Genomic DNA, 57,671 nt, shown 5'->3' with positions numbered 1-57,671 from the left:
ATTTGCGCTGGGCCCTGCCGGTACCGGTAAAACATATACTGCAGTTGCGCTTGCTGTGCGGGCCTTAAAAAATAAGGAAGTAAAAAAAATTGTACTCACGCGTCCAGCTGTGGAAGCAGGCGAAAATTTGGGTTTCCTTCCGGGAGATTTAAAAGAAAAACTGGATCCATACTTGCAACCTTTATACGATGCCTTGCGGGATATGATTCCTGCCGATAAATTAGCAGCAAATCTTGAAAATGGAATCATTCAAATTGCGCCGCTTGCTTTTATGCGCGGGCGAACACTTGATAATGCTTATGTGATTTTGGATGAGGCACAAAATGCCACACAAAGTCAAATGAAAATGTTTTTAACACGAATGGGGAATTCTGCCAAGTTTATTATTACCGGCGATATTTCGCAAGTTGATTTGCCAAAGAATCAGCCATCCGGATTGGTGCATGCCGCTAAACTGCTTTCGAATGTGAAAGGAATTGATTTTATTGAACTCGATTCAAGTGATGTAATCCGACATCGTTTGGTGAAAAGTATTATTGAAGCATATCACAAGGAGAATTAATTATTTATTTTGCAAACATGACTGCCATCACTGAAACTAATTTTAAACTTCCGGGGCAAACCCTATTTTATAAGGGCAAAGTGCGCGATGTGTATACGTTGGAAAATGGACTTTTGGTAATGGTGGCTTCCGATCGAATCTCCGCTTTTGACGTGGTGCTCCCTAAAGGCATTCCGCACAAAGGTCAAGTATTAAATCAAATTGCGGCGCACTTCTTACAAGCTACTGCCCACATTGTTCCCAACTGGGTTGTGGCGAGCCCCGATCCAATGGTTACTATAGGAAAACGTTGCGAACCATTTAAAGTTGAAATGGTTATTCGTGGCTACCTTGCAGGGCACGCAGCTCGCGAATATGCTGCCGGAAAGCGCATGTTGTGCGGGGTGGTTTTGCCAGAGGGCATGAAAGAAAACGATCCCTTTCCTCAAGCTATTATTACTCCTTCCACAAAGGCGGATGTTGGACACGATGAAGATATTTCTAAAGCCGATATTATTGCTAAAGGAATAGTAGCAAAGGAGGTTTATGAGCAACTTGAAAAATATACCCATCAGCTCTATCAAGCAGGAACCGAAATGGCAGCGGCAAGAGGCTTAATTTTAGTGGATACAAAGTATGAGTTTGGTTGGGCCGATGGAAAAATTTATTTAATGGATGAAATTCATACTCCCGATTCTTCACGCTATTTTATTAAAGACGGTTTTGAAGAGCGCCAGCAAAGGGGAGAAGCGCAAAAGCAATTATCGAAAGAATTTGTGCGCCAGTGGCTAATTCAAAATGGCTTTCAGGGTAAGGAAGGACAACAAGTACCTGAAATGTCGGAACAATGGGTGAATGAAATCAGCGAACGCTATATTGAGTTGTTTGAAAAAATTACCGGAAATAAATTTCAAAAGTTTGAATCCGAAAATGTGCCGGAACGCATCGAAAAAAATATTTTAAATTTCTTAGCAGCGTATAAATAGGCATGAAAAAATACCTGTTAATTAACGCTGTTTTATTCTTGTTTTATGTTCAAGCTATTGCGCAAGAAATAAAGCATTGTGCAGCTGTTGAAAAAATTGCTTTACTGCACGATGCCTCCACTTCTGAAACAAACTATAAATCAATTTATAAAACAAATTCTGCACAAAAAGTAGCAAAAAGAATATTGCTTGTGCCGGTGGTTGTGCATGTGCTTTATCGCACGCCGGCTCAAAATATTTCGGATGACTTAATACACTTGCAACTTTCCATATTAAATCGGGATTTTAGAAGGACCAATACTGATACATCCGAAACACCAGCTGCTTTTAAATCGATAGCGGCAGATTGTGAAATTGAATTTTGTCTGGCCAAGCAAGATCCCAATGGAAATGCAACAAACGGCATTATCCGTAAGGAAACAAGCCTGAACGAGATTGGAAATAGCGATAAGTTTTTTCAATCAGGTATGGGTGGAGACGATATTTGGGATAGAAATTCTTACCTAAATATTTGGGTCTGTGAGATTCAAACAAATGGCGGATTGCTAGGATTTTCTACAGTACCGATCTACAACCCTTTGCGGGATAGAGATGGTGTGGTGATTGATTACCGCTATTTTGGAAGAAGCAGCAACATTCATTTTAATAAAGGAAGAACTTGCACCCATGAAGTGGGACACTGGTTTGATTTATTTCACATTTGGGGCGATGATGGTGGATTGTGCATAGGCAGTGATTCGATTGCCGATACACCCAATCAAACAACCGAACATAGTGGCAAACCTGCATTTCCAAATTTAGATTCTTGTAGTTATGAATTTCCGGGTACTATGTATATGAATTACATGGATTACACCGATGACGGCTCTATGAACCTGTTTACCGAAGGACAAAAGCAACGCATGTGGACTGCAATTGAAACCACCTTTCGGGATTCCCTAAAAATATCTAAAGGATGTATTCCCACGAGCAGCGAAGGCAATGAGATTTTGGTTTATCCTAATCCTTCGTCTTCCGGATTTAAAATTTATTTTTATTTAAACAGCCCTGCAACCTATACATTAACTGTGCACGATATGCTTGGTAGAATTATCCAACAGCACACCTTGGAAAATGTGCAAGTGACTACCGAATTGCTTGATTTAGCTGCTTATGCCAATGGTGTTTATATTTTACAAATTGATTCGGCTGACAAGCAGCTTGTAAAAAAACTGATAAAAAACTAAGTTCACAGGATACTGATTAAGAAAATATGCTCTATCCCATTCTTAAATTTATAATGAAAACAGCAACTCGAATTTTCTTCAAGGAAATTCGAATAAGTGGTTTGGAAAATATTCCAAAGGATAAGCCCATTATTATTGCAGCCAATCACAACAGTGCATTTATGGATGCAATAGTTACAGCTGTATTTATAGAGCCACAAATTTATTTTTTAACACGCTCCGATGTTTTTAATACACCTTTAAAAAGATGGATATTAAAAAAAATGAATCTCATTCCTATTTATCGCTTGCAGGAAGGAGCAGGAAATTTGCATAAAAACGAACAGACTTTTGAAGATTGTTATAAATTGCTCGCACAAAAAAAATCGTTACTCATTTTTTCAGAAGGCATTTGTATTCAAGAAAAGCGCCTTCAAAAATTAAAAAAGGGAACAGCTCGCATTGCTTTCGGTGCGCAACTTTACAATGATTTTAAATTGGATTTGCAAGTTCTACCATTGGGTATAAATTATACAAAACCGGCTCAATTTAGAAGTAATTTGTATTTAAAATTTGCTCCACCCATTCATGTAAATTCTTACAACGAACTATTTAAGGAAGACGAAAATAAAGCTTTTACTGCTTTTACACGCGATTTGGAAAAGCAAATGGGGGAACAAATCGTGAACCTTAAAAACAAAAATACCGATGAGCTCTATGATCAGCTGGTAGAAATTTATTTGCCGGAAGTGTTTGGGAAATTAAAATTGAATAGCGCAAACAAGGAGCATTATTTTTATGTTTTGCGCGGTATGGGCGAAGCATTAAATGAAATGTATGAAACTTCTCCAACCACCTGTGACAACCTGAAGGTTTTAACGGCTTCTTATTGGAAGGGATTGTCGGAGATTAAATTAAAAGATAAGGTAATAAAAAAGGGGGCAACTTCATTTGTTACTTTTGCGATGAAATGTGCGCTTGCAGTATTACTTTTTCCAATTCATTTAGTTTCTCTTGTTTTTAATTATTGGCCTTATAAGTTGTCTTTTCAAATCGCTCAAAAAACATGCAAGCACGTTGAGTTTGTGGCTTCAGTAATTATTGGCACCGCTGCATTTATGTATTTAATTTCATTTGTGGTGTGGGGTGCCATTGGTGCTTATTTTTTACCAACGTTGAGTAGCAAAATTGGAATTATTTTCGTGCTTCCGTTATTGGGATTTTTTAGTCTGCATTTCAATAGTTTTTTGAAAAATCTCGCTTTGGAAATAAATGGGATTCAAAATAAAGAAGCCTGCGCAAAATTAAAGCAACAGCGCAAGCATTTGATAGAACAATTAGAAGAATCGCTGCTCCCAAAAATAAAAAACCGCAACACATTACATGCTGCGGCTCTTAGGTAGGTTCTTCAATTTTTTAAACCGTTATTTTTACAATTTCACTCATCTTACCCACTTCGCGATCGTCATCAAAAAATATTATTTGATATTCACGTTCTTCCGATAAACTGCTATCTAACTTGGGTCGGTTATCCATGTATGGCGAAAAGGTGTCTAAGGCTAGAAACTTAAAATCTTTTTCAAATCCTCTTCGGCTATAAATTTTTGCCGGTAATTTAAAATTGTTTGCAAAATTTATCGCAACATTAAATCCGGTATGCATCAATTTTATTTCAGGTTTTAATTCTGAATATTCGGGTTTTGGTGCAGATTCTGGTTTTAATTGTGTTTTATTTTCTGCTAACGAAAAAGTATTTTCTTTTTTTATGCGTTGCTTGGGTTGCTCAGCCGGTACTTCAGCATGGTAATCGGATTTTGAAGCGGTGTTTGCATCTGCAACCGGAGCGGCAATAAAATTTACGAGTGAGGCAGGTTTGTGTGAGGCTGGACTGAATAATTTAAAAAAAGTTTGTTCAAGTAGTGACTGAACTCCAATTTTTGGATGCGATAAATGCTTAGCCATGTTGTGTGTTTTTTAGAAGTGTTAATTTCTTGTTCTGACTTTTCTACGCATTCATCTTTGCAAAGGTTACATTCATGGGAGTTATTTTTAAGGTAAAGATAAACTTTTTTAGAAGTACTTGTATTTCTTCACATTGGATGGTTATTAATTTAAGTTACAGTTATCGAAATTAATTTTGACACAGCAAAATTTTGAATAAATTTGTGTACATTAATAGCGCTATATACTTTTTAACCCAAAAAAATACCCTTATTAATCCATGAAAAAAATATTATTGTTTTTGGCTTTGCTGGCAGTATCGTCTCAAAGCCTTTATGCATCTCACATTAAAGGAGGTGAAATTACCTGGGATTGTATTAAAGCAGGTCAACCTAACGCAGGGAAATACATTTTTTATTTGCGGCTTTACAGAGATTGTAAAGGAATAGGATTTAGTGTTACCGGGCAAACAATTCAAGTGTTTAACCATCCACTAGTAACTACCATTCCGCTAAATTTTGTATTTCCATCAAACGATATTTCGCCCACGTGTAATGTTTATCCCGGAATGCCGGCCAATTTGGAACCCGCCTGATTGTGGAACGATTTTGCCGGCCGGAAATTTCCCTTCATATGGTACAACAAAAAATGGTGCTGTTGAAGAATTGATTTTTAAAAGTAATCCAACAACGCTTTCGGGAATACCAGGAGCAAATGGTTGGGTTTTTACGTGGGATGATTGTTGTCGAAATGCTGCAATTGTGAATTTGCTGGTTCCCCAAGAAGGGTTTACTCTTCGTGCTAAAATGTTCCGAACTAATAATGCCAATGGTACTGGTAAGAACATGAATCCTTGCTTCGATAATTCTCCACGATTTTCTGAAAAACCCGCCTCAGTTCTTGCGGCCGGTTATTTAAATTCATACAGTCCAAATGCATTTGATCCCGAATTGGATTCCTTGGTATATACATGGGCAAATCCTTTGGATGAATTTGAAGTAGGTGCGGTTTGGGGTCCTGGATCTCCAGACACTTTGCTATTTTCAGGTGGAATGTCAAAAAATAGCCCTTTCCCACAACCCTCGCTAGCATTTCCCAATAATGTGCCGGCTAGCTTAGATCCTATTACTGGAACTATTGTATATCGCTGCGATCAACCTGGAGATTATGTGAACGTGAATTGTGTAACCGCCTATAAATGTGGGAACAAAGTAGCCGAAATCTTCCGCGATATGCAGGTATCGGTATTTATAGGAACTGCGAACTTACCACCCAATGTGCTGTTACCTTTTTCAAATCATACTAGTTCAGATACCACTGTTACAGCCGGTGATTTAATTAGCTTTGATTTATTTGCATCGGATAATGATACGTTGGGCGATGGAAGTCCTCAAACCATTTCCATGTCGGCTTCCGGAGGCCAGTTTGATACAACTTCTTATGATACAGCCTCAACCAATTGCAATAAACCGCCTTGTGCAGGAATAAGCCCCTCCATGCCGCTTGTGAACCCTTCAGTTTTGAATGGAAAGTTTGTTTGGCAAACAGAATGTAATCACTTATCCTATTTAACAACCTGTTATAGCTACTCCAATACCTATACCTTTCAATTTATTTTTGCAGATGATAACTGTCCTGCGCCGGCAAAAAAATCTATAACAGCTACTATTCACGTGCTCAACCGGCCTCCTATTGATGCGAGTAAGTTTGTTTGCACCAAAGTGGCACCGAATGGTGATGTAACCCTCAATTGGATACCTCCAATCGATTCCTTGCACTCTTTTGATTCTTACCATATATATGGTTCAGTGCTTAAAAATGGTCCTTATACCGACTTGGACAGTATTGATACGCTATCCGTTAATACGACAACAATCGTTGGAGCAAATGCAACTACTAACCCGGTTTATTATTTTGTTCAAACGCGTTCTACCTGCAATGGGAAGGTAAGAGTTAATTCGGATACTTTGCGCACCATATTGACAAGTGTTACAAATAGTGGAAACAACAATGCCTCCATCGTATGGAACGCTCCACATAAGCCATTAGCTGCCTCCACCACAAGCCCCTATAAAATTTACAGAAAAGTAAATGGCATTTGGACAGCTGCACCGATAGCACTCACCACCGATACTTTTTATGTGGATACAATAGCAGTTTGTAATGAACTGGTTGAATATCGAGTTGAGTTAGAAGATGCTAATTGTACAACTGTTTCATCTATTGGTTCCGATAACTTTTCGGATACCGTTGTTCCGGATATCCCCCAACTAATTGTTGCCTCGGTGAATTTCACAAACGATTTAGCTACTTTATCCTGGCATCCCACATATTTAAAGGATACAAAAGGTTATTATGTGTACCAATACATTGGAGGGACGTATAATGTTATAGATACGCTAATTGGAATAAACGATACCACTTATACTTTTCTTGCTAGCACTGCCGGTATCGCTCCCGAAAGTTTTGCCATCGCTGCTTTCGATAGCTGTTCTAATACAAGTCCGATTGGAAATTATTTTACAACCAGCAACCTAACCGTGTTCGGCGACTTATGTAATGGTTCAAACAACTTAACTTGGACGCCTTACACTGATTTTGTGAACGGATTAAGCGGATATAATGTATATGTAAGTGTAAATTCGTCACCTTATAGCTTTTTAGCAACAGTAAATCCTAGTTTGAACGAATATATTCACGCCAATGTAGTTAATGGAACACAGTATGATTATTATGTTTCGGCGAATGATGCAGGTTCCAATTATCGCGCAACTACAAATCATGTTTCGCAGTTGGCTACCGTGCTAAAATTACCACAATTTACCTATGTGAGATATGCCTCAGTAACAACAAACGAAAAAATTGATTTGGCATTTATTGCGGATACTTCTGCGATTGTAAGACAATACAATGTATATCGTGCTGAGAACATTAATGGTCCTTATAATTTAATTGGTAGTGTTCCTTACGATACGAATTATACGCATTATTATAGCGATGTTACAGCCTTGCCTAGCGAAAGAAGCTATTTCTACAAGGTTATTTCAGTTGATGATTGTAATACTGAGCGAGCGCCTTCAAACGTAAGTAAGACTATTTTATTGAAGGCGGATGAAAATTTAGATATGGTGAACTTAATTATTTGGAGCGATTACAGAGGTTGGCCAAATGGGGTAAATGATGTGAAACTTTACCGTTATGTAGATGGCAACAAAAATTTAGAACCTATTGCTTTAGTTCCATTTACTACCAATCGCTTTCAGGACGATGTAAGTACTTATGCTTCTTATAATGGGGAGTTTTGTTATTCGGTTATCGCAAGAGAAGCCGCTGGAAATCCTTATAATTATGCTGATTCTGCCCAATCAAATATTATGTGTTTTGATCAGCAATCTACTATGTATATTCCCAATGCATTTTCTCCAACCGGTGCGAATCCTATTTTTAAACCCCATACTGTTTTTGTAAATACCGAAGGCTATTTGCTTCGTATTTTTAACAAATGGGGAAATATGCTATTTGAAACAACTAATCCGGATAAAGGCTGGGATGGTAAGGTTAATGGCGAACTTGTGCCGGATGGAGTTTATATTTACGTTATGAAATACCAAAATTCTGCCGGAGCGCCTAACGAACGACGTGGAGCACTAACCATAGTGAGATAATAAATTAAAATCAACTAAAGGGGTCTGGGAATTTATTTTTCAGGCCCTTTTTTGTTTGTCCGATGTGGTGTTAAGCAAAGCCTGCAACCATTGTAATTCTTTGAGTTAATTTCTGTTAATTCATAAACTGCTGCTATCTTCCATTAGGCTAATCGTTCAAATTTCCTATTTTTGTTCACTTTTTAAAAAAATCGCATTTTTCTAAGCAACAAATGACAGGCAAGATAATCGGCGAAGGCCTTACCTACGATGATGTTTTATTAATTCCTGCCTACTCTGAAGTGCATCCGAAGGATGTGAATATTGCTTCACGCTTTACAAAAAAAATATCCTTGAATACTCCCATTATTTCGGCGGCAATGGATACGGTTACCGAATTTGAGATGGCAATTGCTATTGCGCAAGAAGGTGGTTTAGGTGTACTTCATAAAAATATGAGTATAGCCGCACAGGCTGAGCAAGTTCGAAAAGTGAAACGGTCCGAAAGTGGAATGATACTGGATCCAATCACTTTAAATATTAATGCCAAAGTAGGTGATGCCTTTCAAATAATTAAGGATAATAAAATTGGAGGCATTCCCGTAGTTTCCGAAAAAAATGAACTGTTGGGGATTATTACCAATCGTGATTTGCGCTTCGAAAAAAATATGAGCCTTCCGGTGCGGGAAGTCATGACATCCAAAAATATCATTACCACCCAAAACGGGAAAGATTTAATTAAAGCTGAAAACACCCTCCGGAAATTTAAAATAGAAAAGCTTCCGGTAGTTGATAAAAACAATAAACTGGTTGGCTTAATCACTTATAAGGACATTACCAAAACACGCATCCGACCTAATGCATGTAAGGATGAGTTTGGTCGCTTGCGCGTGGCAGCGGCAGTAGGTGTTACCGCCGATACTATGGAAAGGGTGAGTGCACTCGTAAAAGCCGGGGTGGATGCAATTGTTATAGATACCGCCCACGGGCATTCTAAAGGCGTGATTGATACTTTAAAAAAGGTTAAGAAGAGCTTTCCTAAATTAGAAGTTGTTGTAGGAAATATAGCCACTGCTGAAGCGGCAATTGCATTAGCCAATGCAGGTGCAGATGCGGTTAAAGTAGGAATAGGGCCGGGTTCTATTTGCACCACACGTGTTATTGCCGGTGTAGGTGTTCCACAGTTGACAGCAATATTTGAAACAGCACAAGCTTTAAAGAAAAAAAATATTCCGGTAATTGCAGATGGGGGTATTCGATACACCGGTGATATTGTTAAAGCGATAGCAGCGGGTGCAAGCTCTATTATGGCAGGATCCTTTTTTGCCGGTGTGGAGGAGTCTCCGGGAGAAACTATTATATTTGAAGGGCGAAAATTTAAAGCCTACAGAGGAATGGGTTCGATAGAAGCCATGCAAAGTGGGAGTAAGGACAGGTATTTTCAGGAAGATGAGCACGACTTTAAGAAACTGGTTCCGGAAGGAATTTCAGGGAGGGTACCTTACAAAGGGCAATTAAAGGAAGTGATGCACCAATTTATTGGCGGATTAAAAGCAGGAATGGGATATTGTGGTGCAACGAACATTACCGCTTTACAAAAGGCTAAATTTATAAAGATTACCAGTGCTGGCGTAAAAGAAAGTCACCCGCACGATGTTATTATTACTAGAGAAGCTCCTAATTATAGCAGATAAATAAATCAAAAATCAATTAACTAAATGAATATGAAAATGAACAGCGTAAAAGGTTTTTTAGCAACAGTGTTAATAGCATCTACTTTTGCTACTGTTGCGCAGGATAAAGACCCTGTTTTAATGACTATTGCGGGAAAAAATATTACCCGATCCGAATTTCAATCCATTTACAATAAAAACAATCCAAAAAATTCGGAAGCCGATTCCAAGTCAATTGATGATTATGTTCAGTTGTTTGTTAATTTTAAATTGAAGGTAAAAGAAGCTGAGGAAATGGGCTTGGATACCACCAAAGATTTTAAAAATGAGTTGGAAGGATACCGCAAGCAATTAGCGCAACCTTATTTAACTGATAACGATGTGAATGATCAACTCTTGCGTGAAGCGTATGAGCGTTCTAAAACGGATGTGCGTGCAAGCCATATATTGATAAAACTCGACCAAAATGCTTTACCAAAAGATACCATAAAAGCCTACAACCAAATAATGGCAATCAGAAGTCGCATTTTAAAAGGAGAAGATTTTGGTAAATTGGCGCGTGAGAACTCACAAGACCCTTCCGCAAAAGACAATGCCGGAGATTTGGGATATTTTACTTCTATGCAAATGGTTTACCCATTCGAATCTATGGCATATACCACCAAGCCGGGTGAAGTTTCGATGCCGGTGCGCACTCGATTTGGTTACCACTTAATTAAAGTGTTGGATAAGCGTCCTGCTCAAGGTCAAATTATGGCAGAGCACATTATGGTTAAAACTTCCAGAGGGCAAGCAGCTCAGGATTCTATCGCTGCCAAGCAAAAAATTGATGAGATTTATGCAAAGATCAAAGCAGGAGAGAACTTTGAAGATTTAGCCAGACAACAATCAGATGATAAAGGTTCGGCAAAAGAAGGTGGAAAACTACCTTTATTTGGTACCGGAAGAATGGTAATGGAGTTTGAAAAGGCTGCCTTTGCACTTCAAAATGATGGGGATTATTCAGAGCCGGTGAAAACACAATACGGCTGGCACATTATTAAACGCTTAGAGAAAAAAGCAATTCCAACTTTTGAAGAAAGTAAAGCTGATTTGAAAAGTAAAGTTACTAAGGATTCAAGAGCACAAAAAAGTAAAGAAAGTTTGGTGGCACGTATAAAAAAGGAGAATAATTTTAAAGAAAATACCAAAGCACGCGACGAGTTTAATTCCTTAATTGATACTACTTATTTTGAAGGTACTTGGAGCAAAGACAAAGCTGCAAAACTTACCAAAGAATTGTTTTCATTGGCGGATAAAAAATATACTCAGGTTGATTTTGCCAACTACTTAGAAAATCATCAAACAAAACGGCCAAAAATTGATGGCGGTGTGCTGGTAAAATCAGTATACGATCAATTTGTTAGCGAAAGCTGTATAGCATATCAAGAAAGTGTTTTAGATAAAAAATATCCTGATTTTAAAGCGTTAATGCAGGAATATCGCGATGGGATTCTTTTATTTGATTTGACCGATAAAAAAGTATGGGGTAAAGCGGTGAAGGATACTGCCGGTATTGAGGAATTTTATCAAAAGAATAAGGGAAATTACATGTGGGAGCAACGTGTGGATGCAAATATATATACCTGTGCAGATGCTAAAATTGCAGAGCAAGTGCGTAAATTAATCAAGAAACAAGAAAAAGCGAATTTTTCAAACGATTCACTTATGGCGATGGTGAACAAAAATTCTCAATTAAATTTGAGAATCGACAATGGGAAATTTGTGAAAAATGAAAATGAATTTATTGATAAAGTGCAATGGGTAGAAGGTTTGTCAGAAAATATTTCTAAAAATAACCAAATCGTTTTTGTAAGAATCAACAAGGTACTTCAACCGGATGTTAAGAAATTGAATGAAGCAAGAGGTTTAGTTACATCCGATTATCAAAATTATTTGGAGAAAGAATGGATTCAAAGCTTACGCCAAAAATACCCAGTGAGCATTGACCGAGCAGTACTTGGAACAGTAAAATAAGTACTAGTAAATTATTGTCAAAGCCGTCTTAGTTGAAAAGCTGAGGCGGCTTTTTTATTGAAATTTTTAAAAGTGAAAATATCCTCTGAACCGTAAAATTTGCATTGCTATGAGTTTATATCTTAAATAAACCGCAAAGGAAGCTAAGAAGGCGTTTAGGTCGCTAATTTTCAAATTTGCATTGGTTAGAAACCATTATGTGTAAATGAAATCGCTTAGGCGATGCGGTCGCAAAGATTAAATTAGTTAAGTCTGCAAGAATGCTGGAGTTAAATAAAACCGAATTGGGTTTAGAAGGCTTTGAAGAAAAAGTTCTTGGTAACTTATTTAGTTGTGTTTTATGAAACTTTATCTCTTCGAATTAGCAAAGAAATTATTGCTGAAATAACGGTTCCAAAAAGGATATTAAAGGGGATAATTAAAATAACGCCTTGTAGAATTCTGATCAAACTTTTTGAATTTTCAATTTCTTGCGGCGTGGCATTGGGATTTTGCTGAATTAAAAAGTCGGTATTTACAAAAGCATAATTAATGAAAGTAAAAACTCCTAATGCAATTGCATAATATACTGATGTAAGCACACCTGTGCGCATGGAAGTTTTAAAATCGATGACTCCGCCCAATTCTTTTTCACGAACTGTCCACATCGAAAGTGCAATAAAAGCGAAGTAAATCAGGTAACCGATAATGCCTGCGAAAGAGGCCACACCTGGGGTTTTTATTTCAAGAAAATGTTCACTTATTAACCAAATTCCGGCAAGAATTCCAGCCAGTAATCCGTATTTAGTTGGAGTTTTCATCTGCACCAAAACAACAGTTCGTTTAACCGTTCATTGAGATTAAAAATTCCTCGTTGCTGAGGGTGTTTTTCATTTGATTGCGCAAGAATTCCATTGCTTCTAATGGAGTCATATCTGCTAAGTGATTACGCAAAATCCATACCCGTTGCAGTGTTTCTTTATCCACCAATAAATCATCTCTACGTGTGCTTGACGCCACAATGTCGATAGCCGGGAACATTCGTTTGTTACTAATTTTGCGATCGAGTTGTAGCTCAGAATTACCGGTACCTTTAAATTCCTCAAAAATTACCTCATCCATTTTAGAACCTGTTTCGGTAAGTGCAGTTGCAATTATCGTAAGCGATCCCCCATTTTCAATTTTTCGAGCTGAACCAAAAAAGCGTTTCGGTTTATGTAGCGCATTGGCATCCACACCACCCGACAAAACCTTACCTGATGCAGGTTGTACCGTATTGTAAGCACGTGCCAAGCGGGTAATGGAATCGAGCAATATCACCACATCGTGGCCGCATTCCACCATGCGTTTTGCTTTTTCTAAAACGATGTTGGCAATTTTAACGTGGCGATCAGCAGGTTCATCAAAAGTACTCGCAATAACTTCTGCTTTTACACTACGCGCCATATCGGTAACCTCTTCTGGGCGTTCATCAATCAATAAAATAATTAAATACGCTTCGGGGTGATTGCCTGCAATGGCATTTGCAATATCTTTTAGTAATACTGTTTTACCGGTTTTAGGTTGCGCAACAATCAGCGCACGTTGTCCTTTACCAATAGGTGTAACTAAATCAAATATGCGTGAACTCATATTCGACTGAGCATGTCCGGTAAGTTTAAATTTTTCGAACGGGAAAAGCGGGGTGAGGTATTCGAAAGGCACACGATCGCGCACATAAGAAGGCTCGCGGCCATTTATTTTCTCTACTTTTATTAAAGGAAAATATTTTTCACCTTCTTTTGGCGGACGGATGCTTCCGCGCACAGTATCACCTGTTTTTAAACCAAATAATTTTATTTGAGATTGAGAAACATAAATATCATCCGGAGAGTTTAAATAATTATAGTCAGACGAACGAAGAAAGCCATATCCATCGGGCATAATTTCGAGCACGCCTTCGCTAATAACGATTCCATCAAAGTTATATTGATTTTCAATTCTTTTTTCGGGGCGTTGGCGATTAAAATTATCACGTGGGCGCTCGTCCATTTGATTTTGAAAATCCTTTGTTTCTGTTTCTTGACGTTGGGCTGGCTCAGGTGCTGCTACAGTTTCTGTGGGGATATTTATTACCGGCTCCGTTGCAACAATTGCAGGTGGTTCAAATGCAGGAACAGGTATATTTTCGGGTTCAACTTTTGGAGCAATTGGTTCTGTAAATAGTGTTGCGCTGGCATCATTTTGAATAGTTTCCTTATCCACTGGAGCGCTAACTTCTTTTATCTTGCGAGGTCTTCCGGTGCGCGGTTTTGGCTCCTTTTTGGTTTCAGTGGCAGCAGCCCTAGGCTCCATTCCGCTATTGCCTTGCTTTTCAATGATTGCAAATATCAAATCTTGCTTGGTAAGAGAATCACTGTTTTCAACAGCTAAATTAGCTGCAATAGCTTTGAGCTCGTCAACAAGCTTACTATTCAATTCAATAACATCGTACATAATAAAAATTTTAAAAAATAAGTTGGGGAATTAGCGTGGAAATTCTAAAACAGGAATTTGCTTAATGAGAAATATGTAGTTAATACGTAAAATAATTTGGGACTGGATGAAAATTAGTTCGGAAAGGCTGAACTGAAATGTGTTGCAATATTACAATTATTTTAATTACAAAGAAAATATTTTTTGGGCCAATTGCTGGATAGGAGTATAATCGCTTTGATTTTTATCTTTGTAATCTTTACTAAATTAAATAACCCTATGTTACAACGTATCCAAACCCTTTATTTACTTGGTGTATTTATATGTGCTCTAGTTCTGTTCTTTACCCCCCTTGCTTCTGTTACCACTTCAGGTAATAGCTATCAATTCGCTATTGCAGGATTTGATATGGTAGGCAATGGAATTCAGAAACGGATTGTTTCAACTTTGGCATTGGTTGTATTAAATGCACTTGTTTGTGGTATTTCTTTCTTGGCAATTTTTACATTTAAAAATAGATTGAAACAAATTTTAATTGCTCGAATTGGCTTACTAATGCTTGTTTTGTTGGTTGCTTCACTATTTTATTATTTCGAGAATGCACTTGCCGTTATTGGAGATTTAGATAAATTAAATTCAGCAAATGGACAGGAGGTAAATTATTCGGTGGCTGCAAGCTTACCACTGCTTGCTATAGTATTAATAATTTTGGCAATTCGAGCCATAAATCAAGATGAGGAATTGGTGCGCTCTGCGGATCGCATTCGTTAATTATTTTAAACCAAGTTCAATAACTTCCAAGTCGCTAATTTTTTCTTTATCGATAACAAAGCGCAAAATGGTTTTCATTTTATGGAATCCCTGAATACCGCATGCGCCCGGATTCATGTGCAATAAGTTTAGTTTCTTATCGTACATTACTTTCAATATATGTGAGTGTCCGCAAATGAATAATTTAGGAGGCTTCGTTTCCAGTTCCAGACGAACAGCAGGGGAGTAATGCCCGGGATAACCGCCAATGTGTGTCATCCAAACATCCACATTTTCGCAAAAAAATCGCTGATGTAAGGGATGTACTTTTCGAACATCTTGTCCATCAATATTTCCATACACCGCTTTGAGGGGTTTTAGTTTTTCCAACTCGTCTGCAATCGCAATAGTCCCAATATCTCCGGCATGCCATATTTCGTCAACAGTTTCGAGGTATTTAATTAATTTAGGGTCGAGGTAACCATGCGTATCCGAAAGGAGGGCTATTTTTTTCAATTCGAATTATATATATAAAATTAGAAATCCCGATACAGATTTGAAAGCGCTGTATGTATTCCAATGAAGAGGTAAGAACACTTTTCATTTGTGAGTGCATTCGTTTGAAGGCGTTCTAAAACTCCAAGTTCAAACCGAATGTTATTGGCACGATTAATCAAATATCCTATTGAGAATTGGATGGTACTTATTTGGGTTTTATTACCTTGCAGGGTAGCATTCCCAAATTCTTGAAAATGACTGTTGTTTGAGCGATAGATATTTTGTCCAAAATTAACTCCTGCACTGTCGAATCCTACTGTTGCAGACGTGAATTTTAAATCGAATAATAATAATTTGTATTGATATTTAATACCCGTAAAATACTCTGAAAAATTTGCTCCTAAGGGGTGGGCAAGCGATTCGTTAAAGTGACCGTAATTTTGATAGGTATTGGAATGTGCGTAAGTGTAAGGTCGTACATAATTCCATTCGAGTTGAAGAAATAAATTTTCGATTTTAAACAGATCAAAAGATTTAAAACCTACTTGAAATCCTTGTTTATTAGCCCACCAGCCACTTTGTGCTTTTACTTCTTTCAATAAAAATTCATCTATCAAAACCTGTCCATAAAGCTGTTGTTTTTTGAAAAGATTTATTTTAAAACTGGCTCCAATAAAAGCATTGTCGCTGCTTCCCAAAGAATATTCAGTAGGGCGATAAAAAATTACAGGGTTTAAATAATTTACATCATAGCCTAAATTGCGGGATGAAGTATCGCGCGATTGCCAAATGATACTTTCAAAAAAACTAATGTTGATGCGCTTTGTAGCATTCCAACTCAAATAATGAAAAGTGGCGTATTTGTTTTTAAATCGGGAAGTTTTCCCATATGAATTTCGAATGTCGGTAAAGTGTGTAAACAGATTTACATATTTAATTTTCCAAATACTTGTGGTGATTTTAAAGTAGTTGTAATTGCTCGAAACATCCGAAAGCAAAAGGGAGCGGTAGCCATCGCCAAAGAAATTTTTACCCCTTCCTAAAGCAAAATTGAAATGTGTATTGGGAGTGTAGGAGAGGTATCCATTCCATTGCACATTTGTATATCCAAGTTTGGAATAGTAAGCATATCCGTTACCGGCAATAACTTTATTTTCTTTAGAATAATCCGCAAGATAATTAGGAAGCGAAGCATTGCTGTTCATAAGCTGCACTTCCAAGGCGATTTTTTTTTTGAAATTCACGTTTAATTTACCTCCTAATCGTGTATCAAGCAAAGATTGAGATTTTGAAAATTCATAACCCGGCAGCACTGTGAGAATTGGTGCAACTGCAATATCTAACTTGTTTTCAGACACTGCCTGTGAGCCGGATAAAAATAAAATTTTCATCATTCGGTTTTTTGGTATACTAAAGGTGTCGACAAACAAGCTTGTTTCGGATAATAAATAAGGCTTGACGTTGCTATGGAAATTGTTAGGACTAGCGCCTGCGCGCTTTTCTATTTGGAGCGTTACATCTCTATTTAGCAGCGAAAATGCCGATTGAGCAAAAGAAGAAAAAGTGGATAATAAAAGAAATAAGCAACTCCAATTAAAGCTCTTAATGGTGCGAACAAAATTCAAAATTCCTTTAGTTTTTTTTGGGTTTAAACATAAGGGGTATAACAAAAAGTAGAAATGCTGTTAGCATCACTACGGTGAAGGAGGTATTAGCCCCATAAGTTCTTGTGTATACCGCAAGCGATATAATTAAGGCATTAACGGCAACCAATGCAAAAACGGTTTGGCGGTGATTGAATCCCAAATCTAAGAGGCGATGATGTAAATGGTTTCGGTCGGCTGTAAAAGGAGAGATGCCTTTTGCAATGCGAATAATGAATACCCTCAAGGTATCGAACAAAGGAAAAATCAGCACAGCAATAGCAAAAACAGGTCGTGATATTTCGCTAAGTGGGGAAAATAACTTGGATTGATCGAATTCAATTAAGCGAATAGACATAACCGCAAAGAACATTCCGATTACAAGTGATCCACTATCTCCCATAAAAATTTTGGCGGGCGAAAAATTAAACCACAAAAAACCCAAAAGTCCTCCCGCTAAAGCAATAGCAAGCACAGCCATAGAATGATCGCCGGCAACATGAAACCAGGTACCAAATGAAAGTGCCCCTACAAATCCAATACTACCGGCTAAACCATCAACACCATCAATTAAATTAAATGAATTAACAATTACAATAATGGTAAAAATGGAAAGAAAAATACTCGCCCACTCCGGGATTTCATTTACACCAAGAATGCCGTGCAAGCTGGTAATGCGTACATTTGCCATTAGCACCAAAATCATGGCAACAAGAAGGTGAGCGAGCAGTTTTTTGATAGCTGCTGTACCAAAAATATCATCTTTTACACCTACAAAAAAGAGTACTAAAGAAGTGGCAATAATAAAATTGTAAATTATAATAGTATGCGAGGGAAACCAAAGCGACCAAGAGAATAAAGTGCCGGCATATATCATAATTCCGCCCATAGTGGGCGTTTTATGTTTGTGGTGTTTTCGAAATTCTTCGGGGTCGTCAAATAGATTTTTTAATTCAGCAACCTTAATTAATGAAGGTATCGAAAAGAGCACAATTCCAAAAGCGGTAAAAAAGGCAAGTAATAATGTATTCACAATAAATGTTTAAGTAGTGAGGCTATTTTTCAAACTTAGTAAAATTATCTTATACTAAAAATCGTAATAGTTATTGAATAGGGCAGTTTTAATTCCAAAATAGATAAGTGTGTTATTTCGTTCGGTAATTGGAGAAAGTTCACTTCGATTTACAATTTGCGCAAAAACACTGAGGTTGGTTGCTGGATTTATAAGGTAGGCAAGTTTTATTTCCTGATACATTAAATTGGTACGAAGTCCTTGTAAAAAGGAGTTATTCACAGAAGAAAGTCCATTCACTGCCTTATTATCAGAGGCAAAAACTTCCTTTCCATAACTTTTTTTGAGGCTATCCGCACCATAATGGGCATAATTAAATTTTAGTTCCACAAAAATATCTTTCCAGTGATAGTTTAAAAAGCCTAAATATTCAATAAAATTTGCTCCAAGCGGATGTGTGAGCGATTGCCCATAATGGGTGTAGCTTTCGGACGGAATGCTGTGCGCATAGGTATAAGGGCGAACGCGGTTGACTTCAGCTTGAACAATTAAATTTTCAATTCCAAAAACATTAAAATACATACCTCCCAATTGGAAACCTGATTTATTTCGAAGGGCATTGCGTGTACTTGAAAAATCATCTATAACATATTGTCCGTAGAGGGTAATATTTTTAGTTACCAATGCTTTGAAATCTGCTCCCAACAATACATTTGGCGATTTATTTAATCCATATTGAAATGCAGAAGAAAAGATTACCGGGTTTAAAACATTCCAATTAAAATAAGGATGAATAGAATCACGTACTTGAAAAATGGTTCCTTGGAAAAGACTAAGCTTAAATTTTTTGGAAGGAAAAAGCGTTAGGTATTGAAAGCTAGCTGATTTCTTTTTAAAGAGCGGTTCATTCAAATTACTAGAGTAAATGCGCACCCTGTCTACTACCTGAAGTGATGCATAGGTAACAGAATAATTTATCCATTTTGTATGTAAATTGAGTTGCGCAAAAGGATAATTAAAAGCATTATCAGAAAGTAAAAGAGAGCGATATCCGCTTCCAATAAAAGGTTTCCCATGTCCTGCGCGGATGCTTAAAAAATTAAAAGGAGCATAAGCGATCGTTCCGGATGAAGCTGCATAGTCGTATCCATTGATTTTAAATTTTTTCCACCTGCCTTGACCCGGCACAACTTTGAACGTATCTACAAAAGCATCCATGTAAGTAGGGAAAGTGGATTGATTTTCCATGAAAGTACTTTCAAAAGAAAAATCAGAACCGATATTACCTTTCACCCAAACACCTCGTGAATTTGTAATTAGTTTTTCATGCAAAGAATCCTTTAAATCGAAACCGGCATTGAAATTAAAAATGGGATCGAGTTGTAAAAAAAAATCGCTTGTTTTTACGCGAACAAAACTTTGGCGTCGCAACTTTCGGTGAAAGTAATTTTTTTTTTGTTGACGTGGATATAGAATAGAATCAATTCTTTCGAGTTGAGCATAATTGATTAATTGGGTATTAAACTCTTTTAATTCACTACTATCCTGATTTAAAAAATTGTTAAGATAAAGTTTAAACTCTCGATTGGCGTAAGGCGCAGGAGATTGTGCTATACTTCCTGTAGAAAAAAGGAGCGAATAAATAAAAAGAGAAGACAGTATTAAACGAACTGCCTTTCTAATTGGATGCATCGATTTAGGAATGCGCAAATGCTGCATCTAATTTGTTTTTTACCTCGGCGTATACTGCTGAAATTCCTTCTTCCAACTCAATCTTATGTTTCCAACCAAAGGAATGTAGTTTGCTTACATCCATTAATTTTCGTGGAGTGCCATCCGGTTTTGATGCATCAAACTTAAGTTCTCCATCAAAGCCAACAATTTTTTTAATAAGCAATGCAAGGTCTTTGATGCTGATATCGTGTCCCACACCAATATTTACTAAACCTGCCTCATTGTAATGCTCCATAAGATAAAAACAAGCGCTGGCTAAATCATCGGCATGCAAGAATTCACGCAAGGGTGCTCCGCTTCCCCATATTTCAACAGTAGCACTTTTTTCCATTTTTGCGGTGTGGAATTTTCGCAACAAGGCGGGCAGCACATGAGAGTTTTTTAAATCGTAATTGTCGTTTGGTCCGTATAAATTGGTGGGCATTACCGAAATAAAATTACATCCGTATTGACTTCTGTAAGCGTCGCACATTTTGATGCCGGCAATTTTTGCAACAGCATAGGGTTCATTTGTGGGCTCTAAAATTCCGGTAAGTAGATACTCTTCTTTAAGCGGTTGCGACGCCATTTTGGGATAGATGCAAGAAGAACCAAGAAACATCAACTTCTTAGCTTCATTGCGATAAGCACTATCAATAACATTGCTTTGAATCATTAGATTCTCGTATAAAAAATCAGCCCGATAAGTATTGTTAGCTACAATTCCTCCCACTTTTGCAGCAGCTAAAAAAACATAGTCCGGTTTTTCTTTGGCAAAAAAATCCGCAGTATCTTGTTGCTTTCTTAAATCAAGTTCTTTTGAACTTCTCAGTATAAAATTTGTGAACCCTTCAGCTTTAAGTTTTCGGTGTATTGCCGAACCTACCATTCCGTTGTGTCCGGCGATGTATATTTTTGATTCTTTATTCATGCAACCTTATTCATTAAAATTTAAAATACTATGTCCACCTTCCAGCAAATACTTGTCGCGTTTAAACAGGGCCACATCTGATGCAACCATTTCTTTCACCAATTCTTGCACAGTAAGTTTTGGTTCCCAGCCCAGTTTTTCTTTAGCCTTACTCGCATCGCCCACCAATAAATCTACTTCTGTGGGTCGGTAATATTTTGGATCAATTTCTACCACAACTTTTCCGTTTGTTTTATTCACGCCTTTTTCGTTTTCAGCTTTACCTTTCCATTGAATTTCAATTCCCACTTCGGCAAAAGCCAATTCGATAAAATAGCGAACGGATATTTTTTTTCCGGTAGCCAACACAAAATCATCCGCTTTTTCTTGTTGCAGCATTAACCACATTCCTTCTACGTAATCGCGTGCATGTCCCCAATCGCGCTCCGCATCTATATTTCCCATGTACACTTTTTCTTGCAAGCCTAAACTTATTTTAGCAACAGCACGGGTGATTTTTCGAGTTACAAAGGTTTCACCCCTTACAGGGCTTTCGTGATTAAATAAAATTCCGTTGCATGCAAATAGATTATAGGCTTCGCGATAGTTTTTTACAATCCAAAAACCATATAATTTTGCTACTCCATAAGGACTTCTTGGATAAAACGGAGTGGTTTCCTTTTGTGGAATTTCCTGCACCTCGCCATAGAGTTCAGAGGTAGAAGCCTGATAAAATTTGGTTTTCTTCTCGAGTCCTAAAATACGAATGGCTTCCAATAATCGAAGCGTTCCTAAACCATCTGAATTTGCTGTGTATTCAGGAGTTTCAAACGAAACTTTAACATGTGATTGTGCCGCCAAATTATAAATTTCATCGGGTTGAACTTCTTGTACGATGCGGATCAAATTTGTTGAATCCGTTAAATCGCCATAGTGTAAATAGAAGTTTACTTTATTTTCGTGTTGATCTTTATAGAGGTGATCAATTCTGTCGGTATTAAACATGGAAGAACGTCGCTTTACGCCATGAACGATATACCCTTTTGCCAAAAGAAACTCCGCCAAATACGAACCATCCTGTCCGGTAACTCCTGTAATTAATGCAACTTTTGCCATTTCTAAATTATTTAATTTCTTTATTTTAAATTTAAATTCGTATTAATAACCTGCCTTAGCAGCTCCAATATTTTCGATGGGATGCCAAGTGGTTTTTATTTCTTGTGTGTCTAAAATTGCATAAGGTCCTTGCGCTTTTTCTTCCATGGAGTTGCCTTTACTGTGCACAAAAACGCGCTTCACATTTAGTGTTGCATTTTCCTGAATGGTTTTAATTTCGGCTGCATCGGTTCCAAAATAAAGCATTGCATTCACATCCATGTGTGAGGAGAAATGGGAAATTAACTCTTTGGTTTGTCCGGTTAAAATGTTTACCACACCACCCGGAACATCGCTGGAATTGATAACTTCGGCAAAGGTGATGGCACATAAAGGTTTGCTTTCGGATGCCAAAACAATACAGGTATTTCCGCCTGCAATTGTTGGAGCAATGCTGGAAACCAATCCGATTAATGAATTTTCTTGAGGAGCTACAATGGCAACTACCCCCATTGGTTCGGTCACAGAAAAATTAAAATGCGAAGAAGCAACCGGATTCACAGCACTAAAAAGTTGCTGATATTTATCGCACCATCCGGCATAATATACCAAACGATCGATGGCCAAATTAACTTCAGCCTCTGCGCTTTTTTGAGTGGAGCCTTGCAACATTAATTCGCTAATAAATTGCGCATTTCGCCCTTCAAGCATTTCTGCCATGCGGTATAAAATTTGACTTCGGTTAAGTCCGGATTTTGCGCTCCATCCGCCAAAAGCGCCGCGGGCAGCCACAACAGCATTCCTAAAATCTTTTCGCGAAGAAAGGCAAATGCTGGCCAACACTTCACCGTTTTTATTTTTTAAAGGATAGTACCTTCCTGATTCAGTGCGCGGAAATTGTCCGCCAATATAAATCTTGTATGTTTTTAAAATTTCCAATCTTGACATTTTTAATATATTTTAGTTTGGAACGCTGATTTATTTTAAGATAATAATTGCTTTTAGAAAATCATAAAAAATCTTAATCATCATAATTAATCTGCGTTCTATTCAGTTAAAATTTTACGTAAGCAGAAAGGCCATGCAAACCTCCTTCTCGTCCAAAACCGCTTTCTTTGTATCCTCCGAAAGGAGAGGTAGGGTCAAATTTATTGTAAGTGTTTGCCCAAACTACTCCTGCACGCAATTTAGTAGTGAGGTTAAAAATTTTGGAACCTTTATCTGTCCATACGCCGGCAGATAATCCATAAGGAATATTATTCGCTTTTTCAATTACTTCCTCAATGGTTCTAAAAGTTTGTACTGCCAGCACCGGCCCAAAAATTTCTTCCTGAACAATACGATGAGACTGTGATGCATTTAAGAACAAAGTTGGCCTGCAAAAGAATCCTTTCTTGGGAAGGGCGCAAGAATTCTGATAAAACTCAGCACCTTCATTTTTTCCAATGGAAATGTATTCGTTTATTTTTAAGAGTTGTTCTTTCGAATTAATCGCACCGATATCTGTATTCTTATCCATAGGATCACCTACAATTAAGGTCTCCATGCGGTCCTTCAATTTTTGAATTACCATATCGGCTATGCCTTCTTGTACAAATAGGCGAGAACCTGCACAGCATACATGACCTTGATTAAAGAAAATGCCATTCACAATTCCTTCTACCGCTTGATTTATGGGAGCATCATCGAAAATAATATTCGCTGCTTTACCACCTAATTCAAGTGTTATTTTTTTGTTGGTTCCTGCAATTGACTTTTGAATTCGTTTACCCACATCTGTGCTTCCTGTGAACGCAATTTTATCTACATCTTTATGGTTAACAATGGCAGCTCCTGTTTTTCCTGCACCGGTAATTATGTTCACCACTCCATCAGGTAATCCGCAATCCGCAATAACTTCAGCGAGCTTTAATGCTGTAAGCGAAGTTGTTTCAGCTGGTTTCAACACCACGGTATTGCCGGTAGCCAAAGCAGGTGCTATTTTCCACGCTGCCATTAAAAGAGGGAAATTCCAAGGAATTATTTGACCGGCAACTCCTAAGGGTTGCGGAGTTCTATTTGGAAAAGCATATTCTAATTTATCGGCCCAACCGGCATAATAGAAAAAATGATTGGCTGCTAAAGGAATATCAATGTCGCGCGATTCGCGAATAGATTTACCACCATCCATGGTTTCGATAACCGAAAATTCTCGGGCACGTTCTTGAATGGTACGTGCAATTCGGTAGATGTATTTGGCTCTTTCTTTCGCAGGCATTTTGCTCCATACGTTGTTATAAGCATCGCGCGCAGCTTTAACTGCTTTGTTTACATCCGCTTCATTCGCTTCTGCGATATCCGCAATTTTTTCTTCCGTAGCCGGATTAATGGTAGGGAAATACTTTCCGCTTTGTGGTTTAACCCATTTCCCGTTAATAAACAAATCATATTGTTTCTTTAACTGAATATGTCCGGTGCTCTCCGGTGCTGGTGCGAAGGTGCTACCCCAGCCGCTGCTAAAATCTAATTTTGGTGTTTCTTTTTTTGCCATAGTTTATGTTTTGGTTAAACCGATTAGGTTTTGTTTCCTAAATGGTTTGGCTATACTCAATTTTTTGATGGTGACATGTTAAAAAGTGTTCTTTGTTCTCAAACCAACTCATTGCTTCATCTCGTTTCAATTTGGTTGCTTTATCGCTTGATAATGCCTCGAAAGATGAAAATTTCCAATCCTCAATTTTTGTAACAAGTTTGTTTTGAAGTGGGCTATTGTGCATGTTAATGAGGCATTGCATTAAATCGCTTGAAGATTCCAAAAGCTTAATTTTAAAACCTTTCGCAAACAAATTCCCTCTTTTTTTCTGCTGCTCATTAATCGATTTAGAATAGGCATTAAAAAAATTGGAAAATAAACGTGAGATATGCATTCCGAAAATATCCAAATTCGCCATTCCTTCTCCTACAGAAAGTGCTTTAATTGATTCCAATGTAACTGTTTCATCCGGGAAATTGCCATTCATTTTTAGATACTCAAAAACACTTTTTTCGTCTTTTATTTTGATAAGCAATTGAAAATGATTTGGTAATAAGCAATAGCCATAAAGGTCTGCAAATGGCAAAACGGTTTCTGAAAACTTCTTTAAAAAGAAAAAATAATTTTCATCTGTATAAAAAAACAGCTCCTTCCCATTTTCCGGGCTAAAGATGTTATAAAAATTTCCGCACTTCAACGCTTCTTTCTGGTACATATTAATCTGCTCAACCTATCGTTCTTTCGAGAATAAATGCTATTCAATTAATCCTTTGAAAAATAATCCCCACTCTGATAAACGCCGGTTTTTTCTTTCATCAATTGCATTAAGATATCGTTCGCCAAGCTACTCGCTCCAAATCTAAACCATTCATTACTTAACCAAGCATTACCAAGGGTTTCGCGTAACATTATCAAATAATGCAATGCCGATTTAGCGGTGGATATGCCCCCTGCAGGTTTCATTCCTATCATTTTGCCTGTAGCATAGTAATGGTCACGGATGGTTTCGAGCATAACTAGCGTAACCGGCATGGTGGCTGCGGGTGATATTTTGCCGGTGGAAGTTTTTATAAAATCAGCTCCGGCATGAATGGCAATTTCGCTAGCTAAACGTACATTGTCTAAAGTTGAAATTTCGCCTGTTTCAAAAATAACTTTTAATCTTGCTTTTCCGCAAGCTTCCTTAATTGCAGCAATTTCATCAAAAACAAAATTGTAATTCTTTTTTAAGAATTCGCCTCGTGAAATCACCATGTCTACTTCATCGGCACCGTTATCGACAGCAAATTTTGTATCGGCAATTTTTATGGCTCTGGTGGATTGTCCACTTGGAAAAGCAGTGGCAACTGAGGCAACCTTAACATTTGTGTTTTTTAAAGCGTCTTTAGCTATTTTTACGAAAGTAGGATAAACACATACGGCAGCAACAGTAGGTAATCCGGGATATACATCGTGTAAATGTTCGGCCTTGTAACACATTTGACGCACTTTCCCTTCTGTATCCTTTCCTTCGAGGGTGGTTAAATCAATCATATTCAAAGCCATTTTTAAGCCTTGAACCTTGGTGTCTTTTTTTATGCTGCGGGTTTGAAAACGCGCACATCTTTCTTCAATACCTACTTGGTCAACGGTTGGGGATTTAGTAAAATCGGGAATCGTCATATATTTCAAATTTAGCTGAACTTTTCAAAGATACTAAAATAACCATTTATATTAACCAGGGGGCAATCTAAGCCGTAATTATTTCAGCAAACGATAATTGCGGTATTCGCCAATTTTCCAACCGGTTTTGTTTTGAATATAATTTAGCAAACGATATCGAAATGCCGGCTTTATTCCTTTTGTTGGGTCAAATGAAAAGTGCCAATTTTTTGAATTAATTCTTGGGAGCATTACATTAGGATGGGTGCCCTTAAAACTTGTCAATGAATCGATTTTGGAATAATCGAATGTTGCTGCTTTAGGGATGTTTTTTTGCACCCAATCATCGTCGTGCCACATTTTGTGAAAACTTTCTTGCTTTGCTTGTTGCAGTTCGGGTGGTTTTACCCATCCATAATGATACACACTTGCATTGCATTTTTTTACCCTCAGAGGGCGATTGTACTTTTGAAAACCTTGAGCATCTCTAAACGAATAAATCTCGGGATCCTTACGAATAATACGCACTTCATGACGGTACCATTTTCGCGAATTGGCAATGTAATCGTATGAACCATAAAAATGGGTGTAATCAAAAAGCAGCCCTTCCACCCGTGTATCAAGCGCATTGTCGAGCATGGCTTGACGAATTGCCGGTAAATACTTTTCGTGAATCACTTCATCACCTTGAATATAAAATGCCCAATCCGAATCGGTGCTTACTGCGTTAAACGCTTTGTTTGTTTCGTCGGCTAATACCCTTCCACCTTCGCGTAGTCTTTCGTTCCAGATGGTTTCAATGATTTTTATTTTTGGGGATCCAATGTTTTGAATGAGTTGAAGCGTTGCATCTTCTGATTTTCCAACCGCAACAACAAATTCATCACAAATGGGTAGGATGGAAGTGATGGCTTCTACAATTGGGTAATCGTATTTTAAGGCATTTCGGATAAAGGTAAAACCGCTTACTTTCATTGGATTCAATTGCATTACACAAAAGCCTGCATGTCGCTCAATTTTTTATAAGCGCCTTCTTTTGCAATGAGTTGATGATGATTTCCGCGCTCAATAATTTCTCCTTTACTCATCACAATAATTTCATCGGCATGCAAAATCGTGGATAAGCGATGCGCAATAATTAAGGAGGTTCGGTTCTTCATAAGCTTACTCAATGCATCTTGAACAAGTCTTTCAGATTCTGTATCCAAAGCGGAAGTTGCTTCATCTAAAATAAGGATAGGAGGATTTTTTAAAACCGCTCTTGCGATGCTGATGCGTTGACGTTGCCCGCCACTGAGTTTGCTTCCTCTATCGCCAATATTGCTTTGATAGCCGTTTTCCATTTGCATGATGAACTCATGTGCATTGGCAATTTTTGCTGCAGCTATCACATCTTCCTCTTTTGTATGCTCCATTCCAAAAGAAATGTTATTGAAAATGGTATCGTTAAACAAAATGGACTCTTGTGTTACATTGCCCATCAATCCACGTAAATCTGAAATTTTATACTGGGTATTCGGAATGCCGTCAATCAAAACTTCACCCTCAGTGGCATCATAAAATCGAGGTAAAATATCTACCAGCGTAGATTTCCCGGCACCGGATTGACCCACCAAGGCAACCGTTTTCCCTTTTTCAATTTTTAAGTTTATTCTGCGTAAAGCGTAGCCCACATCTCCACGAACATAAGCAAAAGAAACATTTTTGTATTCAATGCTTTCTTTAAATGAATGGATGGAGGTAGGATTTGCAGCTTCATGAATAGTAATTTCAGCATCTAATATTTTTGCAATTCTTTCCGCGGAAGCGATGCCTTTTTGAATGTTATAATAGGCATCGGTAAAGGAACGTGCCGGCGGAATTACTTGAGAAAAAATTGCAATATAAGTAATGAATACCGATGCACTTAAGGTAGGATTGGAATCCAATACTAATTTGCCACCAAAATACATCACCACCACCATCACGCAAGTGCCCAAAAACTCACTCATAGGTGAGCTTAAATCGGTTTTGCGATACATGCGTGTCATAATAGTAGTGTACTCTTCATTGGTTTTGCTGAATTTATCGCTCACCGATTTTTCAGCATTAAAGGCTTTGATGATGCGTAAACCCGACAAGGTTTCTTCAATAATGGAGAAGAGCCGGCCAAGAGTGTCCTTACTGCGGGCAGAGGTGCGGCGCAAACTTTTTCCAATGCTTCCAATTAAAATTCCGGTTAAAGGCAACAGCACAAATACAAATAGTGTAAGCTGTGGACTCATAATAACCATGGTTACCAAAAAAGCAATGATGGAGATGGGATCTCTAAAAACAACCTCCAAGGATTTCATCACCGACCATTCAATTTCATGCACATCGCTCGACATGCGACTCATGATATCGCCTTTGCGTTCTTCTGAATAATAGGAGAGGGGTAAAACAAGTGTTTTGTTGTAAATTTCGTTTCGAATGTCGCGCACCACGCGGTTTCTAACAGGTGCAAGAAAGTACATGGCGAGGTAACGACATAAGTTCTTTAAAAAGAACATTACTACCACCAATATACAAATGAATATAAGTGCATAAATTTTTCCACGCTCCGGATCCACAATCATTTTGGTGAGGTAGAAATAAAAATTATCGATGATGGAGCTAATGGATAAAACAAATTCGGGCTCTCCCTTGGCCATGCGCAAGGCGTAATCGGCATCATTTTTTAAAAACAACAAATCCAAAAAGGGCGCCACCATGGTTAATGAAAAAAGCGAAAAAGCTACGAATAGGATATTAAAAAGCGCATTTAATGCAGCATATCCTTTGTAGGGTTTGATGTAGCGTAAGATTCGAAAATAGAGTTTCAAGGGCTTTTTGTAGAGATTAAATTCCGGTGTAATTGTGCGGACTAATTTTTTTTAATTCTGATTTTACAGCCTCGCTAACATTAAGCTTCTCGATAAAATCGGCAAAACTTTTTGCATTTGGCTTTTCATGTGTGCGGGTCAAATCTTTCAGCGTTTCGTATGGATTGGGATAGTTTTCGCGGCGCAAAATAGTTTGAATGGCTTCGGCAATAACGGCCCAATTATCTTCCAAGTCGGCAGCAATTTTTTCGGGATTCAACACCAGTTTATTCAAGCCTTGTAACAAAGATTTAAGTGCAAGTAAGCTATGCGAAAAAGGCATTCCCACATTTCGTAAAACAGTAGAGTCGGTTAAATCGCGCTGCAAACGCGAAATGGGTAACTTGGCCGAAAGGTGCTCCAATAAAGCATTTGCAATTCCCAAATTGCCTTCTGAATTTTCAAAATCAATGGGATTCACTTTGTGCGGCATAGCAGAAGAACCAATTTCGCCGGGTTTAATTTTTTGCTTGAAATAATCCATCGAAATATAGGTCCATATATCGCGGTTCAAATCAATTAAAATGGTATTGATGCGTTTGATACAATCACAGAGAGAGGCAAAAGAATCGTAATGTTCAATTTGTGTAGTGTACTGTGAGCGCTGCAAACCCAGTGTTTTATCGACAAATGCATTGGCAAAATTTTTCCAATCAACCTCTGGATAGGCAATGTGGTGGGCATTAAAGTTTCCGGTGGCGCCGCCAAATTTTGCAGCGTGTGGAATTGCTTTTAGAACATTCAATTGATTTTCGAGTCGCTCTACATAAACCATAAATTCTTTTCCCAAACGTGTGGGAGAAGCGGCTTGTCCATGCGTGCGCGCTAATAAGCTTACGGATGCGTATTCCTGTGAAAGTGTTTTTAATTTTAATAGGATCGTTTCTAAAAAGGGTATGTAAATATCCTTCATAGCTTCTTTTACAGATAGTGGAACCGCTGTGTTATTGATGTCTTGTGAAGTTAATCCAAAATGAATAAATTCTTTTTGCTCCTTTAAATTCAGGCCATCCAGCTTTTCTTTAATAAAATACTCTACTGCTTTAACATCGTGGTTGGTAGTTTTTTCAATGCTTTTGATACGCGCAGCATCTGAAATTGAAAAGTTTGAATATACTTCTCGAAGTTTCGGAAAAATGGATTTATCTAATCCTGCAAGTTGCGGTAAGGGTATTTCGCAGAGTGCAATAAAGTATTCTACTTCTACACGCACCCGGTATTTTAGCAGTGCGAATTCCGAAAAGTAAGGAGCCAGTTCTTCTGTTTTGCTTCTGTATCTGCCGTCAATAGGCGAAATGGCTGTAAGCTCTGAATATTCCATTTTTTAAAAAGAAAGGCCGAAGATACTAAAATGTGGGCAAATGAAGACTGCTGTATTATTGCTACTTTTAGGGCGTCTTTTAGACTTATTTTTATGATAATTTACAACGTTACAATTAATATTGAGCAAGACGTCCACGACGAATGGCTAACCTGGATGCGAGAAGTGCATGTACCTGAAGTTATGCAAACCGGTATTTTTACCGAAAGTAAAATCTGTAAACTCTTGGTAGAAGAGGAGCAAGGCATAACTTATTCTTTTCAATACACTTGTCCTTCGCTCGAAGCTTATGAACAATACCGTGTGGAGCATGCACCGCGCTTGCAAGCGGATGTGAAGAAAAAATACGAGGGCAAATTCGTTGCATTTCGTTCGCTCTTAGAAGTGATATAAAATGCGGCCGGACGATGTAAAAGCCAAGAAGCAATTAGGGCAGCACTTTCTCAAAGACGAGCAAATTGCAGCCGATATTGTGGCGAGTTTAAGCCAACTCGATAAGTATAAGAAAGTATTGGAAGTTGGGCCTGGAATGGGCGTTTTAACGCAATTCTTGCTTCAGAACTCTGCCTATGAAACGAGTATTATTGATATTGACAGAGAATCTATTGCCTATCTAAAAAAGCGTTTTCCGGAGTTGCAAAACAGGATTATTGAAGGCGATTTTTTGCATTTACGTTTTGAGGATTATTTCACCGAATCCTTTGCTGTGATTGGAAATTTTCCATATAATATTTCCACTCAAATCCTTTTTAAGGTTTTGGATTACCGCAATCAAATACCCGAAGTGGTGGGCATGTTTCAAAAGGAAGTGGCACTACGCATTGCTTCCAAACCAGGAAAAAAAGTGTACGGTATTCTCAGTGTTTTTATGCAAGCTTATTACGATATCGAATATTTATTTACAGTGGAAGAACATGTTTTTCAACCTCCTCCAAAAGTAAAATCGGGAGTCATCCGATGTGTGCGAAATACTCGACAACACTTGGATTGCAACGAAACTTTGTTTTTTCAGGTAGTGAAAGCCGGATTTAATCAACGCCGAAAAACATTGCGCAACGCTTTGAAACAAATGCTGAACGGAGTAATTTTAGAGCACGATTTTTTGGCGAAAAGAGCGGAGGAATTGTCGGTCGAAAATTTTGTGGAATTAACGAATCTGATTGATAAATCGATGGAAATAAAATAACGCATGAAAATTATTTTTATTGATACTACTCATCCTATTCTTATGGAAATGCTTAGCCAACAAGGTTTTTCTTGTGACGATAAAAGCAAGTTAAGTAAAGAGGAGATAGCAGCTATTCTTCCCAACTATGCAGGAATGGTTATTCGGAGCCGATTTAAGATAGATCGTGATTTTATTGATAAAGGCACCAACCTGAAATTTATTGCGCGGCCCGGTGCCGGTCTTGAAAATATTGATGTGGCTCATGCACAAAGTAAGGGCATTGCTTGCTTGCGTTCGCCGGAAGGAAACCGCGATTCTGTGGCTGAGCATGCGCTTGGAATGTTACTTTCCTTGTTTAATAATTTAAAGCGTGCGGATTCAGAAATTCGAAATGGTATTTGGCGCAGAACAGAAAATTGGGGTGTAGAATTAAAAGGAAAAACCATCGGGATTTTAGGCTATGGCTATATGGGAGAGGCTTTTGCGCAGCGGCTTTCGGGTTTCGGCGTAAAAGTGTTAGCCTACGATAAGTATAAACAGAACTACATTCAAAATTCTGCATACATGGAAGAAAGCAGCATGGAGAGAATTTTTAAGGAATGCGATATAGTGAGTTTGCATCTTCCGCTGAGTGCAGAAACCAATCAACTGGTAAATACAGCATTTATCAATCAATTTAAAAAGAATTTTTATTTAATAAATACCGCTAGGGGTGGCATCGTGAACTTAAGCGATTTGGCTGCTGCCATTGAATCGGGTAAAGTGTTAGGTGCTTGTCTTGATGTATTTGAATTTGAAGAAAGCAGTTTCGAAAGCACCAACAAATTGCCTTCAATAGGAATGGATTATCTCACTAAAAGTGAAAAAGTAATTCTAAGCCCACACATAGCGGGATGGACACATGAATCAAATAAAAAAATTGCGCAAGTATTAGCTGAAAAAATTAGTTCTCAATTCTCCGTGTAACCAGTTGCACTGTAGTGCGACTCTTTTGCTCCAAAATAACGTGCTTATTTTTCGAAACTCTATCAATTGTTGCGGCGTCATAGTTTCGTATAGTAATAAGTTCAAGATTGGCATTAAACAAGACTTTGTAGTGTTGTTGCAATTCCTCAATAAGTTGCTCGGCTTTACGCTCATTATTGTCCACACAAATAGAAAAGCTTATCGCTGAATTTTGCATCAAATTAATTTTGATGTGACAGGTAGCAAAAATGGAAAACAAGTGACTCAAATTTTCTTCTACAATAAATGAAAAATCTTTTGGTGAAATGGAAATAAGCATTTGCTCTGTTTTAAAAATAAAACAAGGAACTGCATTGTGAGTTGCATGTGCATCAATTACAGTCCCTTTATTTTGTGGTGCGATAAAGGATTTTACACGCAAGGGAATGTTTTTATTTTGAAGTGGCTTAATGGTTTTGGGATGAATTACCGTTGCACCATAATAGGTTAATTCAATTGCATCCTGATAACTCAATTGCTCTAACATTACAGTATCATCAAAGTATTTCGGATCTGCATTTAATACTCCGGGAACATCTTTCCAAATAGTGACATCGTCTGCGTTAAGCGCAAATGCTACGATTGATGCAGTATAATCGCTTCCTTCACGCCCTAATGTAGTCGTAAAATTTTCGGAAGTTCCGCCAATAAACCCTTGGGTAATAATTATATTTTCGTTTTTAAAATGAAGCTTTTCTTTGGCCAATTGTTCGGTTAATTCCCAATCCACTTTGCCTTCGCGGTAGGTATTATCGGTTTGAATAAAATCGCGCGCATCCTGCCATCGGTTTTTCACCCCGCATGAATTCAAATATGCACTTACAATGCGGGTAGAAATTAATTCGCCCACCGAAACAATTTGGTCGTAGGTTTGATCGTAGCTAAAAACCGGTTCATCTTCTGTTGCCCAATCCAGTTCCACAAAGGAATTAGAAATATCGGAATAAACCGGATGCGAACCATCAGGAAATAATTCAGTTAAAATGGAAAAATGATACTCCTTAATTTCGTTGATGATTTCCGCTATTTTTTCACGCGATTTAAAAGTAGCATGTGTAAGTCGCTCCAGTGCATTGGTCGTTTTTCCCATTGCGGAGATAACCACCACAATTTTTTCATCTGGAAACAAGCCAAGTATAGAAGCTACATTTTTTACCGCTTCGGCATCTTTTACGGAAGCCCCGCCAAACTTAAAAACACGCATATTTTATATATTTTTTATATATCCATTCAAGACCGCCTCCCAAAAATTATTTGAAAGGGAATGCTTTTAATTGTTCTTCTGTAAACTTGCAATTCACCCATGTGCCGTCAAAATTTGCATCAAATTTTTTGTAAAAATGTATGGCAGGTTCATTCCAGTCTAACACTTGCCACTCCATTCTTTTGGCCCCCATTTCTTTACTTACATGAATGATGGCTTCAAACAAGTGTCTACCAATTTGATTTCCTCTGTAGGATTCCTTAACAATCAAGTCTTCCAAAAAAACACACTTTCCTTTCCAAGTGGAATATTTAATATAATAAATGGCAGCCCCCACAATTTGCTCTTCAACAAGCGCCACATAAAAATAAAATACAGGATGGTTTCCAAAACTATCGGCTTCCAATTCCGGTATTGTAACAGTCACTTCTTTAGGTGCTTTTTCATAAACAGCAAGCTCCTTAATTAAATCGAGTACCTGCGGTAAATCTTTTTTTTCGCCCTTTCGGATAGTAAAATTCATTGCGCAAAAGTAGAAAAACCATTAGCGGTAACAACAAAAAAAATCCTGCCCTTTTTGGGAGCAGGATTTTTATGTTAGAACTTATTCTTAATAGTATACATTAATACTTCCATTCACTTTGAAATCTTGAATTTTATATACATAATAGTATACCCCATTCTCAACTACAGTTCCATTTTTATCTTTTCCATCCCAGCAATTTTCGGAATTAGAGCTTTTAAAAATTTCTTTTCCCCAACGGTTATATACCCATAATTCGGAACATTCGTCAAAGCTACCATCTGCTTTGTAATAGTAGCAATCGTTCACACCATCACCATTAGGAGTAATCACATTGGCGAGTTCTATTTTCACATTGTCTTTTTGAGCAAGTACGTCATTCACAATTGAGGTATCGGCTTTACAATTATTTTGTGAAGTCACGGTAAGCTGTGTAGTATATACTTGGCCATAATCAAAGGTATGTTCAGGATTTTCATTGATGGAGTTTGAGCCATCTCCAAAATTCCAAACATAACTTAAATTTTCACCGTTAGAGATGGAACTTGTGTTGGTATACGCAGCTTTTAATCCATCACAACTTGGTGTATAAATGATAGTGGCACTAGCATTTGGCAATGGATTTACATCAATTTTAATTTTTGTGCTATCCACACATCCAAATGCAGTAGTTACAATTAAATGATAGGTAATTGTATCTGATGGTGATGTTTTTGGATTGGATGAAGTGACACTGCTTAAACCATTCGATGGAAACCAAAAATAGGTGGCACCGCCTGATGCACTAAGTTGAATACTATCGGTGCTGCACACTCCTGCATTTCCACTGGTAACTATAACTGGTAATGGATTCACAGTTACAGTTACAGTATCTTGTTTTTGACAACCGGTAGCTGTAATCGTTTCAGTTAATAAATAATCGGTTGTGGATGTTGGACTAGCAATTGGATCGCTGATAACATCCGACGATAAACTTGAACCCGGGGTCCATAAATAGCTATTACCACTCACTGACGGATTTCCAATTTGAACTGATTTTCCAAAACAAATGGCTTGATTTGCACCTCCATTTGCCGGAGGAAGCGGATTAACATTCACTATTACCGAGTCTTTTTTGAAACAACCGGTTGCTGTAACCGTTTCTGTTAACACATATGTGGTGGTTGCTGTTGGGCTGGCTCCAGGGTTGGCATCTGTAGCATTTGTTAATCCTGCAGTTGGTGACCAACTGTAGGTATTTCCTGCAACTGATGGGGCACCTATGTTTACTGTTTGCAATAAACAAATGGTTTGTGCAGCAGTTACCGTTGCCAATGGCAATGGATTTACTGTTACCACAACTGAATCAACTTTAAAGCATCCGGTTATGGTATTGGTTTCAGTTAAAGTATAAGTGGTTGTCGCTGTAGGATGAGCAAATGGATTGCTGATGCTGTCATTGCTTAAGCCAAGTGCCGGAGTCCACACATAGGTATTGGTTAATAGCGCAATAGCACCTATTTGAATGCTGTCTCCAATACAAATTGGCACATCCGCACCAGTAAGTGCCAAAGGCAAGGTAATTACATTTACAGTAACAGTGTCTCTATTTACGCAAGTAGTAGTATTTTCTGTTACCGTAAGGATATAAGTCGTAGTATCAGCAGGGCTTGCCATTGGCTGAGCTAAAGCTGTTGAGTTTAATCCTGCGCTTGGGCTCCATAAGAATGTTGAATTCACAGCAAAAGGTGAGCCTCCTAACAATGTGGAATCTCCAAAGCAAATTGGTCTGTCAATACCGGCATTAACAACCGGTAAAGGATTCACATGTACTTGCATGGTATCTTTTTGCACACATCCATTGGTATCCGTCACTGTAACAGTGTAATCGGTTGTTACTAAAGGATGTGCCAATGGATTAGCAACTGTTGCATTTATCAAACTGGCAGCCGGAGTCCAAACATAAGTTGAGTTTAACGGTCCGGTTGGTGCACCTCCTATAGCGATGGTATCGTTAATACAAAGTTCCAAATTTGAACCGGCACTTACTATAGGGAGTGGATTTACTTTTACAATAACAGTATCGCGATTTACACAAGTGTTTGTATCAGTAACTTTAACAATATAAGTTGCAGTAAGGGCAGGGGAGGCGTTTGGATTTGCAACAGTGGCATTGCTCAATCCTGCACCCGGACTCCATACATACACAGAACCAACAGGTCCGGTTGGGCTTCCGCCAATTGCAACCGGCGTTCCAATACAAATTGTTTTGTCGGTTCCTGCATTCACGATTGGTAACGGCAACACTGTAATTTTAATAGAGTCTGTTTTAAAGCATCCTGTTGCATCAATTGTCTCTGTAAGAATATAGGTAGTAGTTACTGCAGGTTTTACAAATGGATTAGAAAGCGTAGACGAAAACCCAGGAGGATTTGAAATCCAAGCATAACTATTACCGGCAACATTAGCTGCTCCAATAGCTGTGCTATCGCTGATACACAAGTTTCGACTTGCTCCAACAATAGCATCCGGAATAGGATTCACAAATACAATCACAGTATCCGTACCATGGCAGGTATCGTTTGTTACAGTAACAATATATTGTGTGGTAATAAGCGGGCTTGCAGTAGGGTTGCCTAAAGTGGCATTATTTAAACCGGTACTTGGCACCCATAAGAAGGTTGAGCCCGGAGGTGCAGTTTGAATTCCTCCAAGCAATACACTGTCTTTTTTACAAATAGTTTTATTAAAACCTGCATCCACCGGAACAATTGGGAAAACTAGCACTTGAACAGTATCTGTAGCATGACAACCATTGGTATCTGTAACTAAAACAACATAATCAGTTGTAGTATCGGGCGCTGCTGTTGGATTTGCAATATTTGGGTCACTTAAATTAGTGATGGGTGACCAACTAAAAGTAACACCTCCGCTAGCATTAAGAATTACATTATTACCCGGACTTGGACATAAATACAAATCAGGACCTGCCGCCGCCGGTGGCAATTGATTAACTGTAACTACAACAGTATTCATATTTTGACAACCAGTAGCAGTTATGGTTTCGGTAAGGGTATAAGTTCGAGTAGAATCAGGGCTAGCCATAGGATTGGCAGCTGTTGGATCGCTTAGTCCGGCTGTCGGGCTCCACGAATATGAACTACCCACAACAGCAGGAGCACCAATTTGTGCACTGTCGTTTCTACAAATGGTTTGAGGCAAACCAACACTTGCATTTCCAATTGCATTTAAAGAAATGGTAACTGAATTAGAATCCACACAACCGGTTATTGTATCGGTTTCAATTAAGGTGTATTTTGTTTCTGCTAATGGTGAAGCAATTGGATTGGAGATACCTGTAAAATTTAATCCGGCAGCAGGTGACCAAGAATAAGTATGGTTGGCAATTGCGGCAGCACCTATGCTTACCGAAGTTCCAAAACAAATGGTATCATCCGGAATTACTGTTGCTAAAGGAAGGGCATTTACAAATACTTTCACACTATCGGTTATAAAACATCCTGTAGCAACAATCGTTTCAGTCAATGCATAATTGGTTGTTGTAGTTGGATTTGCAATCGGGTCACTTAAGGTATCGGAGGTTAACGTCGCAGCCGGACTCCATAAATAGCTATTACCGACTACAGCAGGTGATCCAATTCCAACAGTTTGCCCAAAACAAATTGTCTTATCTAAACCACCGCTTAATGCAGGCACAGGATTTACGGTTACAAAAATTGAATCAGTATTTTTACAAGTATTGATATCGGTAACAGTTAAGGTGTAATTTGTATTTGCTGCAGGGCTTGCTTGTGTGATAGATGCAGTTGCATTCGCTAAGCCAAGTGCAGGGCTCCAGCTGTAAGTGCTGCCATTTGGTAAAGAAGGTAAACCAATATTTATACTGTCGCCAAAACAAATCACTGTTGTTGGGCCACCGGCATTTGCAATTGGTAGTGGATTGATATTAATTTTTACTGTATCCACATTTACACAACTGTTTGCATCGGTAACCGTAACAAAATAAGTGGCATCAACAGTTGGATTTGCAGTAGGGTTAGCTATTGTGGAATCATTTAATCCGCTTAAGGTATTCCAAACAAAGGTGGAACCAATAGGACCAGTAGGTGTTCCGCCAAGAGTTGTGCTGCTTCCAATGCAAATTGCTTTATCAGTTCCGGCATTAGTGATGGGCAATGCATTTACAACTACTCTCATGCTATCGATGTTCGAACAACCATTTGAATCGGTTGCCGTTACTACATAACTTGTTGTAAATGTTGGATTTGCAGTTGGATTACCCAAAGTGGCATCATCAAGTGAAGTTGCATTGTTCCAACTAAATGTTGCACTCCCCGGCGCTGTTGGTGAACCACCGATTAGTGTGCTGGCACCCAAACATATTGTTTTATCCGTTCCCGCAGTAACATTTGGTAAGGTATTTACATTAACTTCTACCGAATCTCTATTTATACAACCTTTTGTATCTGTAACAGTTACGGTGTAGATTGTAGTTGTACTTGGATTTGCAGTTGGATTGGCTATTGCAGCATTAGTTAAGCCGGATGAAGGGTTCCAAACAAATGTTGAACCAGCAGGTCCGGTTGGGCTGCCTCCAATTCCTAATGAAGTTCCTTGACAAGTTATTTTATCGCTACCGGCATTTACAATTGGTAGCGCATTCACAGTAACGATCATTGAATCTGTGTTTACACAAGAATTTGAGTCGGTTACTGTTACTTTATATTGCGTTAAAATCAAGGGGCTGGCACTTGGGTTAGAAAGCGTAGCGTTATTTAAGCCGGTAGAAGTTGTCCACACATATGTAGATCCAACAGGTCCGGTTGGTGTTCCACCAATTGTTATTGCATTTCCAATACAAATTTCTTTGTCAATTCCAGCACTAACAGTTGGTTTTGAATTAACTTTTACAGTTACAGTATCTTTATTTACACAACCATTCGAATTGTTGGTCATGGTAACTATATAAGTAGAGGTTACTGTTGGATTGGCATTTGGATTTGAAATAGTTGTGCTGCTCAAGGCAGTAGCAGGAGACCAGCTATATGCAAATCCGGGACTGGTAACTGCACCAAGTTGTGTGCTAGAACCAATACAAATAGGTCGGTCAGCACCTGCAGTTGCCGGTGGTAAAGCATTTATATTTACCGCAAAATTTACAACTGACGAAACGCAATTTAAATCGTTCGTTTGCGTGTACGAAACATTTCCGGATGGGCCATTGCCCCAATCTACCAAAATAGCATGTGTACCATTTCCCGAAATTATGGTTCCACCACTAATTGACCAGTTAAAAGCTGCACCTGTAATATCGGGAACACTATAAGCTACTCCTTTTTGATTGGCACAAACACTCACAGCACCGCTTATTGCGTCCGGAACAATGGGTGCCACATTAATTGTATACACTGAGTTGATTGTTTTACGAGGACATCCATTATCATAAGCTTTTATAAAAAACTGATAAGAGCCAGCTTGCGCGCAAGCACTGTTCCAACAAAATTGACTGCTAACAGATTGAAATCCTGAATCATTTGAGAAAGTAGCCGGGGGATTAGTAATTCCAGGATTAAAAATATCTCCACTTGCTGTAAGGAACAAACTATCCGTTTGATCACTAAATCCAATATCAAAACAAATACTTTGTCCTGCTCTTATATTATAAGTAGATACTACAGAATTGGAGTCAATATCAATAGCTTGATTAGGACTACTGTTGGGAGGACATGTAATTACAATAATTTGAAGATCTCTTCGGGTTATACCAATAGGGTTCGGATTGGTTCCCCTGAATTCTTTTATTTCAACAGCAACTACATAAAGTCCTATTGCAGGTGGAGAATAAGAGGTTAAACCTGTTGCTCCATTTATACTGGCTAATCCACCTGTTCCAAATGGATCTGTTACACTAAAAGTGTTATTGATATAAGTTGCGGTTTGAATTGGGAAGGGGTAAGGATTGGGGCTTGGTGGATTGGCACCTCCGGTTAAACTAACAAAGGGAGTTACAAAGGTATAAGTAAGTAAGTCACCATCGGGATCTACCACCGAATTCAATAGGCTAGTGGTATCATTTACACAAAGATAAGGCACCGGAGCATCCACAAAAACGGGAGAACTATTGTTCACAAAAGCAGGAGGTACATAAGCGAAAAAGCTCATACCTGTGTTGTTATTTGTAGCATTGATGTTAGCAATTTGAGTATTTCTACAGCATTGGTCGGCAATTAAATAATAACCTTGTGCCTGAAACGGAAGGCTTATAGTGGTAGAATAAACCCCTTTCTCAACGCATACATTTGGATTAAAAGTACATCCCCCTCCACTTGGAAGTACAACAGGGCTTAATACCACAGGTCCTACCGGTACAGAAGTAAAAAGAACCTTATTGGCATTGGATGTGTTTTCAATATAAGCACCCAAATTTACAGTTTGTGTAAACTGTGAACTTCCTGCATCACATCTACGATACATCGTTATCACAACATCATAAGTTGCTGTTTGGGTTTGCGCATTAAAACTAACATAGGTGTAATTTAAGCTACCGCCCATCAAGTGGGATGCTTGGGTGTCGATTGTTGCAAATAAAGAAACAAAACAGATAAGCGTGGAAAGTAAAATTTTATTTTTCATAGGGTTTTTTGTTGTGTGAATTTGTAAAATAATTAGAAGAGGCGGGGTTAGCCTCCTCAAATTATTCTAAATAAATTTTTTGGGTTATTGTGTTATTTTCGCTAGTGATTTTAACAAAGTAAATACCTTTTGCTTGATTACTTAAATCAACTTTCTTGGCATAAAGTTCAGTTGCACTTTCTTGCATTTCAAATACTTGTCTACCCAAAACATCGCTTATAGAAACCGATACATCTTTTTTACCAGAAAAAGAATAATTGATTTGGAAAATGCCTCTGGCTGGATTAGGGAAAATGGAAACCGATTCGCCTCCAGATAGTGATTGGGTGCCATTTGGATTGGTAATGTATACAGTATAGTCTTCGGCTTGACCAAATGTTACATTACTGCAGGCATTTGTTAAGGCATTAAAATCAGAAATAACCCGCATTCTTAAATTCGTGTAAAACACAACACCGGTAGCAGGAACATTAATATTTCCGCTGTGTGTTAAAAGCGAATTGTTTTGGTAAACTAATTCATTAGGACTATTAAAGTTTCCGTTGTTATTGTAATCAATATAAATGCGCACATTTTCTGATTGGCCTAAGCCTGTTGTGATGGTAAAAGGGGTTGAATATCCGCCTCTCATTGTTGTATCACGCTGCGTACATGTATAATCTTTGTATCCGTCTGAACCATCAGCACTTGAATTGTTGATGTTTCCTAAATTTACATTGCTAATCCCAACCCCGCAGCAATACCCGGTTGTGGCAGGTGAACAAAGTGTTGCAATTGGACCTCCTAGTGTTACTGTTATATAGTTTGTTTTGGTAACGGTATCGCAACCAAAACTGTTACAGCTAATTAATTGAACAGTATAAACACCATTGGCTGAATAGGTATGGGTAGGATTTGCAAGTGTAGAATTGGTTAAATCTCCAAAGTCCCATGTGTAAGATGTAGCATTTGACGTACTATTTGTAAATGCTATAATTCCGTTACAGCTGCTGGTTAAGTTGGCCGCAAATGCTGTAACCGGAGGGTTGGTATTAGGAGTTACAGTAATGCCATAATCCTCGGCTTGACCGTACGTTAAATTGGTGCAGGAACTATTTAATGCTGAGCCCACATCTGATACAACACGCATGCGTAAAGGAGTGTTGGTTACAGCTGTTAAGGGAACAGTAATGGTTCCAGTATGATTTAAAGTAGCATTAAAATCACTGTATGCAATTTCAGTCGAGGAGCTAAATTGACCATCGTTATTATAGTCAATCCAAACACGCACATTTTCAGCAATATTGTTGGAAGTAGTAATCGAAATCGTATTACTTTGACCGGCCAACACAGATGTTTGCAACAAGCAACTGTAATCGCTATATCCTTCGGTAGCATTACCGCTGCTGTTGTTAATGGTTCCAAAAGTAACATTGGTTACCCCAATGGTGCAGCAGGTATTAACTGTTACAGGCGAACACAATGGTGAAATGGGACCCGGACTTGTGGAAACAACATTAATAAAGTTGGTTTTAGTTAAGGTGTCGGCTCCAAATGCATTCGTAACGATAAGTGTTACAGTATACAATCCGGTAGCTGTATAAGTATGTGTAGGATTGGCAATAGTTGAGGTACTTAAGTCACCAAAATCCCAAAGCCATGAACTGATGGAGTTTTCGGTTGAGTCAATAAAGTTTACAGTTCCGCCACATGAAATGGTAATATCTGCACCAAAATGAACAAGCGGTGGTTGGGTATTGGGTTTCACTACAACTGTATAGTCCTCCACTTGACCTCTGTTTGGGTTGTTACAAGGACCGGGAGTGCTTCCTGCAAAGTCACTCCACACGCGCATTCTCAAAGGTGTATTTAAAACGGCAGTGCTTACTGCAACATTTACTAAAGCCGATGGGTTTTTATGGTTATTTGAGGTCAAAACCAACTCATTGGTTGAAAAAGTGCCGTTGTTATTGTAATCTATCCACACTCGTGTATCTTGTGAATCGGCTGCGCTGGTTTGAATTTTAAGCAAATTGTCAAATCCTTCAATAACTTCAGTGCTATTACCGCAAGTAAAATCTTTATAGCCTTCTATACCGCTTAAGGAACTGTTATTGATAGTTCCAAAAGTTACGTTTGAAATACCATACCCGCAGCAATGTAATGTGGTTGTTGGGGTACAAGTAGCAGCAATTGGGGCCGAACCCAATGCAACATGCACATAAGTAGTTCTTACAAGTGTATCCGCGCCAAAAGCATTTGTTGCAATTAAAGTTACGGTATAATCACCTGATGCTTGGTAAGTATGCGCAGGATTTTGAGAACCTGAAGTTGTGGCATCACCAAAATCCCAATCCCAAGAAGTTGGGCTGTTATTTGAAAGGTCGGTAAAAACTACATCTCCGCTGCAACTGGTAACCGTATTTACTGTAAAATCAGCACTAGGAGGATTGGTGTTTTGAAGAATAACTACTGAATAATCTTCGGCTTGACCAAAATCATAATTTCCGCAAGGAGTTGGTACACTTACACTTCCATCATAATCCGCGGCAACACGCAGGCGTAGCTGAGTGTTTAAAACTGCTCCTAATGGAATTAAAATGGAGGCACTGGCAGAAGCAGCACTGTTTACATTCAATACACTTTCTGTATTTGTATCAAAAACTCCATCGTTATTAAAATCAATCCAAGCCCTAAAATTTTGTGAACCCGCAGCTCCTGTCGCACTTAAGGATAGTTGATAACTTGAACCTTCATACACATTCGTAGACCAGGCGCAAGATAAATCATCGTAGCTACTTGTGGCTAAAGCACTTGTACTTGCAATGGTATTAAACGTAACAGCAGTAATTCCAAATCCTCCAAAAGGAGTTGAAGCCGTTGGTGCGCAACTTGCAGGTGCTGCTCCACCACTTGAAATGGTAATATAATTTGGTTTTAATAAAGTATCCACACCAAAATTATTTGTGGTAATCAGTTGCACTGAATAGGTGCCCGGATGCGCATACGTATGTGTTGGATTCTGTAAAGTAGAGGTTGTTGTATCGCCAAAATCCCATTCCCATGAGGTTACATTACAACATGTTGCATCAGTGAAATTAATTGTTGTTTGGCAGGTATTCGTAAGATTTGCACTAAAGGCAGCTGTTGGAGGAATGGTTGCTGGAATAAAAGTAATCTGCGTATTTGGACGATTTGTGGTAGCTGTTCCGTTTAAAGTGCTACATACAGAAGTTGTATTGTCTTGTCGGAAAAAACTAGTACTCAGAAATCCGGTTGGTGTAAAAGTTACACCCGGGTTTCCATTTGTAAAAGCAGTATTGTTAAAACAAACCTGAACCAAAATATTTGAAGTGCCATCCCAAAAAAATGGAGTTGAAAAGGTATGCGTGTTCCACCCAATTACTACTTGATGGTTGGATGCAGGAACTACTGTAGTGGTTCCGCTAGCAAAAGCACCACTCACAACGGTGGCATTGGTTGACATCATCCCAATAGTATAGTTTTGAAGGTTGGTCGCATTCGGAATAGATGCCACATTAAATGCAAGTGACGTAATATTTCCGGTGGACATTCCTTGAGCACTTAGTTCCGAAGCCAAATAAAGTATATCATGTTTGGCACCCCAGAAAAAATTACCGTATGGACACGGGTAACTGTTGCCGGTGTTGGTAGTAGCAGATGTTCCAATTGTAATAGTGGTTTGAGCGTTTGCATTGAGCAATGTCCCAATGCCAAATAAGAAGAAACAGAATGGAATAATTTTTTTCATGAATTTTGGGTTTTTAGAAGGGAAACAAATGTAGCCTTTTCTTTTAAAAAAGCAAGTCCTAGATAGATTCTCCGTGTGAAACATTGAAATTTATCGGTAAACCAAAAAGGTGTTTGTGCTATAAAGTTGATTCGGATTCCAAGAAAGCATCCGCTAAGCCAATAAAGGCAATACTTTTAACCTATGCTACAACGGATTCAAATTCGATTTTCATGTCTCCATCCAAGTCAATCTCAACTAGTTTAACTTCAATGGATTGATTAATCAAGGCTTCGTCGAAGGCAGTTTTTACCTTCACATAATTGGGGGTGAAGCCGTGCATAAAACCAGCTTTATTATCAGCTTCAAAAAGCACCGGGAAGCTATTTCCAACTTGGCTTTCGTAAAAATTGCGTCGTTTTTTTTCGGATAAAATACGGAGCATTTTGTTTCTTTTTTGGCGCACATGAATTGGCACAATCTCTGGCATCAAAACAGCATCGGTATTATCTCTTTCGCTGTAGGTAAAAACGTGGAGGTAGGAAATATTCAGTTCGTTTAAAAAGGTATAGGTATCTAAAAAATCTTCGTCACTTTCGCCCGGAAATCCAACAATTACATCCACACCAATGCAACAGTGGGGAAGCAGTTCTTTAATTTTAGCAACCCTTTCTACATATAATTCGCGCAAATAACGACGGCGCATTAATTTTAAAATTTTATTACTTCCCGATTGAAGCGGAATATGAAAGTGCGGAACAAATCGCTGAGCATTTGCAACAAATTCAATCGTCTCGTCTTTTAACAAGTTAGGTTCTATACTGCTGATGCGGATACGTTCCAAACTTTGAATGGCATCCAGTGCTTTTACCAAATCTAAAAAGGTATTTTCATGCTTTTTATTACCGAACTCACCTTTCCCGTAATCTCCTATATTAACACCGGTTAATACAATTTCTTTAATTCCTTGTGCCGAAATTTTTTGAGCAGAGGCAACTACATTTTCCAAAGCATCGCTTCGGCTGATTCCGCGAGCCAATGGAATGGTGCAATAGGAGCAGGTATAATCGCATCCGTCTTGCACTTTCAAAAAAGCCCGGGTGCGGTCACCAATGGAATAGGCATCTTTAAAGAAATTTGCTTGTTCAATTTCACAAGAATGAATCTCAGAAGTAGTTCTTTTATCCAGAGATTCGAGATAGTGTATAATATTGAACTTTTCACTTGCCCCTAATATCAAATCTACTCCATGAATAGTTGCAATTTCCTGCGGTTTTAATTGGGCATAGCATCCCACAATAATGATAAATGCTCCCGGCGATTGCTTTAAAGCTGATTTCACCACCTTTTTGCATTCCTTGTCGGCATTTTCAGTAACAGAGCAGGTATTTATTACATATATATCTGCAGCTGATTCAAAGGCTACTTTAGAATACCCGCCCTCCACAAATTGTCGCGAAATAGCAGATGTTTCGGCAAAATTTAATTTGCAACCTAAGGTATAAAAGGCAACTGTTTTTGATAAAATCATTGGGGCCGCAAAAATAGTTTATTTTTACTAACCTAAACACCATTTTGGTTGAGAAAATTAAATAACTTTTTAGAAACTTTTTTCATTAATTGCAGTATGAGTTCCTAATTTAAAATCAATTTTTTCTGAAAAATAAATTTCTCTACCTGGTTTTACTCTTTGTACTTCCCATAATGCTTTCGATGCAGTCTGATTTTATGGCCAAGGTAAGGTATTCGCTTGAACCGATTACGTTCAGTGGCTATCAATGGATGATTAAGGAAACGGTGAGCCCCGAGCCGGTGGGTCCCGGACCAAATTACTTTGTAAATACTTCTAAAAATGTATTTATCGATGTATTGGATAACCTGCATTTAAAAATTTTAAAGCAAGATGGGGTATGGAAATGCTCGGAGGTGATTTCTAAGAATCAATTCGGATATGGCCGCTATGTATTTAATATTAAAAGCCGTGTGGATTTACTGGATGCCAACACTGTTTTAGGAATTTTTTTATGGGATCCCAATGCCCTCAAAAACTACAATAATGAAGTGGATATTGAAGTAAGTAAATGGAGTGTAACAAATAACATGAATGCCCAATTTGTAGTGCAACCCTTTACAGAGCCCGATAATATTAAGCGCTTTAACATGAATTTATTGGGGAATTATAGCAGTTTTACGATTGATTGGTTTCCGGATCGAATTATCTTTAATGCCTACCATGGTCACATTGAATGCGATCCCAAAAAAATATCGAAACCTATCAATGTTCCTATCCAAACGTGGGTGCATAAATCGCATAATATACCGGTTCCACGTCAATCCAACATTCGATTTAACTTATGGCTTAATCAAGGCATCGCCCCCAGCGATAACCAAGAACAGGAAGTAATTATTACTTGTTTTAGTTTTTCTCCTTTGGTGCATTAGTTTAATGAAGCAAGCTAAGTTGCCCGGCTTGATTCATATCTTAAAATTACCAATGTTTGAACTAAGGCCTTCTGGCTTATAAATGCATTTAAAAAATGATTCCTGAAATTTCCTGAATTACTTATTGGATGAGGCACTTGTAGGATTCCTAAAAAAACTAGCATTTTTCATTCTTAAAGAACTATATTTGCACAACTCAATCCTATGCAAGAGCGAATAATTCTAAGTCCACAGAATTTTAAACTAACGCTTAACCGGCTTTGCTATCAATTGGTTGAGAACTACAACGATTTTTCAGATACCGTAATTCTTGGTTTGCAGCCTAGAGGCGTAGTTTTAGCCAAGCGCATGCACCATCAATTAACAGTTGAATTAAAGCATACCAAGCTTTTGCTAGGTAATTTGGATGTTACTTTTTTTCGCGACGATTTTAGAAAGCACGACGGTCCGCTAATTCCACAAAGCACTGATATTAATTTTACGCTTGAAGATAAGAAAGTGATTTTGGTGGATGATGTGCTTTTTACCGGTCGAACTATTCGTTCAGGTTTGGATGCAATGTTATCTTTTGGGCGTCCGCAAAAGGTGGAATTAATGGTGCTTATTGACAGGCGATTTAGTCGGGATTTACCCATTCAACCCAATTATGTTGGCAAAACAGTAGATACCTTGCCTACCGAAAAAGTAAAAGTGGAATGGAAGGAAAGTGATGGAACAGATTTGGTAAAACTCATTACAATATAAAGATGGAAGGCAAACTCAGCGTAAAACATTTGCTCGGAATAAAGGAATTGCAGTTTTCCGACATCGAATTAATTTTTAAAACAGCTGAGAATTTTAAGTCTATTTTAAACCAGCCTATAAAAAAGGTTCCATCCTTGCGGGATAAAACCATCGCCAATTTATTTTTCGAAAACTCAACGCGCACAAAGCTTTCCTTTGAGTTGGCAGAAAAAAGACTTTCAGCTGATATCGTAAATTTTGCAGCTTCATCGTCTTCGGTAAGCAAAGGTGAAACACTCATTGATACGGTGAATAATATTTTAGCCATGAAAGTCGATATGGTGGTAATGCGGCATCCCAATCCCGGGGCAGCGGTATTCTTATCCCAGCGGGTTAATTCGGTAATTATTAATGCCGGCGATGGGGCACATGAACATCCCACACAAGCTTTATTAGATGCTTTTTCGATACGTGAAAAATTGGGCGATTTAAATGGTAAGCGTATTGCAATTATTGGGGATGTGCTGCACTCAAGAGTTGCGCTATCTAATATTTTTTGCCTTCAAAAATGTGGCGCCGAAGTAATGGTATGCGGTCCAACCACCTTATTACCTAAATATATAGCTACTCTTGGAGTTAAGGTAGAGCACAATTTAAAAAAGGCTTTAGCTTGGTGCGATGTGGCCAATATGCTGCGGATACAATTGGAACGGCAAGACATAAAATATTTTCCCTCTTTGCGGGAATATGTGCAACAATATGGTTTAACAAAACCCATGCTCGACGAGCTATCTAAAAAAATAGTAATCATGCATCCCGGACCAATAAATAGAGGAGTGGAGATAAGTAGTGAAGTGGCCGACAGTGATCAATCGATTATCTTGCAACAAGTTGAAAATGGGGTAGCTATTCGAATGGCGGTACTTTATTTGTTGTCGAATTAGTTAATTTAGTCGCTAAAATTTTTTGTTTTATATATTGTTTATATATTTGAAAAAAAAATCGGAACTATGAATTTCCAAATTGAAAAGAAAGAAAAATACACGCTTATTAAGGTAAACATTGAGAAACTTGATAATAATGTTTCGCCAAGTTTAAAGTCAGAGTTGGTAGTTTTAACCACTGAAGGTGTAAAGAATATTGTGATGGATTTAACAGCAGTGCGCTACTGCGACTCTTCCGGATTGAGCGCTATTTTGGTTGCCAATCGCTTATGCAAGAATGCAAATGGTTCGTTTGTATTGTGTTCTATTCAAGAAGCAGTAAAAAAATTAATCTCCATTTCTCAACTCGATTCAATACTTAAAATAACAAATACAATCGACGAAGCTGTTGATTATGTGGTGATGGAAGAAGTAGACCGCGAATTAGGCGAAGATGATTGATTGTTGAATAAATGCTAAAAAAACCGCTAGCTCAGTTGAATGAATGGCGGTTTTTTATTTTCAATACTAGGCAAAAAAGCAAGATTCAAAAGTTTAATAATTCAACAAGCTAATAAATCCTAATAGAATCATAATTATCCTAACAAATCAGCGATCTTTCCACCCCCTGCCCCCGCCAGCGGGGGATACTAAAATCCAACTGTCGAGCAGCTAAAAAAATTGAACTCAAAACCAAAGAATCAAAAATCAAAATAACTCAATAACCCAATAACTCAATAACCCAATAACTCAATAACCGAATAACTCAATAACCAAATAACTCAATAACCTTCCTTCGACTTCGCTCAGGATGACATAAGAATTCTCCAACTGAACAATTCAATAATTCAATAATTCAACAACTCAATAATAAAACAACACAATACTTGTCCTTTCAACTCACAATTCTCGGTAGTAGTTCTGCAACGCCTACGTCAAAGAGGCACCCAACCGCTCAATACCTCAGTTTTCACGACCGTAATTTTTTAATCGATTGTGGCGAAGGAACTCAAATGCAGATGCGCCGCTACAAGTTAAAATTTACGCGTGTAAATCACATATTTATAAGCCATTTGCATGGGGACCATTACCTTGGTTTGCTTGGATTTTTATCGAGTTTACATTTATTAGGTTGCACGCAGGATGTGCATCTTTATTGTCAAGAACCTTTAAAGGAAATTATTGATATACAACTTAAACATTCTGACACGCACTTAAAATTCAAAATTGAATATCACTTTTTGAATCCCCAAAAAAATGAAACTATTTTTGAGGATGATAAGATAAGCGTCGAGTCAATTCCACTCAGTCATCGTATTCCTTGCTGTGGTTTTATATTTCGGGAAAAGGCTGGATTGTTATCAATTCGAAAGGATATGATAACCTTTCATGGCATTGGAACCAAAGATATATTGAAAATTAAAAAGGGCGAAGACTTCACTAACGAATTGGGAAAAGTAATCAAGAATAAAATCCTTACCTATCCTGCAGAACCTTTGCGTTCGTATGCATTTTGCTCCGATACCATTTACGATGAACGCTTAATTTCATATTTAAAAAAGGTAAGCTTGCTCTACCATGAGGCCACATTTATGCAAGGCATGGAAAAGCGCGCCGCCGAAACCTTTCATACAACTACTGTACAAGCAGCTATTATTGCAAAAAAAGCACAAGTGGGTAAATTGCTCATTGGCCATTTTTCGGCTCGTTATAAAGACCTTCAACCACTTTTGGAAGAAAGTCGTGAAGTATTTAAAAATACGGAGCTTGCCGAAGAAGGCATTTGTTTCGAATTATAGTTTTTGTTAATTATTCCCTACAAAATTTTCGAGCAGTGCCGGCATTTCTTCTTAAATTTGTTCATTCATAGCACCCTTAAATGAATTTTAAAATTGTTGTTGCCGATAGTAATTTTCTTTTGCGCGAAGGCATTAAGTCCTTATTGAAGAATACTGAATATTCAGTAGTGAGCGAGGTGCATCATGGTGGAGAATTGATTTTAAAAGTAAAAGATACGCAGCCCGATTTAGTGATTATTAATTTTACTTCGGATGGATTTGCTGTTGGCGATGTATTAAAAATTCATCAAGCAAATGCTAAAAGCCGTATTTTAGCGATTACTGAGCGTCCTACTAAAGCACAAGTTACTTCTGCAATTGAAAACGGAGTGCTCAGCTACCTCATGATTGACTGCGACCGAGTTGAAATTTTAGATGCAGTAAAAAGCACCCTTGAAGGAGAAGCATTTTTTTGCGGAAAAATTCTAAACGAAGTAACGCCGGCTGAAGAAACACAAGAGGATAGTGGAATCCCTGCATTTACATGTAACGGAGTCAGAATATCAGCCAGGGAAGCCGAAATTATTTCTTTAGTTGCCGAAGGTTTAACCAATAAACAAATTGCGGAGCAGCTTTTTTTAAGTGCACACACAGTAATCACACACCGGAAAAACATAATGAACAAACTAGGACTCACCAATACCGCAGGATTAGTGTTATTCGCCATCCGACAAAACATAATCAGTCCAAACAAATTTTTGTTTTCGAATTAATTGAAAACGAAAGATTAAATCCTAATAAAATCATAATCATCTTAATAAATAAGCGTTCCATTCCACCCCTGCCCCCGCCAGCGGGGGATACAATAATCCTTTTGATTCAAAAATTTCAATAAATCAAAAACAAATCCTAAAAAAATCATAATCATCTTAAAAAATCAGCGTTCCATTACACCCCCTGCCCCTGCCAGCGGGGGATACATAAATCTGCTAATCAACTAATCTGCTAATCAGCTAATCAGCAACTCAACCCTTGCCACTTTGTCAGAAAATTTGCAGTGGCATATTCCTTGACATTGCAGCAGTTCAATTAAAAATACTCAAAAACTTAAAGAAGTAGAACATGCAAAACGGTAAAATTAACGTTCAAACGGAAAACATTTTCCCCATAATTAAAAAATTCCTCTACAGCGACCACGAAATTTTCTTACGCGAATTGGTAAGTAATGCAGTGGATGCCTGTCAAAAAATTAAAACACTTTCTACGGTTGGCGAAGCAAAAGCCGATGCCGATAAATTAAAAGTAGAAGTGCTATTGGATAAAGATGCTAAAACCCTTACCATTCGTGATAACGGTATTGGTATGACATCCGAAGAGATTGAAAAATACATTACACAAATAGCTTTTTCAGGTGCTGAAGAATTTGTAAATAAATACAAAGACAAAACAGATGCTGCCAATTCGATTATTGGACACTTTGGCTTAGGTTTTTATTCGGCATTTATGGTTTCGAGTAAGGTCGAAATACTAACCAAATCGCATATTAAGGGTTCTCAAGCTGTGCGCTGGGAATGCGATGGAAGTCCGGATTATACGATTACTGAGGATACCAAAAAATCGCGTGGAACGGATATCATTTTGCACATTGCCGAAGATTCTTTAGAGTTTTTGGAAAGTGCTCGAATCAGCACCTTGCTTACAAAATATTGTAAGTTCTTACCTATTGAAATTCTTTTCGATAAAAAAGCCATCAACAATACCCAACCTGCCTGGACAAAAAAGCCGGTGGATTTGAAGGACGAGGATTATCTTGCTTTTTACAAAGAATTATATCCCTTTGGCGAAGATCCATTGTTTCACATTCACCTCAATGTGGATTATCCTTTTAACCTTACCGGGATATTGTTTTTTCCTAAGTTGAAACGAAATTTTGAAGTACAAAAAGATAAGATTCAATTGTATTGTAATCAAGTCTTTGTTACTGATTCGGTGGAGAACATTGTGCCAGATTTTTTAACGCTTTTGCAAGGCGTTATTGATTCGCCGGACATTCCTTTAAACGTGAGCCGCAGCTATTTGCAAAGTGATGCGAATGTGAAAAAAATAAGCGCACACATTACCAAAAAAGTGGCTGATAAATTAGAAGAGATTTTCAAAAAAGACAGAACTGATTTCGAAAGCAAATGGAACGACATCAACTTGTTTATTAAATACGGAATGCTTTCGGAAGAAAAATTTTATGAGAAAGCAAGTAAGTTTTTCTTGTTTAAAAATACCGAAGGAAAATGTTTTACTTCAGAGGAATACACTGCACATATTAAAGCAGCGCAAACCGATAAAGACAATAAAGTAGTTCACTTATACACCAATAATGTAATCGAACAACATAGCTTTATTGAAACGGCAAAAGAACGTGGTTATGATGTGTTGGTAATGGATGGGCCTTTCGACAGCCATTTTATCAATCACATTGAAATGAAAATGGAAAACACATCATTCGTACGTGTGGATGCTGATACGATCGATAAATTAATTAAGAAGGAAGATGCTCTTCCATCAAAATTAAGTGAAACTGAACAAACAACTTTAAAGCCCATTATTGAAAGTGCATTGCCCATTGGAAAATTCACTGTGCAGTTTGAAAGCCTGAGCGAGAAGGATCAACCCATGATTATTACCCAACCCGAATTTATGCGCCGCATGAAAGACATGAGCGCTACCGGTGGAGGTGGAATGAATTTTATGGGAGGATTTCCGGAAACCTACAACATGGTTGTAAATAGCAATCACCCACTCATTTCAAAAATCTTGAATGAGAAGGACGAATCCCAACAAAAATTATTAAGCAAGCAAACTGCTGATTTAGCGCTGCTTTCACAAGGAATGCTAAAAGGGGAGGAGCTTACAAAATTTATTAAAAGAAGTTTGGAATTAATTTAATCTATAGTGGAGTGGTCGGACCGCTAGTGGTCCGACCACTCTTTTTACTTTTTAAGTATTTTCTCTTTCCAATTCTCTCCTTTAAAAATATAAATTCCTGCAGGCAATTGTTCAACCTGCCATTCGTAAGTTGAATTTGAAATTGTTTTCGACTCAATTATTTTTCCTTCCGAATTTACAAGTGTAACTTTTCCTAAAGGCTTGCTATTGCTCCCTTTTAAATGCACCATTTGATGCACCGGATTGGGGAAAAGCTGCAATTTTTCATCTGCGATAGGCGGAACTGAAAGTGGCGTAACATCAACTACTATCGTATTTGTTACAACAGCAGTATTGTAATCAAAATAAATATTTGCGGTATTCGGTATTTGTATTCCCGCACCTAAATTGGCTTTGGGCTTTATCCTGAATTTTACAAAACCATGAGAACCTGCTTCATTCACATTAGAATCAGGAAGTAGGATATTTGCAAAATACCATTTCGCAGTGCCATGCTCTACCCAAAATTTGTTTTTGTGCGAAGAGGAGAGCATTTCAATAGTTGACAAATTCAAATTAGAAGATAATGTATCCGTTACTGTTACCGAGAAGGCTGTATCAGTGCCTGTATTTTGAAAGCGAATGGTATAATCTAAATATGCTGTTGTATTAGTAAAAATGCTGTCGTTCGAAACAGATTTATCATTCGGATCAAATGAACCTGTAGCGATCGAATTTGAAATGAAATAATTATCAGCGAGAGTTGAATCTCCTGACAATGGCTCGATCCAGACTTGGAGTGAAATTGTATCTCCAATGGTTGTTGTTGTAGAAACGGAATCCCAAAGAGAAATATATCCATCTCTTGCAGATGCTAAAGCGCCAATATTCCAGATTAGCGTATCTCCGTTGAAAGAAGTTGGTGGTGGTACGGCTCCCAAGTTAGTTAAGGCGGAAGGCCGAAGAAATTTCACTTTTGCATTTGAAACAGAATTAGTTCCTACATTTTGGTAATGGATACTGGAACAAGCATTAAAACCCGGACGAAAAGCGTTATGAGGAGTAATGTCTATTACTAAGTCATTAACATTCACGGCAGCCTTTATACCAAAATATAAAGTAAAAGTAGTAGTGGGAATACTCACAGTATGAGGATTTGTAGTAGTTGCAACATAATACTTAGGTACATTAATTTGAAATGTGGTACTGGCATAATTACAATATGCTCTGAAAAAGCCTGTGGTATCTGCTTCTACAGAATTTACCGAGGCATAAATTACTTCAAGAGGAATTCCTTTTTCTGTTGCACTCTTTAGTCCATTTCCATTTAAATCATCAAAAACATACCCCTTTACATAAGAATAATAGCAGGATGGAAAAGTTGTATCGCATACCGCTGGATTAGCCGGTTCGAAAATGGTGTTTGGAGGAATATTGAGCACACAACTTATAAAAGTATTAGAATCTGTCAGTTCTTCCAGGTTTTGAGGTAGCGTAGGCAGGCAGGAAAGCGGATTGTCAGAGCAATTTAATATTTGCAGGTTAGCCGGAAGTTCAGGGAGATTAGTCAGATTATTATTTGCACAATAAATATCATGAAGTAAAAAATTTCCTGTTGAAACGGGCAAAACACTTAAGGAGTTATTTGAGCAAATCAACACATGTGTCGAAGAAGGTACTGCAGTCATTGAGCTTATTTGATTTGAATCGCAATTTAAATAGAAGAGATTTGGAGGTAGGGTTAAACTCGTTAATAAATTATGAGAGCAATCGATAGATCCCAAATTTGCCGGTAAAGGTGGTAAACTTGTCAAAAAATTATTGTTGCAGAACAAATATTCCAATCCGGAAGGTAAAGCGGGCAAGCTGCTCAATTGGTTAAACTCGCAATAAATCACCCATAATCCATTGGGAAGCGATGGTAGTAGGGAAAGTTTATTCTCTTCGCAACCCAGGACGACTAAAGAATTGGGTAAAGCAGGCAATGATGAGAGTTGATTCGTTCCACAACTTAACTCCCTTAGAGACGCTGGTAAATTAGGCAAAGAGGTAATTAAATTAGCACTGCAGCCTAAATTCTTTAGTGAATCAGGGAGCAATGGCAAACTGGTCAATAAATTTACTCCACAATATAAATGTTTTAATGTATTAGGTAACGGGGGAAGACTTGTCAAGGAATCATTGTCACACTTTAAAGTATTTAAAGAACTAGGTAAGACAGGAAAAGTGATCGATCCAGGAATATACATCATACTGCAATCTAAATACTGAAGAGTAGCGGGAAGAGTTGGGAGAGTAGTTAAATGATTGGAAGAACAACTTAAATATCTTAATGAAGCAGGAAGTGGAGGTAGTGCTGTAAGTTCACATCCATTGCAATGGAAGTAATGAAGTGAGTCAGGCAATTGAGTGAGATTGGCCTGGAAATCATTTCCTGCACCTAGCAATGAATCTAAAGAAGGAGGCAATGGAGGAAAATCAAGCAATGCATTAGCAACGCAATTCAGATAAATTAGTGAGTCAGATAATTGCGGAAGGTGAAATAAATTATTGTTAGAACAATTTAGTGACTTTAGTGAAGTTAAATACTGAACACCTTCTAAAGAAGAAATATTGAGATTGCTAACATCGAGTTTCTTTAAGAGTGCCAGATCAAGTGAGTTTGAAATCAAAGAATCTTGAGGAGTGAAGCAGTTTGCAGACAACTTCAATTTCAACTGAGCCCTGAAAACAGGATCCGGTACCCAAAAATTTTGCGCCAGCAAATTAGAACTCAATAAAAAGAAAAAAGCAAAAGCACGAAGGGTAGTTTTATTTTTCATGGGCTTATATTTTGGTTGAAAATAAAAATAAATAAGAAACAGGAAAATCCGCTCATCGATTGCCGCTAGGTGAAGTAGTCATAGTAGAAGATTGGCTTAAAGGCTTAACCAACGCACTCCTTCGACTACCTCAGGATAAGCCTGTGCTTTTTCTCCGTGTTTTCCGTGACTCCGTAGCAAAAATAAAATGGTCATATGAAAAAAGAGTTTTTATTTTTTAAGTATCTTCTCTTTCCAATTTTCTCCTTTAAAAATATAGATGCCAGCAGGCAATTGTTCAACATGCCATTCGTAAGTTGAGCTTGAAATTGTTTTCGACTCAATTATTTTTCCCTCTGAATTTACAAGTGTAACTTTTCCTAAAGGCTTGCTATTGCTCCCTTTTAAATGCACCATTTGATGCACCGGATTGGGGAAAAGCTGCAATTTTTCATCTGCGATAAGCGGAACTGAAAGTGGCGTAACATCTACTACTATCGTATTTGTTACAACAGCAGTATTGTAATCAAAATAAATATTTGCTGCATTCGGTATTTGAACTCCTGCAGCCAAATTTGCTTGCGGTTTTATTTTGAATTTTACAAAACCATGGGAACTTGCTTCATTCACATTGGAATCAGGAAGCAAGATATTGGCAAAATGCCATTTGGCAATACCATTGTCGAGCAGGAAGGAATAAGTATGTGAAGCTGAAATAATTTCAATACTTGAACTATTTAAATAAGAAGAAAGCGTATCGGTAACATAAACCGTAAAAGCAGTATCCGTTCCGGTGTTTTGAAAACGGATGGTGTATTCCAAGAATCCGGTAGCTCCGGGAATCATTGTTTCGGGTGAAACGGCTTTATCATTTGGGTCGAAAGAGCCTCTGATGATACATAAGGAAACACTGCTATTATTTTGTGGAGTTGTATCGCCAACAAGTGGACTTATAAAAGCAAAAGCAGTTGCTGTATCTCCTAATACTGCAGCTGTTGATACGGAATCAATTATACTGATTGTTCCACCTTTAAAGGCTTCCAGTGTCCCAATATTCCATATTAGTGTATCTCCTGAAATACTATTAAATGGAGGATTGGTAGATAAATTAAATAGGTTTGTGGGTTTTACATATTTTAAGGTAGTTGCAGTAGTGCTTTGAGTTCCTATGTTTTCATAGTGTAAATTATATCTAACTTTAAATCCCGGACGGATAAAAGTAACAGGGGTTAAATCAACAGTAAGGTCATTAATTGCACTTGCACCGGCAATGCCAAAGTAAGCAGGAAAACTAAGCCCAGGTTGTACAAAAAAGGATTGAGAAGCCGAACCGCTTGAAATGTAATAGTTGGGTAATACTAAATCGAGCGTTACATTTCCTGTATCGCAGGGAATAACAAAGTGAC

Annotated in this window: 42 protein-coding genes (2 of these 42 cut by a window edge); 19 read left to right on the top strand and 23 right to left on the bottom strand. The window is 38.0% G+C overall.

What is annotated here, in order from left to right:
- The 4 genes in view from IPP32_10985 to IPP32_10970 are tightly spaced (at most 53 nt apart) and all read left to right on the top strand, a layout consistent with a single transcriptional unit that may run on beyond the window.
- Positions 1 to 562, top strand: the 3' portion of a protein-coding gene (locus IPP32_10985; protein ID MBL0048605.1) for a PhoH family protein. The gene continues 389 nt to the left of window position 1, outside the view; only the last 562 of its 951 coding nucleotides appear in the window; its start codon lies off the left edge, out of view; it ends in the stop codon at positions 560 to 562.
- A 17-nt stretch (positions 563 to 579) separates the two neighbouring features.
- Positions 580 to 1,527: a phosphoribosylaminoimidazolesuccinocarboxamide synthase gene (locus IPP32_10980; GenBank protein MBL0048604.1), complete on the top strand. Its 948-nt coding sequence runs from the start codon at positions 580 to 582 to the stop codon at positions 1,525 to 1,527.
- 2 nt (positions 1,528 to 1,529) lie between these two features.
- Positions 1,530 to 2,753 (top strand): T9SS type A sorting domain-containing protein, encoded by a 1,224-nt coding sequence (locus tag IPP32_10975; GenBank protein MBL0048603.1) that lies wholly within the window; start codon positions 1,530 to 1,532, stop codon positions 2,751 to 2,753.
- Between the two features lie 53 nt (positions 2,754 to 2,806).
- Positions 2,807 to 4,135, top strand: coding sequence for a 1-acyl-sn-glycerol-3-phosphate acyltransferase (locus tag IPP32_10970; protein MBL0048602.1), 1,329 nt, complete (start codon positions 2,807 to 2,809; stop codon positions 4,133 to 4,135).
- 13 nt (positions 4,136 to 4,148) lie between these two features.
- Here the strand turns inward: IPP32_10970 and IPP32_10965 are convergent, their stop codons facing one another.
- Entirely contained in the window at positions 4,149 to 4,694 is a 546-nt protein-coding gene (locus IPP32_10965; protein MBL0048601.1) for a hypothetical protein, read from the bottom strand.
- 259 nt (positions 4,695 to 4,953) lie between these two features.
- On the opposite strand from IPP32_10965, the gene IPP32_10960 reads away from it, so the two are divergent.
- The 4 genes from IPP32_10960 (at position 4,954) to IPP32_10945 (ending at position 12,006) form a co-directional block, all read left to right on the top strand.
- A complete protein-coding gene (locus IPP32_10960) occupies positions 4,954 to 5,268 on the top strand; it encodes a hypothetical protein (GenBank protein ID MBL0048600.1) in 315 nt (104 codons plus the stop codon).
- The gene (locus tag IPP32_10955) at positions 5,228 to 8,338 is read left to right on the top strand and encodes a gliding motility-associated C-terminal domain-containing protein (protein ID MBL0048599.1); all 3,111 of its coding nucleotides are present in this window, start codon (positions 5,228 to 5,230) and stop codon (positions 8,336 to 8,338) included. Before IPP32_10960 ends, IPP32_10955 begins: the two co-directional genes overlap by 41 nt.
- Positions 8,339 to 8,550: 212 nt before the next feature.
- Positions 8,551 to 10,011, top strand: coding sequence for an IMP dehydrogenase (guaB, locus tag IPP32_10950; GenBank protein MBL0048598.1), 1,461 nt, complete (start codon positions 8,551 to 8,553; stop codon positions 10,009 to 10,011).
- 36 nt (positions 10,012 to 10,047) lie between these two features.
- On the top strand, positions 10,048 to 12,006 hold the full coding sequence (locus IPP32_10945) for a peptidylprolyl isomerase (protein MBL0048597.1): 1,959 nt from the start codon (positions 10,048 to 10,050) through the stop codon (positions 12,004 to 12,006).
- Positions 12,007 to 12,344: 338 nt separating this feature from the next.
- Here the strand turns inward: IPP32_10945 and IPP32_10940 are convergent, their stop codons facing one another.
- Complete coding sequence (locus IPP32_10940) at positions 12,345 to 12,806, bottom strand: DUF4199 domain-containing protein (GenBank protein ID MBL0048596.1); 462 nt, start codon at positions 12,804 to 12,806, stop codon at positions 12,345 to 12,347.
- 22 nt (positions 12,807 to 12,828) lie between these two features.
- Positions 12,829 to 14,460: a transcription termination factor Rho gene (rho, locus tag IPP32_10935; GenBank protein MBL0048595.1), complete on the bottom strand. Its 1,632-nt coding sequence runs from the start codon at positions 14,458 to 14,460 to the stop codon at positions 12,829 to 12,831.
- A gap of 258 nt (positions 14,461 to 14,718) precedes the next feature.
- On the opposite strand from rho, the gene IPP32_10930 reads away from it, so the two are divergent.
- The gene (locus tag IPP32_10930; protein ID MBL0048594.1) at positions 14,719 to 15,210 is read left to right on the top strand and encodes a DUF4293 domain-containing protein; all 492 of its coding nucleotides are present in this window, start codon (positions 14,719 to 14,721) and stop codon (positions 15,208 to 15,210) included.
- Here the strand turns inward: IPP32_10930 and IPP32_10925 are convergent, their stop codons facing one another.
- The 13 genes from IPP32_10925 to purB form a co-directional block, all read right to left on the bottom strand.
- The gene (locus IPP32_10925; protein MBL0048593.1) at positions 15,211 to 15,705 is read right to left on the bottom strand and encodes a metallophosphoesterase family protein; all 495 of its coding nucleotides are present in this window, start codon (positions 15,703 to 15,705) and stop codon (positions 15,211 to 15,213) included.
- Positions 15,706 to 15,725: 20 nt separating this feature from the next.
- Positions 15,726 to 17,081 carry a hypothetical protein gene (locus IPP32_10920; protein ID MBL0048592.1) on the bottom strand — a complete coding sequence of 452 codons (1,356 nt, stop codon included), beginning with the start codon at positions 17,079 to 17,081 and terminating at the stop codon, positions 15,726 to 15,728.
- 238 nt (positions 17,082 to 17,319) lie between these two features.
- Positions 17,320 to 18,363 (bottom strand): undecaprenyl/decaprenyl-phosphate alpha-N-acetylglucosaminyl 1-phosphate transferase, encoded by a 1,044-nt coding sequence (locus IPP32_10915; protein MBL0048591.1) that lies wholly within the window; start codon positions 18,361 to 18,363, stop codon positions 17,320 to 17,322.
- 54 nt (positions 18,364 to 18,417) lie between these two features.
- A complete protein-coding gene (locus IPP32_10910; GenBank protein MBL0048590.1) occupies positions 18,418 to 20,061 on the bottom strand; it encodes a hypothetical protein in 1,644 nt (547 codons plus the stop codon).
- The gene (locus tag IPP32_10905; GenBank protein MBL0048589.1) at positions 20,039 to 20,986 is read right to left on the bottom strand and encodes a GDP-L-fucose synthase; all 948 of its coding nucleotides are present in this window, start codon (positions 20,984 to 20,986) and stop codon (positions 20,039 to 20,041) included. Before IPP32_10905 ends, IPP32_10910 begins: the two co-directional genes overlap by 23 nt.
- Before the next feature lie 6 nt (positions 20,987 to 20,992).
- Positions 20,993 to 22,081: a GDP-mannose 4,6-dehydratase gene (gmd, locus tag IPP32_10900; protein ID MBL0048588.1), complete on the bottom strand. Its 1,089-nt coding sequence runs from the start codon at positions 22,079 to 22,081 to the stop codon at positions 20,993 to 20,995.
- A gap of 42 nt (positions 22,082 to 22,123) precedes the next feature.
- Entirely contained in the window at positions 22,124 to 23,008 is an 885-nt protein-coding gene (locus IPP32_10895) for an aldehyde dehydrogenase family protein (protein MBL0048587.1), read from the bottom strand.
- Positions 23,009 to 23,114: 106 nt separating this feature from the next.
- Positions 23,115 to 24,590 carry an aldehyde dehydrogenase family protein gene (locus IPP32_10890; protein ID MBL0048586.1) on the bottom strand — a complete coding sequence of 492 codons (1,476 nt, stop codon included), beginning with the start codon at positions 24,588 to 24,590 and terminating at the stop codon, positions 23,115 to 23,117.
- Positions 24,591 to 24,627: 37 nt separating this feature from the next.
- Positions 24,628 to 25,287, bottom strand: coding sequence for a hypothetical protein (locus IPP32_10885; GenBank protein ID MBL0048585.1), 660 nt, complete (start codon positions 25,285 to 25,287; stop codon positions 24,628 to 24,630).
- A gap of 47 nt (positions 25,288 to 25,334) precedes the next feature.
- A complete protein-coding gene (gene deoC / locus IPP32_10880; GenBank protein MBL0048584.1) occupies positions 25,335 to 26,234 on the bottom strand; it encodes a deoxyribose-phosphate aldolase in 900 nt (299 codons plus the stop codon).
- A 78-nt stretch (positions 26,235 to 26,312) separates the two neighbouring features.
- Positions 26,313 to 27,188, bottom strand: coding sequence for a glycosyltransferase family 2 protein (locus IPP32_10875; GenBank protein MBL0048583.1), 876 nt, complete (start codon positions 27,186 to 27,188; stop codon positions 26,313 to 26,315).
- Positions 27,189 to 27,202: 14 nt separating this feature from the next.
- The gene (locus IPP32_10870) at positions 27,203 to 29,056 is read right to left on the bottom strand and encodes an ATP-binding cassette domain-containing protein (GenBank protein MBL0048582.1); all 1,854 of its coding nucleotides are present in this window, start codon (positions 29,054 to 29,056) and stop codon (positions 27,203 to 27,205) included.
- 16 nt (positions 29,057 to 29,072) lie between these two features.
- Entirely contained in the window at positions 29,073 to 30,416 is a 1,344-nt protein-coding gene (purB, locus tag IPP32_10865; GenBank protein ID MBL0048581.1) for an adenylosuccinate lyase, read from the bottom strand.
- A 93-nt stretch (positions 30,417 to 30,509) separates the two neighbouring features.
- Here purB and IPP32_10860 point away from each other — a divergent pair, with 93 nt between their 5' ends.
- From IPP32_10860 to IPP32_10850, 3 genes are read left to right on the top strand one after another with little or no spacing between them, the layout of a single operon-like run.
- A complete protein-coding gene (locus tag IPP32_10860; protein MBL0048580.1) occupies positions 30,510 to 30,809 on the top strand; it encodes a DUF4286 family protein in 300 nt (99 codons plus the stop codon).
- A 1-nt stretch (position 30,810) separates the two neighbouring features.
- A complete protein-coding gene (gene rsmA / locus IPP32_10855) occupies positions 30,811 to 31,602 on the top strand; it encodes a 16S rRNA (adenine(1518)-N(6)/adenine(1519)-N(6))-dimethyltransferase RsmA (GenBank protein MBL0048579.1) in 792 nt (263 codons plus the stop codon).
- A 3-nt stretch (positions 31,603 to 31,605) separates the two neighbouring features.
- Positions 31,606 to 32,550 carry a hydroxyacid dehydrogenase gene (locus tag IPP32_10850; GenBank protein ID MBL0048578.1) on the top strand — a complete coding sequence of 315 codons (945 nt, stop codon included), beginning with the start codon at positions 31,606 to 31,608 and terminating at the stop codon, positions 32,548 to 32,550.
- Here the strand turns inward: IPP32_10850 and IPP32_10845 are convergent.
- The 5 genes from IPP32_10845 to mtaB form a co-directional block, all read right to left on the bottom strand.
- Positions 32,528 to 33,793, bottom strand: coding sequence for an aspartate kinase (locus IPP32_10845; GenBank protein ID MBL0048577.1), 1,266 nt, complete (start codon positions 33,791 to 33,793; stop codon positions 32,528 to 32,530). The two genes, IPP32_10850 and IPP32_10845, sit on opposite strands and share 23 nt — an antisense overlap.
- Positions 33,794 to 33,839: 46 nt before the next feature.
- Complete coding sequence (locus IPP32_10840; protein MBL0048576.1) at positions 33,840 to 34,316, bottom strand: GNAT family N-acetyltransferase; 477 nt, start codon at positions 34,314 to 34,316, stop codon at positions 33,840 to 33,842.
- Positions 34,317 to 34,403: 87 nt separating this feature from the next.
- Positions 34,404 to 40,949 (bottom strand): gliding motility-associated C-terminal domain-containing protein, encoded by a 6,546-nt coding sequence (locus IPP32_10835; GenBank protein MBL0048575.1) that lies wholly within the window; start codon positions 40,947 to 40,949, stop codon positions 34,404 to 34,406.
- Positions 40,950 to 41,010: 61 nt separating this feature from the next.
- Positions 41,011 to 44,700 carry a PKD domain-containing protein gene (locus tag IPP32_10830; GenBank protein ID MBL0048574.1) on the bottom strand — a complete coding sequence of 1,230 codons (3,690 nt, stop codon included), beginning with the start codon at positions 44,698 to 44,700 and terminating at the stop codon, positions 41,011 to 41,013.
- Between the two features lie 181 nt (positions 44,701 to 44,881).
- Entirely contained in the window at positions 44,882 to 46,210 is a 1,329-nt protein-coding gene (mtaB, locus tag IPP32_10825) for a tRNA (N(6)-L-threonylcarbamoyladenosine(37)-C(2))-methylthiotransferase MtaB (protein ID MBL0048573.1), read from the bottom strand.
- A 182-nt stretch (positions 46,211 to 46,392) separates the two neighbouring features.
- On the opposite strand from mtaB, the gene IPP32_10820 reads away from it, so the two are divergent.
- The 7 genes from IPP32_10820 (at position 46,393) to htpG (ending at position 53,485) form a co-directional block, all read left to right on the top strand.
- Positions 46,393 to 47,121 (top strand): glycoside hydrolase family 16 protein, encoded by a 729-nt coding sequence (locus tag IPP32_10820; protein ID MBL0048572.1) that lies wholly within the window; start codon positions 46,393 to 46,395, stop codon positions 47,119 to 47,121.
- Between the two features lie 204 nt (positions 47,122 to 47,325).
- A complete protein-coding gene (gene pyrR / locus IPP32_10815) occupies positions 47,326 to 47,865 on the top strand; it encodes a bifunctional pyr operon transcriptional regulator/uracil phosphoribosyltransferase PyrR (protein ID MBL0048571.1) in 540 nt (179 codons plus the stop codon).
- A gap of 2 nt (positions 47,866 to 47,867) precedes the next feature.
- Positions 47,868 to 48,788 carry an aspartate carbamoyltransferase catalytic subunit gene (locus IPP32_10810; GenBank protein MBL0048570.1) on the top strand — a complete coding sequence of 307 codons (921 nt, stop codon included), beginning with the start codon at positions 47,868 to 47,870 and terminating at the stop codon, positions 48,786 to 48,788.
- Between the two features lie 66 nt (positions 48,789 to 48,854).
- Positions 48,855 to 49,229: an STAS domain-containing protein gene (locus tag IPP32_10805; GenBank protein ID MBL0048569.1), complete on the top strand. Its 375-nt coding sequence runs from the start codon at positions 48,855 to 48,857 to the stop codon at positions 49,227 to 49,229.
- 425 nt (positions 49,230 to 49,654) lie between these two features.
- Positions 49,655 to 50,566 (top strand): ribonuclease Z, encoded by a 912-nt coding sequence (locus tag IPP32_10800; GenBank protein ID MBL0048568.1) that lies wholly within the window; start codon positions 49,655 to 49,657, stop codon positions 50,564 to 50,566.
- An 80-nt stretch (positions 50,567 to 50,646) separates the two neighbouring features.
- Complete coding sequence (locus IPP32_10795) at positions 50,647 to 51,318, top strand: response regulator transcription factor (protein ID MBL0048567.1); 672 nt, start codon at positions 50,647 to 50,649, stop codon at positions 51,316 to 51,318.
- A 349-nt stretch (positions 51,319 to 51,667) separates the two neighbouring features.
- Positions 51,668 to 53,485 (top strand): molecular chaperone HtpG, encoded by a 1,818-nt coding sequence (htpG, locus tag IPP32_10790; GenBank protein MBL0048566.1) that lies wholly within the window; start codon positions 51,668 to 51,670, stop codon positions 53,483 to 53,485.
- Positions 53,486 to 53,529: 44 nt separating this feature from the next.
- Here htpG and IPP32_10785 read toward each other — a convergent pair whose 3' ends face one another.
- Positions 53,530 to 56,286 (bottom strand): T9SS type A sorting domain-containing protein, encoded by a 2,757-nt coding sequence (locus IPP32_10785; GenBank protein ID MBL0048565.1) that lies wholly within the window; start codon positions 56,284 to 56,286, stop codon positions 53,530 to 53,532.
- Positions 56,287 to 56,496: 210 nt separating this feature from the next.
- Positions 56,497 to 57,671 carry the 3' portion of a DUF11 domain-containing protein gene (locus IPP32_10780; protein ID MBL0048564.1) on the bottom strand. It continues 865 nt past the right edge of the window, so 1,175 of the gene's 2,040 nt are visible here — the last part of the coding sequence; its start codon lies off the right edge, out of view; it ends in the stop codon at positions 56,497 to 56,499.

The sequence above is a fragment of the Bacteroidota bacterium genome, from assembly GCA_016721765.1.
In the GTDB taxonomy this organism is placed as follows: Bacteria; Bacteroidota; Bacteroidia; order UBA4408; family UBA4408; genus UBA4408.
Note: the sequence above shows the minus strand (reverse complement) of the source record. Positions and strands in the feature narration are given on the sequence as shown.

Coding starts and splice junctions, on each gene's coding strand:
- IPP32_10955 (MBL0048599.1), top strand. CDS start 5,228: ATGTTTATCCCGGAATGCCGGCCAATTTGGAACCCGCCTGATTGTGGA.
- IPP32_10805 (MBL0048569.1), top strand. CDS start 48,855: ATGAATTTCCAAATTGAAAAGAAAGAAAAATACACGCTTATTAAGGTA.
- IPP32_10965 (MBL0048601.1), bottom strand. CDS start 4,694: ATGGCTAAGCATTTATCGCATCCAAAAATTGGAGTTCAGTCACTACTT.
- htpG (MBL0048566.1), top strand. CDS start 51,668: ATGCAAAACGGTAAAATTAACGTTCAAACGGAAAACATTTTCCCCATA.
- IPP32_10820 (MBL0048572.1), top strand. CDS start 46,393: ATGCAGTCTGATTTTATGGCCAAGGTAAGGTATTCGCTTGAACCGATT.
- IPP32_10895 (MBL0048587.1), bottom strand. CDS start 23,008: ATGTCAAGATTGGAAATTTTAAAAACATACAAGATTTATATTGGCGGA.
- IPP32_10860 (MBL0048580.1), top strand. CDS start 30,510: ATGATAATTTACAACGTTACAATTAATATTGAGCAAGACGTCCACGAC.
- mtaB (MBL0048573.1), bottom strand. CDS start 46,210: ATGATTTTATCAAAAACAGTTGCCTTTTATACCTTAGGTTGCAAATTA.
- IPP32_10875 (MBL0048583.1), bottom strand. CDS start 27,188: ATGAAAGTAAGCGGTTTTACCTTTATCCGAAATGCCTTAAAATACGAT.
- IPP32_10845 (MBL0048577.1), bottom strand. CDS start 33,793: ATGCGTGTTTTTAAGTTTGGCGGGGCTTCCGTAAAAGATGCCGAAGCG.
- IPP32_10890 (MBL0048586.1), bottom strand. CDS start 24,590: ATGGCAAAAAAAGAAACACCAAAATTAGATTTTAGCAGCGGCTGGGGT.
- IPP32_10940 (MBL0048596.1), bottom strand. CDS start 12,806: ATGAAAACTCCAACTAAATACGGATTACTGGCTGGAATTCTTGCCGGA.
- IPP32_10970 (MBL0048602.1), top strand. CDS start 2,807: ATGAAAACAGCAACTCGAATTTTCTTCAAGGAAATTCGAATAAGTGGT.
- IPP32_10945 (MBL0048597.1), top strand. CDS start 10,048: ATGAACAGCGTAAAAGGTTTTTTAGCAACAGTGTTAATAGCATCTACT.
- IPP32_10975 (MBL0048603.1), top strand. CDS start 1,530: ATGAAAAAATACCTGTTAATTAACGCTGTTTTATTCTTGTTTTATGTT.
- IPP32_10930 (MBL0048594.1), top strand. CDS start 14,719: ATGTTACAACGTATCCAAACCCTTTATTTACTTGGTGTATTTATATGT.
- IPP32_10980 (MBL0048604.1), top strand. CDS start 580: ATGACTGCCATCACTGAAACTAATTTTAAACTTCCGGGGCAAACCCTA.
- IPP32_10910 (MBL0048590.1), bottom strand. CDS start 20,061: ATGCAGCATTTGCGCATTCCTAAATCGATGCATCCAATTAGAAAGGCA.
- guaB (MBL0048598.1), top strand. CDS start 8,551: ATGACAGGCAAGATAATCGGCGAAGGCCTTACCTACGATGATGTTTTA.
- IPP32_10840 (MBL0048576.1), bottom strand. CDS start 34,316: ATGAATTTTACTATCCGAAAGGGCGAAAAAAAAGATTTACCGCAGGTA.
- IPP32_10795 (MBL0048567.1), top strand. CDS start 50,647: ATGAATTTTAAAATTGTTGTTGCCGATAGTAATTTTCTTTTGCGCGAA.
- IPP32_10785 (MBL0048565.1), bottom strand. CDS start 56,286: ATGAAAAATAAAACTACCCTTCGTGCTTTTGCTTTTTTCTTTTTATTG.
- pyrR (MBL0048571.1), top strand. CDS start 47,326: ATGCAAGAGCGAATAATTCTAAGTCCACAGAATTTTAAACTAACGCTT.
- IPP32_10960 (MBL0048600.1), top strand. CDS start 4,954: ATGAAAAAAATATTATTGTTTTTGGCTTTGCTGGCAGTATCGTCTCAA.
- IPP32_10830 (MBL0048574.1), bottom strand. CDS start 44,700: ATGAAAAAAATTATTCCATTCTGTTTCTTCTTATTTGGCATTGGGACA.
- rsmA (MBL0048579.1), top strand. CDS start 30,811: ATGCGGCCGGACGATGTAAAAGCCAAGAAGCAATTAGGGCAGCACTTT.
- purB (MBL0048581.1), bottom strand. CDS start 30,416: ATGGAATATTCAGAGCTTACAGCCATTTCGCCTATTGACGGCAGATAC.
- deoC (MBL0048584.1), bottom strand. CDS start 26,234: ATGACGATTCCCGATTTTACTAAATCCCCAACCGTTGACCAAGTAGGT.
- IPP32_10835 (MBL0048575.1), bottom strand. CDS start 40,949: ATGAAAAATAAAATTTTACTTTCCACGCTTATCTGTTTTGTTTCTTTA.
- IPP32_10920 (MBL0048592.1), bottom strand. CDS start 17,081: ATGATGAAAATTTTATTTTTATCCGGCTCACAGGCAGTGTCTGAAAAC.
- IPP32_10850 (MBL0048578.1), top strand. CDS start 31,606: ATGAAAATTATTTTTATTGATACTACTCATCCTATTCTTATGGAAATG.
- IPP32_10885 (MBL0048585.1), bottom strand. CDS start 25,287: ATGTACCAGAAAGAAGCGTTGAAGTGCGGAAATTTTTATAACATCTTT.
- IPP32_10810 (MBL0048570.1), top strand. CDS start 47,868: ATGGAAGGCAAACTCAGCGTAAAACATTTGCTCGGAATAAAGGAATTG.
- gmd (MBL0048588.1), bottom strand. CDS start 22,081: ATGGCAAAAGTTGCATTAATTACAGGAGTTACCGGACAGGATGGTTCG.
- rho (MBL0048595.1), bottom strand. CDS start 14,460: ATGTACGATGTTATTGAATTGAATAGTAAGCTTGTTGACGAGCTCAAA.
- IPP32_10905 (MBL0048589.1), bottom strand. CDS start 20,986: ATGAATAAAGAATCAAAAATATACATCGCCGGACACAACGGAATGGTA.